The organism is Amycolatopsis sp. lyj-84 (assembly GCF_046549075.1).
Classification (GTDB): Bacteria; Actinomycetota; Actinomycetes; order Mycobacteriales; family Pseudonocardiaceae; genus Amycolatopsis.
This window is the reverse complement of sequence record NZ_JAJPWO010000014.1, coordinates 167,767-223,489: the sequence shown is the minus strand read 5'-3', so window position 1 is coordinate 223,489 and position 55,723 is coordinate 167,767. Positions and strand designations below refer to the sequence as shown.

Below are 55,723 nucleotides of genomic sequence, written 5' to 3'. Positions count from 1 at the left end.
GTGACCGTCTCGCTCGTCGTCGTCGACGACCAGGCGTCCGTGCGGGAAGCCCTCGCGGTGATGCTCGACCTCGCCGACGGCCTCACCGTCGTCGCGACGGCCACCAACGGCGAGGAGGCCCTCGCCGCGGTCTCCCGGCACACGCCGGACGTCGTGCTGATGGACCTCCACATGCCGGTGCTGAACGGCGTCGAGGCGACCGGCCGGATCAAGGCCGCGGCGCCGGAGGTCCAGGTCGTGGTGCTGACCAGCCTCGACGACGACGAATCGATCCTCGCCGCGCTCGAAGCCGGTGCGAGCGGGTACCTGACCAAGGAAGCCGACCGGGCGAAGATCGAACAGGCCGTGCGCACCGCCGCCGACGGGCAGGTCGTGCTCGCCCCGGAGGTCCAGCGACGGCTCCTCACCCTCGCGTCACGCCGGGTCCGCGCGGCGGACGAGGGCGACCGGTTCGGGTTCACCTCGCGGGAGACGGAGATCCTCGGGCTGATCGGCGAGGGCCTGCGCAATCCGGAGATCGCCGCGCGGTTGGTGATCAGCGAGGCCACCGTCAAGACCCACATCAACAACCTGTTCGCGAAAGCGGGCTTCCACTCGCGCGCCGAAGCCGTCCGGTACGCGCTGAGCGCCCCGCCTCCCGCGCCCTACCGTTTCACCTGATCGCGTTTCATCAAGTTTTCATCATCCCTCCCTAGCGTGACGTCGTCTGGTGACTTCAGCGATGGAGGCGACGTGGAGCACTCATTCCCACCCCAAGGCGCGCAGTGGCCGCCGCCGCAGGGCTGGGTACCCCAACCGGCCCCGGCGCCGCCCGTCCGGAAAACCCGGCGGTGGCTGCTGTTCGGCGGGATCGCGGGGCTGGTGCTGGTGCTCCTCGCCGGACTGACCACCTGGCTGCTGTGGCCCTCGAAAGCCGGTCGCGAGCCCTTCGAGCAGGCACTGGCGGCGCTGTCCTCGGCACCGGCGGTCCGGAACAGCACCTCCGCGGTCGGCGGGATGATCAAGACGGACGTCAAGACCACCGCGTTCGGCGAGACGTCCGGCACGATGTCCTTCCAGGGCAGGAAGATCGAGATCCTGGTCGTCGGCGGCAAGGTCTACTTCAAGGCGCCCGACGGCATGCTGCCCGGGTCGCGAGCGGACTCGTCCGGGGCCGAGGATCTCAAGGACCGGTGGATCACTGGCGAGGACGCGTTGTTCGGCCCGGTCCTGCAGCAGTTCGAGTCCCCGGAGAAACTCGCCGGCCGCCTGCGCGAGGCGCTGGAACGGGCGAAGGAGATCGAGGACGACCAGAACGAGACCGTCCGTGACGTCCCGGCGATCAAGGCGAGCACGCCCGCCGGTGTCCTGTACGTCTCGAAGGAAGCGCCGCATCGGCTGCTCCGCTACTCCGTGAGTGTGCCCGGCGGGACGCCGTCGGTCCCGAAGCTCCCGACGATGCCCGACGCGGAATCGCGGCCCCAGATGCCTTCCGGCGCCGCCCTCGGTGAGTCCGATGTGGACGCTTTGTCGCCCGAAGAGACCGACGCCGTCTACGAAGACCTGACGTCGAACACCAAGAAACTGTCCAACGCCGTCGACACCGGTGTGCGGTTCGACATGGACGGCGCGGCCACGGTCGCGTGCAGCGCCTCGGGCTGCACGGTGACCGCGAACGTGTCCAACTCCGCGTCGGCGAACAGCGGCGGGAAGGTCACCGGCCAGGTCAACGCCACGATGACCGCGAACGTGACCATCGGCGGCCGCTCGGCGGGCAGTTGCCGGAACACGGCGACCCTGCCGCTGAACGGCTCGGGCTCGATCAGCTGTGTCAACGGCGGGGCGGGCGGGGTCTTCGCGGCCGTCGAAGCGGAGAAGAAGGCGGACGCGGAAGCGCAGTCGCGGGCCTCGGGCGGGGTGCCGGTCCAGTATCGGATCGAGAGCATCGCATCGGTTTCCGTGGTGGCCGAAGCGATCGGGCAGGTCGAGATCACCCGGCTCGTCGACGAGCTGACGGAGCGGCGGTCGAAGCTCGGCGGCAAGTGACCTGGGAAACTGCCGGAATGGAGTACATCAAGATCGTTCCGGAGCCGACGGGGTTCTTCCTCGACCCCACCGCCTACCTGGAGCGCTTGCCGGACCTGGCGGCCGAACTGCCGCCGGGTGCGGCCCGGTTCGCCACCGACCCGGACCACTACAGCTTCTTCGGCGACCGCTGCGTCAAGGATCTGCACCTCGTCTCGGTCGACTTCGCGCGGGAGAACCGGGAACTGACGGTCACCGCCCGGTTCTCCTGGCACGAAGGCACTCCCGTGGTCCTCACCATCACTTACGACCGTGTCGGAGAACTGCGTCTCGAGTCCGGTGAGGGGCCGGTCCAGCTCGACGAGACCCTGCCGCACGAGCGGGGCTGCCGTCACGAGATCCAGCTGATCGGCGGGTCGATCGTGGTGGTCTGCGCCGATTTCGAGGCGGTTTGGACTCACCAGGGGAGCGGCCCCGAGTCGTCGAAGTAGCCGCCGGTCGGGCCGTCCGGTCCGAGCGAGGCCATCCGGACGATGATCTCGGCACCCTTCTCGACGGTCTGATGCCCCGACCGTCCATTGAGGTCGGTCGCGGTGTAGCCCGGCTCGACGGCGTTGATCCGCATCCCGGGGAACGCCTTGGCGTACTGGATGGTGAGCACGTTGACCGCGGCCTTCGACGCCGGGTACGCCACGCCCGGATAGGCGTACGACGGCGAGTCGGGCATGGTCAGCCCGGTGAGGGAGGCGAGGCCGCTGCTGACGTTGACCACCACGGGTGCGGCGGAGCGCCGCAGCAGCGGCAGGAACGCGTGCGTCACCCGGGCGGTGCCGTACACGTTGGTCTCGAAGGTCGTGCGCAGCTCGTCCGCCGTCAGCTCGGCGGCGCCGAGCACGGGCCGGTTTTCCACGCCCGCGTTGTTGACCAGGACGTCCAGCCCGCCCTCGGCCTCGATGGTCTTCGCGGCCGCCTCGACGGACGCGTCGTCGGTGACGTCGAGCAAGACCAGGCGCGCGCCCAGTTCTTCGGCGGCGCGGCGGCCGCGTTCGGCGTCGCGGCTGCCCAGGTAGACGGTGTGGCCGTCGGCGATGAGGCGACGGGCGGTCTCACGGCCAAGGCCCTTGTTGGCCCCGGTGATCAGTGTCGTGGTCATGGGATCAGCGTCGTCCCGGTGAGACCCGGACAGCCAGTCGACCGATCTTCCTGGGACTCGCGGTACCAGGCACCTCCCGGGGGATCGGGGCAGACTGGCGGGCATGGCGGCGACGGAATTCGGGCGGGCGGTACGACGCTGGCGCGACCGCGTCTCGCCGTCGGACGTCGGCCTGCCCGAGGGCGGTCAGCGGCGCGCGGCCGGCCTGCGCCGCGAGGAACTGGCCATGCTGGCGGGGATTTCCGTCGACTACGTGACCCGGCTGGAACAAGGCCGCGCGTCGCATCCGTCCGATCAGGTCGTCGAGGCGCTGGCGAGGGCGCTTCGGCTCTCCGCGCCCGAACGAGCCCACCTGTTCGGTCTCGCCGGGCTGGCGGTGCCGGGACCGGACGTCGCCTCCGCGTACCTCACTCCCGGGGTCCAGCGGCTGATCGACCGGATGACCGGGATTCCCGTCGCGGTGTTCGACGCCACCTGGACGCTCCTGTCGGCGAACCCGCCGTACGCCGCCCTGATGGGTGATCCGTCCCAGGTGCGCGGATTCGAGCGCAACGCCGTCTGGCGGCACTTCCTCGGCGAGGGCACGCGTGCCCGGCACACCCCGGAATCCTTGCGGACCTTCGAAGCCGTCCTCGTCGCGGACCTGCGCTCGGCGGCCGCCCGCTACTCGGCAGATCAGCGGCTCACCCGGCTGATCGCGGAACTGCGCGGCGGGAGCCCGCGGTTCGCGCGGCTGTGGGATTCCGGTGCCGTCGGACGGCACGAGTCCGCACGCAAGATCATCGACCATCCTTCGGTCGGGCCGGTCGAACTCGACTGTGACGTGCTGACCGTCGAAGGCTGCGACCTGCACATCATGGTCTACACGGCCGAACCCGGCTCCGAAGCCGCCGAGCGGCTCGCGCTGCTCACCGTGCTCGGGACGCAATCCCTGACCGGATGAAAGAACAGCGCCGGGCGAACGGCTTCGATGCCGCGCGCCCGGCGCTTTCGCGTCCCGTTTTGTTCGGGTCAGTCCGTGGTGATTCAGTCCGTTCCGTATTCGATCGCGGCGTGGTCGAGCAGCTCGTCGTCGCCCGAAGCCTTGCCGCGTGAGGCGATCACCTGCGCGCCGCCCGCGTCCATCGCGCCGATCAGCCCGGTCGACGCGGCCTGCGCGGCGCCGATCAGCGTCGGGTGCCCGCCGCCGACCATGCCGAGCCCGGCGTACTGCTCGAGCTTGGCGCGCGAGTCGGCGATGTCGAGGTTCCGCATGGTGAGCTGGCCGATCCGGTCCACCGGGCCGAACGCCGAGTCCTCGGTGCGCTCCATCGACAGCTTGTCCGGGTGGTAGCTGAAGAAAGGACCGTTGGTGTCGAGGATCGAGTAGTCCTCGCCGCGCCGCAGCCGCAGGGTGACCTCGCCGGTGACGGCCGCGCCGACCCAGCGCTGCAGCGACTCGCGCAGCATCATGGCCTGCGGGTCCAGCCAGCGGCCTTCGTACATCAGCCTGCCGAGACGACGGCCTTCGTTGTGGTAGCTGGCGAGGGTGTCCTCGTTGTGGATCGCGTTGACGAGCCGCTCGTACGCCGCGTGCAGCAGCGCCATGCCCGGCGCCTCGTAGATCCCGCGGCTCTTGGCCTCGATGATCCGGTTCTCGATCTGGTCGGACATGCCGAGCCCGTGCCGCCCGCCGATGGCGTTGGCCTCCAGGACCAGGTCGACCGCGGTGGCGAACTCCTTGCCGTTGATCGTCACCGGGCGGCCCTGCTCGAAGCCGATCGTGACGTCCTCGGGCGCGATCTCGACCTCGGGGTCCCAGAACCGGACGCCCATGATCGGGTTGACGATCTCGATGCCGGTGTCGAGGTGTTCGAGCGACTTGGCCTCGTGGGTCGCGCCCCAGATGTTCGCGTCCGTCGAGTAGGCCTTCTCGGTGCTGTCCCGGTAGGGGAGCCCGTGGCCCTGCAGCCACTCGGACATCTCCTTGCGGCCGCCGAGCTCGCTGACGAACGCGGCGTCCAGCCACGGCTTGTAGATCCGCAGGGACGGGTTCGCGAGCAGGCCGTAGCGGTAGAACCGCTCGATGTCGTTGCCCTTGAAGGTGGAGCCGTCGCCCCAGATCTGGACGTCGTCCTCGAGCATCGCGCGCACCAGCAGCGTGCCGGTGACCGCGCGGCCGAGCGGGGTCGTGTTGAAGTAGGTGCGGCCGCCGTTGCGGATGTGGAAGGCGCCGCAGGCCAGCGCCGCGAGCCCTTCCTCGACCAGTGCGGCCTTGCAGTCGACGGCCCGCGCGATCTCGGCACCGTAGGCCTTCGCCCGGCCCGGGACCGACGCGATGTCGGGTTCGTCGTATTGGCCGATGTCAGCGGTGTAGGTGCACGGCACCGCACCCTTCTCGCGCATCCACGCGACCGCTACGGAGGTGTCGAGGCCGCCGGAGAAGGCGATCCCGACGCGTTCGCCGACAGGCAGAGAGGTGAGTACCTTGGACATGATGGAAGTATATGCATAGGAGTGTATGACCATGCAAGCCGGGGTGAGCAGGGCAACTCGGGTGGGTGGTCCCGGTGGTCGTGAGTGGCGATTCGGGTTTCTAGCCAAGGTGCCCTAGGTACCTGCTGGGTTTTGCGTGCGAGTGTTCGCAAGTTCGCGACACCCGGGCTGGCTGGCGAGGCCCTTGCAACGCCTGCCACGCCACTGCCGCTCTGGCTCGCCCCCGCAGTACATGAAGGCCCCCTTCCTTGCGCCTAGGTACAGGAAGGGGGCCTTCATGTACTCGGGGGAAGGGGTCCTTCACGCGCCGCCGTCCGTGACTGCTGGGCTGGCGGGTGTCGCTGAGGCTTCGGAGGGCGATCACGTAGTCCGTGAAGGCCTCCTTCACTACCTTCAGGGTAGGCAAGGAGGCCTTCACGGACCTGCAACCAACTCCAGCCACAACCGGCAGGTACCTAAGACCCCTTTGGCTCTAACCCGAATCGCCACTCACGACCAGCCGGAGCGACACCCGAAGCAGGCACATGGGCGGGCAGGCAACCCCCTCCTGACGCCTCCAGGGCGTACGTCCACTATGGACTTCAGGGACCGTGTCCCTTTTGTGACCTGTCCGCGAGCGCCTCCGCCACGAATACCGGGTGACGCCCGTTGTGAAATCAGCGATTTTCCTTACGGGAAAAGAAAACCAGTCCGTCCCGCCATCGGCCACGAATACCCGGCATGAAGACTTCGCGAGCCGATCGGGAACCACGCCTCCCCTTCTTCGGGGCGGCGCTGATCGGTGTCGTGGCCCTCGCCGCGGCACTGGCGGCCGGACATCTGGTGGCCGGGTTCATCAGCCTCAACGCCTCGCCGTACCTGGCGGTCGGCAACGGGGCGATCGACCTGACCCCGGTGGAATTGAAGGATTTCGCGGTCCGGACGTTCGGGGTCTACGACAAGCTCGTGCTGCTCGGCGGGATGGCCGTGGTGATGGTGCTCGCCGCCGCGGCGGCGGGGATCGCCTCGCGCCGGTCACCCGTTCCGGGGATCGTGCTGATCGCGGCCTTCGGTTTGCTGGGCGGTTTCGCCGTGTCGCAGCGGCCCGACCTCACCGCGGTGGCCCTGCTCGCGCCGCTGGCCAGTCTGATCGCCGGAGTCGGCGTCTTCTTCTGGCTGCACCGGCTGGCCGCGGCCAGGTCGCGCGTCACCGACGAGACTCCCGGTGGGGCTCCGTCCCGCCGGTCGGTGTTGCTGGCCGGAGCCGGGGCCGTCGTGGCCGCGGGTGCGGCGGGCGCCGGTGGACAGCTGATCTCCGGGACGCGGGACGCGGAGTCTTCCCGTGCCGCCATCGGGCGGCTCGTGCCCGCCGAGGCGGCGCCGCCGATCCCGGCCGACGCGGATTTCGCCAAACTGGGCACGCCGACCTTCCTCACCTCGAACCGTGACTTCTACCGCGTCGACACCGCGTTGTCGCTGCCGCAGGTCCGGGCCGAGGACTGGAGTCTCCGGCTGCACGGGATGGTGCGCAACGAAAAGCGGTTCAGCTACGACGACATCCGGAACCGCCCGCTGATCGAGCGCACGATCACCATGACGTGCGTGTCCAACGAGGTAGGCGGGACCTACGTCTCCACGGCGAACTTCATCGGCGTGGACCTCGGGGATCTGTTGCGGGAGGCCGAGGTCCTGCCCGGTGCCGAGCAGATCTTCTCCACCAGCGTCGACGGCTGGACGGCGGGCAGCCCGGTCGTGGCCGCGCTCGATCCGGAGCGGGGAGCGATGCTGGCGATCGGGATGAACGGGGAACCGCTGCCGGTCGAACACGGTTTTCCCGCCCGAATGGTCATCCCGGGTCTCTATGGCTATGTTTCGGCGACGAAATGGGTCAAAGACCTGGAGATCACCACCTGGAAAGCACGCCGCGCGTACTGGCTCGATCGCGGCTGGGGCGAACAGGCCCCGATCAAAACGCAGTCCAGGATCGACAGTCCGAAAGGATTCGAAACGGTACCCGCAGGCAAGGTCCGGATCTCGGGTGTCGCCTGGGCGCAGCGCACCGGTGTCGAGCGGGTCGAAGTCCGGCTCAGTGCGAACGGGAATTGGCAGCCCGCAACGCTTTCCCGCGAGGTGGGTCTCAACACCTGGCGGATGTGGTGGACCGAATTCGACGTTCCGGCGGGCAGTCACCAGGTCACCGTCCGCGCGGTCGACAAATCCGGCTACACCCAGACCGACGCGCGTGCCGGAACCGTTCCGGACGGTGCGACGGGCTGGCATGTCATCAGTTTCACCGCACGGTGATCGGCGTCACCCGAAAGAGTGGCAATCCGATTCCGCAGCAGTTCCGAATACCCGGTAAGAGTCCGAAAAACAAATGGAGTGATTTTCCGTGAGCAAGCTTCGCGTCGCAGGAATCGGTTTCACCGCGGTCGCCGCACTGGCCCTGACCGCCTGCAGCAGCAACGACACCCCCTCGGCGGGCGGCTCCAGCAGTGCCCCGGCGCCTTCGAGCTCGATGTCCGCCCCGATGTCCAGCGCCGCCTCCGGTGACGGCGTCACCACCAACGCCGACGTGTTCGGCCCGGCCTGTTCGCAGCTGCCGCAGGGCAGTTCGCCCGGTTCGCTGGACTCGATGGGCCCGCAGCCCGTCGCCAGCGCCGCCTCGACCAACCCGCTGCTGACCAAGCTGGTCGCCGCGGTCAAGGCCACCGACCTGGTCGACACGCTCAACAGCCAGCAGGCCATCACCGTGTTCGCCCCGGCGGACCCGGCCTTCGCCGCCCTCGGCGACGCGAAGTTCAACGAGCTGGCGGGCAAGCCGGCCGAGCTGGCCCCGATCCTGCAGTACCACGTCGTCGGCAAGCGTTACGACGCCAAGGGACTGGAGTCGGCCAAGACGCTGGAGAGCCTGAACACCGCGGGCGGCCCGCTCAAGATCGAGGGTACCGGTGACAACATGACCGTCAACGGCGCCAAGATCCTGTGTGGCAACATCCCCACCAAGAACGCCACCGTGTTCGTCATCGACAAGGTGATGACCCCGGGCACCAACAAGAACTAAGGTCCCCACACCACGATCGCGGTGGCCACGCCCTCGGGCGCGGCCACCGCGATCGTCGTGTGCCAGGAAGATCAGGGAACGAGCGCGGCGGCGTCCACATCGGTCACCACGAGCCGCAGGCTCGCGTTCTCCCAAGGGGTTCCGGCCAGCACGGCGCGCAACGCGGCGCCGGCGACCTCCGTCAGCGGCGGGATCGGCACCTCCAGCGCGACGACGCGGATCTCGACGACGTGCTCGGAGATGTCGACGGCCATCACGTCGAGATCCCACGGCACCGCCGAAGCGGCGGCCGTGGTGGACGGCGTCGCCGCGCGCAACCCGGGGATGTCGCGGAGCGTGCTCAGCAGCGACGCGGTCAGTTCGGAACGTGCGGTCACAACAGTCCTCCACGGATTTCGATGTCCAAAATGGACACCGAGACGGCCGACGGGGTGAGCCCGGTCGCCTCGGTGACCGCTCGGCTGACGGCACGCTGCACCGCCTGCGCGGTCGCTGCCGCCTGGTCCAGCCCGGAAAGTGAAACGTCGATCTCCACCCGCACCCCGGGCGGATCGTGGTCGAGGAAGGCGCGGACCCCTTCGGTCGGTGCCGGTTCGAGGCCCTTGATCCGCTGCCGCGCGATCCGGGTCAGCGAGCCCGCCAGTCCGCGCAACCCGGGTTCCAGGCGCACCACGCCGGGGACCTTCGCCGCGGCATGCGCGGCGACCGCCGCGATCACCGGAGGGGAGATCACCGTTTCGACCAGCTGCCCGGCCGGTGCCTGCTCACGCGTCATAGATGTCCTCCACCACGAGATCGAGCCGCGCCAGGCGGAGACCGACCCTGGCGCCCGCCGCCGCCGTGACCCGCTCCCGGACCACGGCCAGCGAGTCACCGTCGAAATCATGCGCGATCGCGAGGCTCAGTTCCACGTCCACGGCCAGCGCGTCGGTGTCTTCAGCTGAGCGCCGGACCCGGCAGTGCCGGGCGCGGACGCCGTCGACGGAGTCCGCGGCGAACCGCAGCACCGCCGCGACCGCCTGATCGCTCACCTGCACCTCGCCGGGCTCGGGGCTGGCCAGCGGCACCAGGTCCCGGCGCCGCACCTCGGCGCGGACCGCGGACATGATCCGGCTCGCGAGGTCCGGTGACGGCTCGGCGTCGTCGTCGGCCAGTTCCCTGGTCAGCCCGCGCAGCACCCGGAGGCTTTCGCGGGTCGCCCGGCAGTGCGGGCAGTCGAGTTCGTGCGCGTCCGCGCGGCCGGCGTCGACCTCGTCGAGTCGTTCCCAGACCTGTTCGACGTCCCTGCCGCACGGGAGCAAGTAGTCCTGAGTCGCGTGGTTCATCGCCATGGCGCCATCACCTCCGCCAACTGTGCTCGTGCTCGCGCGATGCGTCCCCGCACCGCGGTGGTGGTCGCCCCGATCGCCTTCGCGATTTCTTCGTAGGAGCGGCCGTGGACCTCGCGCAACAGCCAGCAGGCCCGTTGCTCGGCGGTCAGCTGGTCCAGTGCCCCGGTCAGCGCCGTCATCTGCGCGCTGGTCTCCGCGGCGCGGTCCGGCCGTCCGGCCGACCCTTCGGACTCCCGCAGGTCGAGTTCGACGTCGGCCACCGGTTTCCTGGTGCGGATCACGTTCAGGCACCGGTTGGTCGTCATCCGGTAGAGCCAGCCGACGAACGCCGCGTCCTCCTGCAGCTGGTCGAGCCGCCGCCAGGCGAGGAGGAACACCTCTTGGACGACGTCCTCGGCGTCCCCCTTGTTCCCCAGCATCCGCAGCGCCAGCCGGTACATCGGCCCTTGGAACCGCAGGACGAGCTGCTCGTACGCGCGGATTTCGCCGTCACGGGCCCGCGCCACCAGCGTGGCGTCGTCCAGCACCGTCTCGCCGGCGGCCGGTGCGTCGTCTCTCGCTGACGTCGTCATCCAGCGCACCTGTGCAGTGACGCCATCCGAAGCTCCCTTCACGCCACCATCTCGGGTGACTCCCGTAAGACACGTCTTCCCCGGAAACGTCACGCGGGAAACCCGGTCCAGCCGACCACGTCACAGCGGGCAGCGCACGCCGAAGTCAGGTGGTCACGCACGGTACGCGAGCGCGGGGTAGTCCTCCAGGTCGATGTCGGTCGCGAACTTGTCGGTCACCCACAGCATCCAGCGCAGCATGAACGGCCGCCGGAACATCTGGTTGCGCAGGCTCATCCGCAGTTTCGTCGGCGGCGCGAGGAACGGGCCCGCGTTGGCACCACGGGCGATCCTGGCGTAACCGCGGAACTTCTCCTCATACCGCCGGAACGCCACCTCGTGATCGCCGTTCGCCCCCGCGAGCTCACCCGCGATGACGTACGCGGCCACGATGGCGAGCCCGGTGCCGAAGCCGCCCAACGTGTTGCCGTAAGCCGAATCGCCGAGGAGAGCGACGCGGCCGGTGGAGTAGCCGTCCATCGTGACGCGGCTGATCGAATCCAGGTAGACGTCGTCCGACCGCTTCACCGCCTCCATCAGTTCGGGCAGCCGCCAGCCGCCGTCGGCGAACGCGCCGGACAGGATCTTCTTCTGCTGGTCGGTGTCGTACCGGTCGTAGGCGATCTCGGGGGAGGCGAAGACGAAGAACGCGGAGGCCTTGGGCCCGCCGGTGGCGGCGAGACGACCGGGCTCGTTGTACATGACCGAGGTGCCGCCCGGGCCGCGGAAATCGTCATCTTCACCGGTCTCGACCAGGGCGTAGTAGTGGCCGAGGTGCTTGACGTAGTCGGCCTCCGGGCCGAACGCCAGCCGTCGCACGGTCGAGTGGATGCCGTCCGCGCCGAAGACCATGTCGAACCGCCTCGGCGCGCCGCGTTCGAAGGTGACATCGACGCCGTCGGCCGTCTCGATCAGCGAGGTGATGGAGTCGCCGAAGACGTACTCGCAGTCCTGAGCGGTCCGTTCGTAGAGGATCTCGGACAGGTCGCCGCGCCGGATCTCGACGTCGCCGCCGGTGAACTCGCCGGGCATGACCGCCAGTGGCCGTTCCGTGGCGTCGATGATGGTCTGGTCGTGCCCGCCGGTCTGGCGCCGGTACACCTCGTCGAGGATGCCCATCCGCTCCAGCACGGCGCGGTGGGTGGCGCCCTTGAAGTCGACCGCCTGGCCGCCGGTGCGGAGTTCCGCCGACCGTTCCACGACGGTGACCGCGTACCCCTGGCGGGAGAGCCAGAAAGCGAGCGCGGGTCCGGCGATGCTGGCGCCGGAGATGAGGACTGTCCTGTTCGTCATGGCCAGGAGCTTCGCGGCCGGTGTTGACGAAGCGCTGACGGTCCGCTGACGGCCGTCCGTCAGCTCCAGCCCGGTAGAGGGAGGGTGAGTTGGCCGGGATCGTCCGGCGGCGCGCTCTCGTACCGAGGTGGCGTCGCGGACAGGCCGATCGGGTTGCGGGTCAGCCGGACGGAGGTGCCGTCGGGCCGGGGGAGGTCGACCGTCGGGTTCAGGCCGAGCCGTTCCGCGAGGGCGAACGCGCCCGCGACGTCGTTGACCTCCCCGGCCGGCACCCCGGCGGCGCTCAGGTCCGCCGCCCAGTCGGCGGCCGGACGGCGGCCGAGGTGCTCCTCCAGCAGCGCGCGGAGTTCGGCGCGGTGCTCGACCCGCGCCGGATTGGTCGCGAATCTGGCCTGGTCCGCGAGCTCCGGCAGGCCGATGACCTCGCACAACGCCGCGAACTGCCGGTCGTTGCCGACGGCGAGCGCGAGTTCGTGATCGGCGCAGGGGACGAGTTCGTACGGCGCGATGCTGGGGTGCCGGTTGCCCATCCGCGCCGGGACCGTCCCGCCCGAGGTGTACGCGCTGCCCTGGTTGACCAGCGCGGCGAGCAGGCTGGACAGCAGGTCGATCTCGACGAGCTGCCCCTGCCCGGTCCGGTCGCGGTGGCGCAGGGCGGCGAGGATGCCGACGCTCGCGAACAGCCCGGCCAGCACGTCGACGAGCGCGACGCCGACCTTCTGCGGCTCGCCCGCGGGGTCGCCGGTGATGCTCATCAGCCCGCCGACAGCCTGGATGAGCAGGTCGTAGCCGGGCAGCGCGGCGCCGCCGCCGGAGCCGAAACCCGTGACGGAGCAATAGACCAGCCCGGGGTTCGCCGCTCGCAGCGTCTCCGGGCCCAGGCCGAGGCGGTTCATCACGCCGGGCCGGAAGTTCTCGACCACGACGTCGGCCTCCAGCGCGAGCGCGCGGGCCTTCGCGAGATCGTCCGGATCGCCGAGGTCCAGCGCCACGCTCGTCTTGTTCCGGTTCACCGACTGGAAGTACGTCGCCTGGCCCGCCGTGTCGTAGGGCGGTCCCCAGCTGCGGGTGTCGTCACCGGTGCCCGGCCGCTCGACCTTGACCACCGTCGCGCCGAGGTCGGCCAGCAGCATGGTGGCGAAGGGGCCGGCGAGCACCCGCGAGAAGTCGAGGACGCGCAGCGGGCCGAGTGCGGTGTCGGGCATGGACCCGACCCTAAGCGGCCGCTCGCGTCTTCGAAGTTGTGATCGCGCTCACGAAAGGCCGGTTTTCCCAATACTTTCCTCTAGGTACCTACTATCCCCAGGAAGGTAGCTTCGGTCGCGTCAACGAAGAGCGAACCGAGGAGCGACCATGATCGGGGTGACCGGAGCGACCGGGAACGTCGGACGGCGGCTGGTGGAAACCCTTGCCGCGGCGGGGGAAGAGGTGACGGCGGTGTCGCGCCGGATCTCGGCGGCGGACGTGCCGGACGGGGTGCGGACGGTGCGGGCCGACCTCGCGGTGCCCGGAGACCTGAAGCCGGTTTTCGAGGGCGCGGACCGGGCATTCCTTCTGACATCGGGGGAATTCCTGGCGGCGGGAGGTGACGTCGCGGACGTCGTCGCGGCGGCGGGGGAAGCCGGGGTGCGGCGGATCGTGCTGCTGTCCTCCCAAGGCGTCGGGAGCGGGCGGCACGCGCCGGCGTTCGAAGAGGCGGTCAAGGCGTCCGGTCTGGAGTGGACGGTGCTGCGGCCGGGAGGCTTCGCGTCGAACGCTTTCCAGTGGGCGCCGGCGATCCGCGCCGACCGGGTCCTCGCCGCGCCGTTCGGCGACGTCGCGCTGCCGGTGATCGACCCGGCCGACATCGCCGACGTCGCGGCGGCCACCTTGCGGGAATCAGGCCACAGTGGACAGACCTACGTGCTGACCGGACCCGGGCCGATCTCGCCCCGGGGGCAGGCGGCGGCCCTCGGTGACGCGCTGGGCGAGCCGGTGCGGTTCGCCGAACTGACCGAAGACGAGGCCCGTGCCGCGATGTCGGCGTTCATGCCGCCGGTCGTCGTCGAGGCCACGCTCGCCATCCTCAGCAGGCCGACGGAGGACGAGCAGCGGGTCGGCCCCGACGTCGAGCGGGTGCTCGGACGGCCGGGGCGGACCTTCGTCGACTGGGCGGCCCGGAACGCGGCGGCGTTCAAATGATCCGAGAGGCGAGCAGGGTCTCGAAGTCGTCGACGCTGTCCCGGTGCGCCGCGGTCATCAGCAGGTGATGCGCGAGCTCCGGCTCGGTCTCCGGCGGGACGACCAGCAGGGTCAGCCGTCGCCTGCCCGACGTGCCGACCACCGTCAAGGAATCGAAGTGCTGCGAGCGGAACCCTTCGAGCCGGACGTCGCCGCTTTCGACGACGAGCCGCCGGGGAGCGGGAGGCCAGGCCTCGAGGTTGTAGGTCACCCGCTCGATGTGGTCGAGCTGGACGGCCAGCACCACCAGCAGGGACGGCAGTTCGGCGGCGAGATCACGGGACGCGGGCCACCAGGCGCCGTCGACATAGCCGGTGGAGGGCGCTTTGGGCTTCAAGCGCAAGCGGGCGACGTGCTTCGGATGGTCAAGGGTGCTCGTCTGCGGGACCGTCATGGCGGTACTCCGTCCCAGGCCGAACGGGCCCGGATGCGCCGAGGACGACGTGAGCTCGACCGCCCACGCGCGAAATGCTCTCGGACAGTGCGAGTTTACGCTGGTCGCGGTCTTTGTGCTTAGACTGTGGTCTAGCTAAGGGGCCCACGTGGACCAGCTCACTCTCGGCGTCATCTCCCGCTCTCGCAAAGAAAACGAGTGGCGGCTTCCGATCCATCCGCGCCATCTCGAACGGATCGCCCCGGAACTCCGGAAACGCATCTACCTCGAACACGGCTACGGCGAGCGCTTCGGCATCCCGGACGAGGATCTGGTGCTGCTCGTGGCCGGTCTGCGGTCACGGGAATGGCTCATCGCGGAATGCGACATCATCCTCCTGGCCAAACCGCTCGCGGACGATCTGGCCGAACTCCGGCCGGGGCAGATCCTGTGGGGCTGGCCGCACTGCGTCCAGGACGACAAGCTCACCCAGCTGGCCATCGACCGGAAGCTGACGCTCGTCGCCTTCGAAGCGATGAACCACTGGCGGGGCGACGGTTCGTTCGGCTTGCACGTCTTTCACAAGAACAACGAACTGGCGGGCTACTGCTCGGTGCTGCACGCGTTGCAGCTGATCGGTTCGACCGGCGACTACGGCCGCCGTCTCCGCGCCGTCGTGATCGGCTTCGGGGCGACCGCGCGGGGTTCGGTGACGGCGCTGAACGCCCACGGGATCCACGACGTGCACGTGCTCACCCACCGCGGCGTGACCGCGGTCGGTTCGCCGATCCATTCCGCGAACATCGTGCACCTCGACCACGACCTGAACGGGCCTGCCGATCTCCGCCGCAGCCACGCCATCACCGAGACCGGCCGTGTACCGCTGTCGGACTTCCTCGTGGGGCACGACGTCGTCGTCAACTGCGTGCTGCAGGACCCCAAGGCCCCGTTGATGTTCCTCAAGGAGGAAGATCTCGCCGGGTTCAGGCCCGGAAGTCTCGTCGTCGACGTTTCCTGTGACGAGGCAATGGGTTTCAGCTGGGCGAAGCCGACGACGTTCACCGAGCCGACCTTCGAGGTCGGCGGTGTCACCTATTACGCCGTCGACCACAGCCCGTCCTATCTCTGGGACTCGGCCACCTGGGAGATCAGCGGCGCGTTGCTGCCGCATCTGAAGCGGATGCTCGGCGGACCCTCCGCCTGGGCCGCCGACGAAACGCTCGACCGCGCCGTCGAGATCAGCGAGGGCACGATCCGGAACACCGACATCCTGTCCTTCCAAGACCGTTCGCCGGAGTACCCGCACGCGCGTTCGTGAGCCCGGCTCGATGAGAAAGTTCTCATCGAGTCCTCATCGGCGTATCACCCGCGCCGGGCAACCTGGGTGATATGCGAGTCCGAATCTTCGTCCTGGCCGGGGTCGCCGCCGTCGTGGTGGCGGCCACCGGCACGTTCGCCGTCATCGCGGCCACCGCCGCCGCGCCGCCCGACCTCGGCCCGGCGGTCGTCGCCCCCGCCGGGCAGGCCGTCACCGGGCCGGGGGAGGGCGGTGCCCCGCCCGCCGTCGTCCCGCCCCGGCTGGCCGGGCACGACGACGACCTCGATGATGACTACGACCATGACGACGACGGTGACGACTCTTTCGACTTCGACCTCGACGACTGAGTGGGGCCGATGAGCGCCCGCGCCCGGATCCTCGCGTGGGTCCTGCTGGTCGTCCTGCTCGCGCTCGCCGGATCGCTGCTGGCGACCCGCACCGTCCTGCACAACCAGCTGGACCAGCGGCTCGACAACGAGATCGCGCACGAGACGGGCAAACTCAGGGCCTTCCTGGCGTCGCCGGACGCCCGGCCCGCCGGGCAGCCCGCCACCGTCGAGGCGATCCTCGGCCGTCACCTGGAACGGAATCTGCCCGAGAAGTACGAGACGTTCTTCTCGATCGTCGACGGCGCCGCGTCGAGGAGGAGCGCGATCGAGCCGCCGGTCCGCCTCGACACCGACCCGAAGTTCGCCGCCGAGCTGTCCCGGGCCACGAGCCCGGCGTACGGCACGGTCACCACCGCGGTCGGATCCGCGCGCTACGGCGTCGTCCCGGTGACCATCGAGGGCTCGCCGGGCCGCGGCACGCTGGTGATCGTCGAGTTCGTCGACCACGCCGCGGGCGAGATCAACGACGTCGTCGGCGTCATGGCCGCGATGTCCGGGGCCGCGCTGGTATTGGCCGGCCTGATCGGCTGGCTGGTCGCGGGCCGCATCCTCGCGCCGGTGCGGGAGGTCCGCCTCGCCGCGGAACAGATCGGCGAGACCGATCTTTCACGCCGGATCGAGGTCCGCGGCTCGGACGACGTCGCCGCGCTCGGGCGCACCTTCAACACCATGCTGGACCGGCTCGAAAGCGCCTTCGCCGGGCAGCGCGACTTCATCGACGACGCCGGGCACGAACTGCGCACGCCGATCACGATCGTCCGCGGCCACCTCGAATTGATGGGCGACGACCCCGAGGAGAACGCGGCCACGCGGCATCTGGTCCTCGACGAACTCGGCCGGATGCAACGGATCGTGGACGATCTGCTGGTCCTCGCGAAATCCGGCAGCCCCGACTTTCTTTCGCCCGGCGATACCGACCTCGCCGATCTCACCGTCGAGACGCTCGCCAAGTCCCGTCCGCTGGCCGACCGGGCGTGGCGGCTCGACGCCGTCGCCGAGGTGACCGTCCGCGCGGACGGGCAGCGGCTCACGCAAGCCCTGCTGCAACTGGTCTCCAACGCCGTCCGGCACACTTCGCCGGGCCAGGAGATCGCCCTCGGCTCGGAGGTCACCGCGACGACGGCGCGGCTCTGGGTCCGCGACACCGGAGAAGGAGTACCACCCGATTCGAGGAGCCGGATCTTCGAACGGTTCAAACGCGGCAGCAACTCGAGCGGCGACGACGGCGCCGGACTCGGCCTGGCGATCGTCGCCGCGATCGCCGAGGCGCACGGCGGCCGCGTCCTGCTCGACACCGTGCCCGGCGAAGGCGCGCGGTTCACCATGGAGATCCCTGTCGCGGAAGGGGCGGACCGGTGACCAGTGTGCTGGTGGTGGAGGACTCCGCGCGGATCGGCGCGTTCGTCGAGAAGGGCCTGCGGGCGCAGGGTTTCGCGACCCGCTGGGTCAAAACCGGCTCCGAGGGGCTGACCGAGGCGTTGACCGGCGCGCACGATCTGGTCGTGCTCGATCTCGGGCTCCCGGATCTCGACGGTTCGGATCTGTTGCGCGCCTTGCGCGCGGCGGGCCGGACGGTGCCGGTGATCATCCTGACCGCGCGGGACAGCGTCGTCGACCGGGTCGCCGGGCTCTCCGGCGGCGCCGACGACTATCTGGCCAAACCGTTCGCGTTCGAGGAACTGCTGGCCCGGATCCGGTTGCGGCTGCGGGGAAATCCCGAAGCCGAACCGGCGGTGCTGCGCGCCGGGGACCTCTCGCTCGACCTCCGCACGCGGAAGGCTTCGGTGGCGGGGGAGGAGAAGGACCTCACCGCTCGCGAGTTCGCGCTGCTGGAGACGCTGCTGCGCAACCGCGGCCAGGTCCTGTCCCGCGAGCAGTTGCTCGGCGGGGTCTGGGGCTTCGACTTCGACCCCGGCTCGAACGTGGTGGACGTCTACATCCGTTACCTGCGCGGCAAGATCGGCGCCGAGCGGATCGAAACGGTGCGGGGGATGGGTTACCGGCTCGGCGAGTCCTGATGAGACGGTTCTCATCCGGCTCTCACGACGGTCTCTTTTCCCGGCGGCACAGTGGTTCCCATGACCACGACCCTGCTTCATCTCGCCGTCGACCTCGTCGCCGCCGTCATCCTCGCCTACGGCATCTACGCCCGTCGCCACCACCGCGGTGACCTCGCCTGCGCCTACCTCGCGCTGAACGTCGGCGTCTGCGTTTCGGTCGCCGTGCTGCTTTCCGTGTCGACCGCGAGCGCGCTCGGGCTCGGCCTGTTCGGGGTACTGTCGATCATCCGCCTGCGGTCAGATTCGATCAGCCAGCAGGAGGTCGCCTACTACTTCGTCGCGCTGGTCCTGGGGCTGGTGAACGGGTTGCCGTCCGCGGACTGGCGGATCGTCGCGGTTTTCAATGTCCTGCTGCTCGCCGTCATGTACGTCGCCGACCACCCCTCGCGCACGCGCGGACCGCAGCGGCGGACGGTCGTGCTCGACACCGTGTACCCCGACGAGCAGACCATGCTGATGGAACTGCGGGCACGGCTCGGCGGAACGGTCGTGCGGCACACCGTGTCCGAAGTGGACTATGTCCGCGAGGTCACCGTCGTCGACGTCCGGTTCAGGCCGGACGCCACCCCGGTCGTCCACGGTGCTCCGGCGGGTCACCAGTGAGCGGGCGCGGAACGGCCACCGTCGCGGCGGTGGCCAAAGGGCTTCCTTCGCTGTCGCTGGCCGAAGTCGTCGCCACGAGCGGGTTGATGAGCCGCACGGATCGGAAGTACGTCCTTTCGCTCAACGATTTCCTGGCCGTCACCGAGGCGCTGTCGTCGCGGTGCCTGGAGATCGACGGGCAGCGGGTGTTCGGCTACTCGTCGACCTATTTCGACACGCCGGATCTCGCGATCTTCCGCGCGCACCGGCAAGATCGGCGGCGCCGGTTCAAGATCCGCACGCGCACCTACACCGACTCGGCCGACACCTACTGTGAACTCAAGGTCAGCGGACGGCGGGACGAGACGGTCAAGGTCCGCCGCCCGCATCCGGCCGGGTCGGCGCACGGCCTGACCGCGCCCGCGCTGGCGTTCCTCGACGACGCCCTCACCGCCGCTTACGGACGCCCCGCGCCCCGGCCGCTGATCCCCGCGCTGGTCACCGACTACCGGCGGACCACCCTCGTCACCGCCGACACCCGGATCACCTGCGACACGTCGCTGGTTTGGCGTGCGGGTTCGCGGAGCCTCGCCGCCGGGGGTGATCTGGTGCTGCTGGAGGTGAAGTCGGCCTCCGAGCGCAACAGCGTCACCGAGGCGCTGGCGAAACTGCGGATCCGCGAGCAGTCGGTGAGCAAGTACTGCGCGGGCCTGGTGGCGCTGGGGCTGGCGACCGGCGGGAACCGGTGGCGACCGGCGCTGAGGCGGCTCGGGGTGGCGTAACGATCGCGGCGTGGCGGCCGACCCCTGCTGTTGGGCCATCCGGCCCGAACGAGGGAGGGTGAGCATGAAGACGAGGGACAAGGTCGCGCTCGCGGCCGCGGGGCTGGCCGTCGCGGCGGCCGCGGGCACGGTGTTCGCCGGGACGTCCGGGGCCGTCGGCCCGTCGCCCGCGCCGAGCGTGCAGGCCGCGGAGACGTCGTGCGTGACCGACGGCGCCGGGATGTGCACCGTGCCGCACGCGCTGGGCGCGGTCCCGGCCGCGGTGGTGGTGTCGGCGAACACGCCGGGGCAGTTCAACGCGTACATGCTGAACACGGTGCAGGGTTCGTACACGGCGACGACGTTCCAGGTGCGGGCGATGTTCAACCAGACCACGCCGAAGGCGGGCGGGGCGATCTGGTTCAGCTTCGCGGCCTACGGTGGGCCGGTTTCGCCGCCGACCACGCCGACGCCGACGAAGACACCGACGAAGACGACTCCGCCGACCACTCCGCCGACCACGGCGTTGCCGCCTACGACGACTCCGGTGCCGACCACGACACCCACGACACCCACGACACCCACGACAGGCTTTCCGGGTGGTGGATCGGGCTCGGGCAGCTGAATGTCCAAAGAGGACCGGCGCTCACTGCCGGGGTCGCGGCGACGGCCGGTCGTCCAGTTCTTCGGCGAAGATCGTGTCGAGGTGGAGACGGGCCCGCCGCAGTACCCGGATGCTCGCCCTCAGTAACAACGCGGCGCCGATGACCGCCACGACACCGAGCCCGATGGCGATCGAATTCGCCACGAGCGCCTCCCTGCCCTGATGGGCGAGAAACCCGTGCCCATCCCGATGGTCAGCGTGCCCCGGGCGTGAGCCGCCCGGCGTTGGTCCCTGCAACCTAGACGAGCCGAACCCGTCCTGTGCTGGAAACCAGCTGTTTGGCCTAGGCGATCGCGGCAGGTGAGCGCTGTGATAACTTGGAGCGAACTGGGACTTCTGTGCGTTAGCAAACCCGCTGATCGGGCTGGGACGGCTCCCGCGGAGGTGTCAGGACACCCTTGGGGCCGGTAGCTCAGTTGGTTAGAGCAGGGGACTCATAATCCCTTGGCCGTCGGTTCGAGCCCGACCCGGCCCACCACGTCAACATCGCTGCCGACCTGCGGGGATGTTGGTCCTTCGGTGGCAATTTCGCCTCGACGTTGATCGCGACTGGGCTCCGTTATGTCTCCGTTTGCTCCGGGGTGCTCATAGGTGGAGGAGTGCTCTGCGGAGCCGGTTGTTGGCGTAGCAGCGTTTCTGCTTCCTCGTCACAACCGAACGGAGACTAGGTACCGACGGGGATCAGTCAACCGGAGGGTTCTTGGTTCGAGTCCAAGCGGGGAGCTTAAGTCCAGGCCGGTGGCCTGGACTTTCTTCGTGTCCGGGCTCAAGGGGGCGCTTAAGTGTCGATTTCGACCCTTGTCCGGTGCTTACCTGTCGCACCGCACGAGCGGCAGCGAAATCCGGCGCGCGGGCCCTGTGTTGGCCGCCGAGGTTGGCGGCTGGTCAAGCGGCGCCTCAATTCCGTCGAGCCCCGCCTTGAAGCGAGCAGCAGGGAATCCGTGCTCCTCCGGCTCACTTGCGGCTGAGCGCTCTCCTTGCTGTCTCAATCGAACGGCTATCGCTGGAGCGGCTTCGGTGGTGCGTATCGTCGCGCGAGCAACTCGGAGTTGCTCAGATTGACAGCTTCCGGACCTGCGAGAACAGCACTCGTGACCCCCTCGCTGCCAGTCTGGTTTGGACAGTGGCTCTGACCTGTGATTTTACAACGCATGCACGTCAGAACCGTTGTAAGTAAGGAAGCTTGATGCACTTCAGTGCGGTACGGTGCAGTTGGGCGCGCACCCGTGCTCCTACGGGGCCGACCGACGATCGAGCGAACGCCTCGATTCCGCACGATCAACACCTGCCGACGTCATCCGGCCGCGCCCTCGAGGTGTGCCTTGATCAGTTCCAGGCCGGGCTGGATGCGTACCGGGTCCTCGACCGGGTGCGGGCCGGGCGGCTCGGTGTCCGGGACCAGTCGTTCGAACAGGCGGCAGAACAGGGTCGTTCCGTCTCCGAGGCCGAACGTGGTGAAGGTGGCGATCGCGTGCATCGCCGGGGCCAGGGAGCCGTCGTCGAGCACGTCCCGGCCGACCACCGTCCACAGCTTTCCGGGGACCCGCGCCACCACGGTGTAGAGCTTCGGCTTCTCGTTCAGCTCCGGCCGGATGGTCTCGAGCAGTACGTCGCCCATCTCGGCGGGAACGCCTTCGGTGCCGCGTCGCACCTCGGTGCCGAGGGCCATCGGCAGCCATTTCGGCAGGTTCGACCAGGTGGTCACCCAGTCGTACACGGCCTGTGCCGGGCGGTTGATGACGATGCGGTTTTCGACGAACCGGATGTTCAGATTGTCCGGGATTTGGGGTACATACAGTTCCACTGGCATGACTTTCTCCTTTGCTGATCAGGTGCGAGGTCACCGGGAGGGTGCGTGTAATCCGGTCATGAGCGCGGCGAGGTCGTCCGGTTCCAGGAACGACGGTGGCGGGGGCGGGCCCCAGCTGAACAGGCCTTGGGCGCCCTCGAAGACTTCAGGGGTCCAGATCTCGTCCTCGGGGATGCAGTCCATGTCGGCGTAGTACTCGCTGAAGTTGCCCGCCGGATCCTTGAGGTACCAGAAGAAGTTGGATCCCGCGTGGTGCCTGCCGAGGCCCCAGACATGTCGCTCGGGGTTGCCCGTCAGCATCGCCGCCGCGCCTCGTCCGACGTCGTCGATGTCGTCGACCTGCCAGGACGTGTGATGCAGGAAGTTCACCGGTGCCGCGAGCGCCAGCACGTTGTGGTGATCGACCGAGCAGCGCATGAAGGCGCCCTTGTTCCCGATGTAGTCGCTGACCTTGAAACCGAGTCCCTCGGTGAAGAACCCCATGGTGGCTTCGAGATCGGTCGTGCCCACCACGCAGTGGCCGAGTTTCTTGGGCCGGACCGGGTCCTCGCGCAGCACTCCGGGCGCGCGGCCGAATCGCTCGATGCGGCCGGGCCCGTTGTAGGGGGTGGCCGGGACGGGCCGCTGCAGGATTCTCGGCGCGATTTCGACGCGGACGGTGAACCCGGCGACCGGCTCGATCGCGGTGACCGCGGTGCCGTCCGTGCCGCCTGCCACGCCGAGGCGATCCAGCCGTGACGCTGTCCGTGCGATGTCGTCGGCATCGTCGACCCCCACCCCGAGTTGGAGCAATCGTCGTGATGCGGCGTGCCGGACCCGCAGCTGCTCGCCGCCTTCGCGAGTACTGAAGGCCCCGTCGCCGAGGTGGGTGAGCCCGAACTCGGAGTAGTAGGCGATGGTTTCCGCGACGTTCGGGACACCCATGGTGACCTGGGTGAGGCGGTGCATGCCCATGTCAGTCCTCCTGTGCGGTGACGAATGTCTGGCGCATCTCACCGATGCCTTCGATCCAGCTGACGAGGTGTTCGCCTGCTCGCAGGAACCGCTTCGGCGTGCGGCCCATGCCCACGCCCGCCGGGGTCCCGGTGAAGACGAGATCGCCCGGATACAGGGTGATGGTCCGCGACAGCGCGGATACCAGCCTGGCGACCGGGTAGATCAGTTCGCGGGTGCGCCCGTCCTGCACGGTCTCGCCGTCGACCGCGCAGCCGAGCGCCAGGTCGTCCCGGTTCGCCAGCTCGTCCGGCGTGACCAGCCACGGCCCGACCGGCGCGAAATTCGGGAAGGATTTACCCAGGCTGAACTGCGGGGCGGGGCCGGCCAGTTGCGTGACGCGCTCGGAGAGGTCCTGTCCGATCGTCATCCCGGCGACGTGGTCCCACGCGTCGGATTCCGCGACGCGGGTGGCGGTCCGTCCGATGACGGCGACGAGTTCCACCTCCCAGTCCACGTCGCCACCGGCCGGTAGCACGACCTCCGCGTCGGGGCCGGTCAGCGCGGAGACGAACTTGGTGAACGTCGGGGGAAGTCCTTCCGGTGCCTTGAAACCGGACTCGGCGGCGTGGGCGTCGTAGTTCAGGCCGATCGCGACGATCTGCCGCGGGGCAGGGGAAGGAGAACCCAGCTGCGCGCGGGTGAAGACGACGCCGGGTTCGGCGGGCGGCTGTCGCGCCCAGGCCCGGAACCCGTCCCAGTTCTCGTAAACGGACACGAGACCGGGGCCGAACTTGCCGCCCGACGCGGTTTCGACGTCGATTCCGGTGTCGTCGGCGGTCAGCAGGACCGCGCGTCCGTCCACATTGGCCAGTTTCATGACTGCACCTTTCGGGATCCGGCCGTGCACGACTCCTCGTGCGGCTGAAGGGGCTGCGAGCTAAATTCGAAACTAGACCCAAACTTTCGAAAGTTCAACCAAGATTCGTAAAGTGCTAGGCTGGGGGCATGACCAAGAGCGGCGGAGCGACCCGCACCGACGGCATCCACCAGGCGTTGCGCGCCGACATCCTCGCCGGTCGGCTGGTTCCGGGCGACCGGCTCAAGTTCCCGGACCTGGCCGACCGCTACCAAGTGAGCGTCGGTGCCACCCGCGAGGCGCTGACGAGGCTGGTCGCCGAAGGGCTGGTGGTGGCCAGGCCGCGTCAGGGTTACCTGGTCCGGCCGCTGTCCCATCAGGATCTGGCCGAACTGACACAGGCGCGGGCGGAGATCGAGTCCCTGGTACTGGGGCTGTCGGTGCGCGAAGGCGACACCCGCTGGGAGGCCGATGCCGTTGCCGCGCACCACTTTCTGGAACGCGCGCCGTATCGCGACCCGGCCGATCCGGACCACCTGTCCGACGAGTGGTCGCAGGCACACGCGGCCTTCCACCACGCGCTGCTGGCCGGCTGCCGCAACCAGCGGCTGCTCGACGCGGCACGGTCGTTGCGGCAGGAGGCCGAGCTGTACCGGCAGTGGTCGGTGTCCCTCGGCAACGAACCCGGCCGCGACGTCGCCGCCGAGCATCGAGCACTGCTCGACGCCGTTCTCGCGCACGACGCCGACCACGCGCAGGAACTGCTGCGTGACCACATCGCGCACACCGCCCGGCTGTTGATCAGCTGTGCGCCCGATCAACCCAACCAGGTCGGGGGAGAATCGGCCTCGCGGTCCTCGGTGACGAACACTTCGTGAATCACCTCATGCGCACCGCAATAGGGCGCCGTCCATCCGGTTGGAAGGGTGCCGCACACCCGGCCACCACACGTCCTGTCATTGCCTGTCCCGGTTGCCGACGCTGGTCGGTATGACGGGCGATATCGATGTGACAGGCATATGGGTCACCGCGGACGGGCATATCCAGCAGGAGTCCGGTGGTTAACGCCGCCGGCGTTTCCGCATCCTGAAGGCCACCACGCCCACCACGGCGAGGACAGCCACGGTCACCCACACCACGGTGGGCACACCGAACAACAGGCCAGTGGCACTCAGCAGGGATCCGATCAACATGAGCGGTGCTCCTTCGATGGTCACTATCGCGACGGCATAACCGTTGATGACGACGCTACGAACACCACCCCGGGTGTGTCGTCGGTTCGCGGTAGGAACCGCGGTGGAGATTTCCCAGGTAGATCTCCACCCGATCTCCACCTCCAGCACCAGGACACCCCGCCCGGAAACCGGCTAGCGTCACCGCCGATCGCTTCAGTGACCGCACGGGATCAGGGAGGGTGTGATGGCGAGCATGCATGCCGCATCGGCGCCGGCAGTGCGCCAGGACGGGGACCGATGACCGACGTCCTGATCGCGGGCGCCGGACCCACCGGGCTCACGCTGGCCATCGAGCTGGCCCGCCGGGGCGTCGACGTGCGCATCGTCGACCGAGCCGGCGAGCACTTCCCCGGTTCGCGCGGCAAGGGGCTCACCGCACGCACCCAGGAGGTGCTGGACGACCTCGGTGTCGCCGACGAGGTGCTGCACCACGGGTTCCGGCACCTGCCACACCGGCGGTACCTCGACGGCGACCTGGTTGCCGAGACCGACCCGCACGCCCAGCGGGCACCCACACCGGATCGACCCTACGACGGCGGGCTGCTGATCCCGCAGTGGCGGATCGAGCGGATCCTGCGCGCGCGGCTCGCCGAGGACGGCGTGCGGGTGGAACTGGCCGCAGGCCTCGTCGAGTTCAGCCAGTCCGCGAACGGTGTGCATGCCGTGCTGGATACCGGCGAGCGGGTGGCTGCGCGCTACCTGGTCGGCTGCGACGGCGGCCGCAGCACCGTGCGCAAGGCACTCGGCGTGCGCTTCGAGGGCGAGAACAAGGAGCAGGCCATGCTGCTCGGGGACGTCGAACTCAGCGGGATCGAACCGGACGCCTGGTACCAGTGGACCGTCCGACGGCGCGGGTTCCTGGCCCTGTGCCCGTTCCGCCACGAGCGGTCCTGGCAACTGCAGGCCGTACCGTTCAGCGACCTCGGCGCGGAGGGCAGCCTCCCCGAACCCTCGCTGCCGTACTTCCGGCGGATCGTGGACGATCTCGCCGGCGAGCACGGCATCCGGCTCTCAAAGGCAACCTGGCTGTCCACGTACCGGGTGAACGTGCGGATGGCCGACCAGTTCAGGGTGGGCCGGGTGTTGCTGGCCGGCGACGCGGCGCACGTGCATCCGCCGGCCGGCGGCCTCGGCATGAACACCGGCATCCAGGACGCGTACAACCTCGGCTGGAAGCTCGCCATGGTGTGTTCCGGCGCGCGGCAGACGCTGCTGGACAGCTACCAGGAGGAGCGGCTCCCGGTCGCCGCGTGGACGCTCGGCGTGAGTGCCGAGGGGCTGCGCAGGGTCGCGGAGCGGTTCGTCAACGGTGGCAGCACGGACATCGCGGACGGCGCGCCTCCGGGCGGCCAGCAGCTCGGGCTCGGCTACCCGGCCAGCTCGCTATCCGTCGACGGCGACGCAGGGAATGGACCGCGAGCCGGTGATCGTGCGCCCGACGCGCCCTGCGCCGACAACTCCGGTACGCCACGGCGGCTGTTCGACGCTTTCCGCGGCCCGCATTTCACCCTGCTCGGCTTCGGCGAGTCCTGCGCCGGTCCACTGCAGGACGTCGGCACCGTCCACAGTGGACTCATCAAGCCGGTGTCGGTCGGCGCGCCGGGCAGCGGTGCCGATCTGGTGGACGTCGAAGGGCACGCGCGGACCGCGTACGGCGTCACCGGGGACACCCTCGTCCTGGTGCGGCCTGATGGCTACCTCGCGCTGCGCGCACCCGGCGCGAGCAGGACCGCCGTGCGGGACTACCTGGACCGGGTCGGCGTCAGCCGGAGCGTTTGACCGCCGAGACGTCGATTGACACGGGTTGACATGGTAGAGCTGCGGACTTTTTGATCCGTAGGTTCTGGGTTCGAGCCCCAGGCGGCCCACAACGTCAACATCGCCGATGACCTGCGGGGATGTTGTCTTTTCTGGGGTCTGTCCGCCTCGGCGTCGACCGCGATTGGGCTCCGTTTGCGCTGCTGTGCCGAAGTTCGTGTCCAGCTAGCTGCACCGGGGCCTACGGCACGCTGGTGCCCCTCGCCTGTGAGTGGTCCAGTGTGCCATGAAAGTGATGACCGAAGATGCGCGGGCTGGCGGCCGTGAGCGCATCGTCGAGCGCCCCAGAGTTCCGGGCGTGCAGCATCGCGCCCTGGGTGCTCCGCAGCGCAGGCGCCAACGCATCGAAGGCCGAATCTTCGGTGTGCCAAGCTCCCCGGCTCACCACCGCGGGCACCTCCGGCCGGCTGGCACTCAGCGGCCCCGGTCAACCCGCGTGGCTCGCGCACGAGCACCAGACCCGTAACGACCTCATTGCCAACCTCGCCAGGGCGCGACGGATCGCCTTGACGTGAGTCGGTCCTGGACTGTGTCGCGTGCGCATCAACAGGTCTACCGCATCGAGGCGGGTCGGAGCCTTGGCGCAGAGCAGGCTTCGCTGATCAGCGGCTGATATGGGCTGGTGCCTTTCCTGGAGTGACGGCCTCTCGCCCATGTCGAGGGGGACCGGTGACGGCCCAGGCCGCCTCGATCATGCGGAAGATCTCGTCCACCGCGGCATCCGGATCGGCCGCCTCGCGGGCCGGCGAATGGGCGTCGATCACGAACCGCGCGATGGTGCGGCAGGCCGTGGGAGCCGGCGACAGGCCCAGATCGGCGGCGATGGCCGTTGCCAACGACTCGGCGTGGCGCAGCCTCATCGACGCCTCGTACTCCCGCAGGTCGGATGACCCGTCGATCATGCGCCAGATCGGAGCGGCGCCTCCGCCGCGCAATGTCGCACCATGGCCCGCATCTCGCGGCGCAGCGCAGGGATGAGCGGCTCACCCGGCACCCGGCCGGCGACCGCCTGCGTGAGGCGATGCTCGAGGTCCTGGTCCTGCTCGAACACCAGGGCTTCTTTCGAGGCGAAGTGGGAGAAGAGCGTGGTGACCGCCACGTCGGCCTCGGCGGCCACATCACGGATACCCACCGCGTCGTACCCGCGTTCCAGGAACAGCCCCAGGGCGGTGTCAGCGATCTTCTGGCGGGTCGCGGCCTGACGTCCTGGCGGCACGGTCACTCGCCGATGCTATCAGCTACAAAAGAGTAACTGTTTCAAAACACTAACTGTTAGTGCTACGGTCGGCCGCATGAAGAACGAAGGGAACGAACGATGCACACGGTGATCGTCGGGGCAGGTTTGGTCGGACTGACCACCGCGGCCTCGCTGCGGCTGATCGGACACGAAGTCACCGTGCTGGAACACGCGCCGGAGGTGCGAGCCGCCGGGGCGGGCATCGGCCTGTGGCCCAACGCGCTGCGGGAGTTCGACACCCTCGGCATCGGGGACGACGTCCGCGGCCTGGGCGAGGCCGTCGACGCCTGGTGCTACGACCCGACAGGACGCCCGATCCGCGCGACCGGCTACGACGCGGCCGCCTACCAGTTCCTGATGGTGCCGCGGCCGGAACTGAACAACCTGCTCGCCGATACCGTCGGCCGGGACCGGATCCGTCTGGGAGCACACGTCACCGGCTTCACCGAACACGACACCCAGGTGGAGGTGCACCTCGCTGACGCCGCGCCGTTGCGGGCGGACCTGCTGATCGGCGCGGACGGGGTGTACTCCGACGTGCGCACCGCCCTGGTGCCCGGCAGCGCGGCGGTCGAGCACGTCGGCAACTACGCCTGGCGGGCGGTGCTGCCCGTCGGCCACGAGCGGCCGGAGGGCACGATGGTCACGATCGGCCCCGGGCGGACCCGAGGCGGGTACACCCGGGTCTCCCAGGACCGGACCATGTGGTGGGTCGGCCAGTTCGACGCGGGCGAACTCGTTGGCAGCAAACGGGAACGGGCGCTGTGGCGGGCCCGCAACGTGGCCGAGTCCGGCTGGCACGAAGAGCTGCTGGAGATGATCGCCGCCACCCCGGAGCAGTCGATCCTGGAGAACCAGATCATGCGCGTCCCCGAGCTGTCGCACTGGACCACGGCCCGGGTCGCGCTGATCGGCGACGCCGCGCACGGCCTGTCCCCGCACATCGCGGCGGGCGGCACTCTCGGTATCGAGGACGCCGGAGTGCTGCGCGCCGAACTCGCCGACGAGTCCGACATCGCCAAGGCCCTCGCCCGCTACGAAAGCGCCCGTCGTTCCCGGTTCGAGAAGGTGCGCGAGCACTCCGAAGCGGTCGAAAACGCCAACGGCGCCGCCGAGTCCGCCGAACGCTACGCCGCCTTCGGCCACTGGATGCTCACCACGGCACCCGCCACCTGAATCGGCCGCGTGCCGTCAACCGCGGCAGTCAGCCAAGGGAAACGCCTCGGTTACCTGGGCGTCACCCTCGACCCGGAACGCAACCGGTCCGCACACGGCGACACCGACCTCACCGCCACAGGATCGGCGATACGGACCCTGGTGATCACCGCCAGGGAAGACCTCCAGATCGCCCGAGAGACCCGGTGCGCCGCCCCGGCGCGGCGCTGATGGGAACGGTGGTCCGCGCGGGCTCCGGTGCCGGCGTAGTGGTCGCCATCGGTGCTCGCACCCGGTTCGACTCGATCGCGGCCGGACTGGACACCCACCCGCTCGATGTCCGTCATCTCCCGCGGCACCTCGGGCGTATCGACTCTCATCACCAAGGGCGCACCGGAGGCCGTGCTGGAGCGCTGCGTGGGCGTGCCACCCGAGGCACGGGCCGCCCTGGACGCAGAAGTCGCCGCGGGCACCACGTACGGCAGGCCGTCGATCGCCGCCGCGGCGACGGCGAGTTCGGCGGGCGAGTACTTCCCCCAGGCCTGACGGGCGGCGGCCTCGTCGACCGCTCCGCCGACGCCGACCGTCGGCAAGCCGCTCGCCCGTGCGTGGCTCCCCAGGAGACGAAAGGAGTGAGCCATTTGTTGTAAGTAATGGGTTCCGGGAGGTGGGCGAAGTCGTTCGATGACTGATGACGCAGGTATCCCGAAGGGCTTGATCCTTTTGTCGCACTACGGATTTCGGAGCTGTCGCGGATGCGTGATGGCCCTCGTCGACGCGGGTATCCGTATGTGACGGGACGGAAATCTGTGGAATTCCCCGAAGGTCGGGTAATTGATCTTTCGGCGCCGAATTCGGGGCTTGACACGGTGACATTCGCTGGGTAGACAAAGGTGTGTCAGTGGTCTCGACCATTGAACGGCTGGGCGGGAATGTGAAAATAAAGGGGGACTGGGGGAGCGAGTCTTTCTGACGGGATTCGTTTGCGGCCTTGGGTCGATCTCTGGGGACTCCTTTGTTCGATCCTGCTGGATCGTTTTCTGTGTCTCATGGGTGTTTTCTCTATTCGTCATTCCTCTCGACAAGGAGCTGTCATGGGCAAAATCGCCGTCATCACCAACGATCTTCAGGGTGACGTGGTCTACCTGACCCCCGAACGCACAGCGGTGATGACCGACGCGCAGCCCCACTACATCGCCTTCCTCGACGAGATGCGGCGCCGCGGCCACACGGTCTACCACCTGCAGCTGATCAACCTGCCCGACGACCCGAACGCGAACCGCCGGGCGGACGGAACCCTGCCGCTGCAACGCGAAACCGAAGGTGCGGCGATTCTCCCCGCGTTCCTCGGCGAAGGCGACGTCGTCGTGGAGAAGAACAAGGACAGCGGTTTCTACGAGACGAAATTGCACGATCTGCTTCAGGCGGAGGGTGTCGAGACCGTTGTGGTCACCGGATTGCAGACCCAGATCTGTGTCCAGACCACCGCCGCCGACGCGTTCTTCCGTGGTTACAACGTCTGGGTGCCCGCCGAATGCGTCGTTTCCGACAAGACGGCGGATCGTGACCGTTCCCTCGCCTGGCTCGCCGGGTATTGCGCCACGGTCGCGAGCTCGAAAGAGATCTTGGAAACCCTCGACATCAAGGGTGAACTGCCCCGAATGGTCGTCAAGACCCTTCCTTGAGCACTGTCCGAAAGGGCTTCCGGCCCTCGCTCGAAGAAAGGAAGGTAGGACGCCCGATGACAGACTCGGTGACCGGCCTCGACGAGGTCGTTCTGGACCACGGAAGCGGAGCCAAGCTCAGCGGTGAGTTGATCTCCTTCGTCGTCGAGACACTCGGCGAGGTGTACATCGGCGAGATGGAGGACAGCGCGATGCTGTCCCTTCCCGCCGGGCGGATCGCGATGACCACGGACTCGTTCGTGGCCGATCCGCCGTTCTTCGGCAACGGGGACATCGGCAAGATCTCGGTCTGTGGCACGGTGAACGACCTCGCCGTGGTCGGCGCGCGGCCGCTCTACCTGACACTCGGGATGATCCTGGAGACGGGGCTGCCGATGGCCCGGCTCCACCAGGTGTGCACGTCGATCCGGGAGACGGCGCTCGAGGCGGGCGTCCAGATCGTCTGCGGTGACACCAAAGTGGTCCGCAAGGGCGAGGTCGACCAGATCTACCTCAACACCGCCGGCATCGGCGTCTTCGAGCGCGCGCCGCTGCGGATGCGCGACGTCCGGCCCGGTGACCGGGTGATCCTCAGCGGACCGATCGGCAACCACACGGTGCACCTGCTGTCGATCCGCGAGGGCCTCGGCTTCGAGCAGCGGGTGCTGAGCGATTGCGCGCCGCTCAACGGGCTCATGGACACGCTGCTGACGACGGTCGGCGAGGGCGCGGTGCATTCGGTCCGGGACGTCACCCGCGGCGGGCTGGCCGCCGTCCTGCACGAGTACGCCAGGGCGTCCGGGCACGCCGTCCGGTTCGAACAGGACCGGCTGCCCATTCAGTTCGAGACCGTGATGGCCGCGGACATGCTGGGAATCAACGCGATTCACGCCGCCAACGAAGGCTGTCTGTGCCTGTTCGTCGATCCGGCGGCGGAGCAGGAAGTCCTGGCCGTGCTCCGCTCGCACAAGTACGGCGCCGAGGCGACGACGATCGGCGAGGTGACCGGAGACGCGGATCCGATCGTGCTGAGGCGCGACGCGGACGGACGGGATTCCGTGGTCGAGGAACTTCAGGGTGCCGAGCTGCCGCGTCTGTGCTGATCAGTGAAGTGCTGAGCGGGGAGGTGACGAGATGCCGAGTAGTGATGTGAGTGTCCGGCGGAGTATTCGCGTGGCAGGGGTGGTCCAGGGCGTGGGGTACCGGCCCTTCGTCTACAAGCTCGCGTTGAACTGCGACCTGACCGGCTGGGTGCTCAACGACCCGGAGGGTGTGCTGATCGAGGTCACCGGCAGGCCGGAGGAGGTGCACCGCTTCACCGAAGGCCTCAGCACGCAGGCGCCGCCCCAGGCCAGGGTCACGGCGGTCCAGGTGAACGACCTGCCCGAGGCCGAGGCGCGCCCGGAGGGGTTCACCATCAGGGAAAGCAGGCACAGCGGCCTCCGGACCACGGTCGTGCCCGCCGACTCCTACGTCTGCGCCGACTGCCGCGCCGAGCTGCGTGATCCGGCCGACCGCCGCTACCGGTATCCGTTCATCAACTGCACCAACTGCGGCCCGCGGTACTCGATCATCCGCGAGCTGCCCTACGACCGGGCCGTCACCACGATGGCGGGCTTCACCATGTGCGGCCCGTGTGCCACCGAGTACGGGGACCCGCTGGACCGTCGCTATCACGCCCAGCCCAACGCCTGCCCCGACTGCGGTCCCCGGCTGTTGCTGGCCGGTACCGGTGGCGAGGCGGCTTCGGGGGAGGAAGCGCTCGCCGCGGCCACGGCGGCACTCGCCGAGGGCGGCATCGTCGCGGTCAAGAGTGTCGGCGGATTCCATCTCGCGGTCAACGCCCGTGACGGCGAGGCGGTCGCCCGGCTGCGGACCCGCAAACGGCGTGATTCCAAGCCGTTCGCGGTGATGGCCCGCGATCTGGGCACCGTCGAAGAGTTCGCCGAGGTCCGTCCCGCCGAGGCCGAACTGCTGCTCTCGCCTGCCCGGCCGATCGTGTTGCTGCGCAAGCGATCCCCGGGACTGCCGGAGCAGATCGCCCCGCGTAACCCCAATCTCGGCGTCATGCTCCCCTCCGCGCCGGTGCACCACCTTCTGCTCGACCACGCCGGTCTGGACACCCTGGTCATGACCAGCGGCAACATTTCCGGCTACCCGATCGTGTACCGCAACGAAGACGCGCTGGCGCAGCTCTTCGCCGTCGCCGACCTGATCCTCTACAACGACCGCGACATCGAAGTCCGGGTCGACGACTCGATCGTCCGGTACTCCGAGCATCCCGAACTCGGCGAGCCACTGGTCGGTTTCATCCGCCGGTCCCGCGGCTACGCGCCGTATCCCGTGGAGGTCGGCACGCAACTGGCGCCGCTGGTGGCCTATGGCGCCGAGCTGAAGACGACCGTCGCGTTGAGCAGCGGCTCACGTGTCTACGTCAGCCAGCACATCGGCGACATCAAGAACGACGAGACCTTCAGCGCGCATCGGGAAGCCGTCCGTCATCTCGCCGATCTCCACGACCTGCATCCGCGGCACGCCGCGGTGGACCTGCATCCGCAGTTCCGCGCGACCCGGTTCGCCTTTCAGGAGCAGGGCGAAACCTTCGAGCAGGTCGTCCCGGTCCAGCACCATCACGCGCACATGGCCTCCTGTATGGCGGAGAACCGGCTCGACGGCGAGACCATCGGTGTCATCTTCGACGGCACCGGCTACGGCGACGACGGCACCATCTGGGGTGGCGAGTTCCTCGTCGGCGGCTATCGCGATGCACGTCGCGTCGCGCATCTGCGGACCGTGCCGCTTTTGGGCGGCGACAAGGCGGTCACCGAACCGATCAGGACGGGGTTCGCGCTGGCGCTGGACGCGTTCGGCGAGACTTCCGCCGCGGTCAACGCCTTTCCGGTGCTGGAGACCCTCGACGAGCAGGCGCGGCACGTCTTCGCGACCATGGCGCAGCGTGGGATCAACGCTCCACCCGCGTCCAGTATGGGCCGGTTGTTCGACGGCGTCGCCGCGTTGCTCGCCATCACCACACACGCCGAATACGAGGCGCAGGGCCCGATCGAGCTGGAGGGTCTGCTCGAACGCGACTTCACCATGGCCGAGCAGGAACACCGGTACCGATTCGGCCTGAACGACCGGGAAATCGACCCTCGGCCGGTGATCAGGGCGCTCGCCGCGGACCGGGCGGCGGGGCTGGACTCCGCCACGTTGAGCCGTCGTTTCCACTCGGCCGTGGTCGACATGGTCGTCGACCGATGCCAGGCGCTCCGGGAGTCCGGAACGCACCGGGTGGTGCTCTCCGGCGGCGTCTTCTTGAACGAGTTCCTGGTGGTCAACTGCATGGTGGAGCTGCGGAAGGCGGGATTCGACCCGTACTGCCACCAGCAGGTGCCGACCAACGACGGCGGCATTTCGCTCGGTCAGATCGTGGTGGCCGACGCCAGGCTGGGAGACGACGCGCGATGAAGAAGTACCTGATCACCGGCGGGCGAGGGTATATCGGATCGGTCCTGACCAGGCGACTCTGCCGAACCGGGGCAGAGGTCGTGGTCGTCGACAACGGTCTGGTCGGCGGTCCGGAACTCGAACTGCCCGGGGTCACCTACATCGACGGCGACGTCCTCGACACGGGTGCCTGGGACAAGGCCCTCGACAGGGTGGACGCGGTGGTGCACCTGGCGGCGATCGTGGGCGATCCGGCCTGCGGCGTCGACACGGACACCGCCTGGGACGTCAACTATCTCGGCACCATCCGGGTCGCCGAGGCGTGCCGGCGGGCCGGGATCCGGTCGCTGGTCTTCGCTTCCACTTGCAGCAACTACGGATTCACGGCGGACACGGAAGTGGGCGTCCTGTCACCCATGGCGCCCCAGTCGGTCTATGCCGAATCCAAGGTGCTGTCCGAGCACTACCTGCTCTCCCTGCCCCGTGACGAGCTTTCCCCTCGTCTGCTGCGGTTCGCCACCATCCACGGCCTTTCCCCGCGGATGCGGTTCGACCTCGCCGTCAACATCATGACGGCGAACGCCGTGGAACACGGCCGGGTCACCGTGCACGGCGGGACCCAGTGGCGGCCCTTCCTGCACGTCGAGGACGCCGCCGCGGCGGTGCACCTGGTACTCCAGGACGACCGGCCCACCGCCCCGAGTATCTACAACTGCGGCTTCGGCGAAGAGAACTACCGCATGGACTCCATCGGCAAGCTGATCGCCGAGGAGATCGACGGCGTCCGCATGGAGATCCTCGAAGAGCACACCGATCCACGGAACTACCGGGTGAACTTCGATCCCATCCGGCGGGAACTGGGCTTCACCCCGAGCCGCCGGGTCGTCGACACCGCCCGGGAGATCCGGGACGCCATGCGCGAAGGGAAGTACTCGGACTTCGCCTCGCCTCGCTACAGCAACTACCTGACCGCGGTGGCCCAGCGCGTTGACCCGGTCTCGGCGTGAGTTTCCGTCTTCCACCCTCAGGAGCCCGACCATGACCGACCTCAGCCCGAACACCCGGCCGAGACGTTTTCCCGAACTCGTGCCCATGGTCCGCCCGACCGTGGAAGCCGATGCCGAGATGGAGCTGGCCGTCAAGGAGATCCTCCAGTCGGGGATGCTCACCAACGGGCGGTACGTAAGGGAATTCGAGGAAGCCGCGAGCGTGTACCTGGGGGTCGATCACGCGGTCGCGGTCAGCAACTGCACCACCGGGTTGATGCTCGTGTTCCGCTGCCTGGAGCTGACCGGTGACGTCGTCGTCCCGAGTTTCACCTTCATGGCTTCCGGCCACGCCCTCCGCTGGGCAGGGCACGGGATCCGGTTCGCCGACTCGGATCCCCGCACCTGGACCCTCGACCCGGAGGCCGTGGCCCCGCTCCTGCCGGAAGCGGCCGCCGTGCTGGCGGTGCACACGTTCGGGGTCCCGTGCGACGCCGGTCCGTTGCAGGAACTGTGCGACTCCCGGGGGATTCCGCTCGTCTTCGACTCCGCGCACGGCTTCGGCAGCCGCTACCCCGACGGGAGCATGGTCGGCAGCAAAGGGGTGGCCGAGGTGTTCAGCCTCAGCCCGACCAAAACCCTCAGCACCGGCGAGGGCGGGCTGATCACGACGAACGACGCCGCTCTCGCCGCCAAGCTGAGGATGGCACGCGAATACGGCAATCCCGGCGACTACGACAGCCGGTTCGCCGGACTCAACGGCCGGATGACGGAGGTCTCCGGGTTCATGGGCGTACACGCGCTCAACCGGTTCTCCCACTGGATCGGCATCAGGCGTTCCCTGGCGGAGCGCTATCGCTCCCGGCTGGACGGACTGCCCGGCCTGGAGTTCCAGACGATTCCGGAGGGCGCCGCGACTTCGTACAAGGACCTGGGGATCCGTGTCGACGCCACCCGCTTCGGGATGCCCCGCGACGAACTGGCCGAACGGCTGGCGCAGGAGAACGTCAGCACTCGCAAGTACTTCAGCCCGGCCTTGCACCAGCAGACCGCCTATCGGGACGTCCCCGCCGTCGCGGAGCTGCCGGTGACCGAAGAACTGGCTTCGAGCATGATCACGCTGCCGCTCTACTCTCATATGCCCGCGGGGGTCGTCGACGAGATCTGCGACCTCATCCGCGAAATATCCGCGACAGCACAGAAAGCAGGCGGTAGAGCATCGTGAACGACTACGTGGCGGAACTGCGGAAACTGGTCGGAACCCGGCCGCTGATCCTTCCGGGGACCTCGGTCGTGATCACCGATCCTGCCGACCGCGTCCTGCTGCTGGAGCGGGTCGACACCGGCGGCTGGGGGCTGCCCGGCGGCCTCATGGAGCCGGGGGAGTCGTTCGAGGAGACCGGACGGCGGGAGGTCAAGGAGGAGATCGGCCTGGAGATCGGCGACCTGAACCTGCTGGGGCTCTTTTCCGGAGCGGAGTACTACTACCGCTATCCGCACGGCGACGAGATCTACAACATCACCGCCGCGTACGTGGCCCGCCTGCCGGAGGACGCCACCATCGTCCTGGACACCGCGGAGAACAGCACCTGGCGGTTCTTCGGGCTGGACGAGATCCCGGACACCGTGATCACTCCGGAGCAGCCCATCATCGCGGAATACGCCAAGGTCGCGCCATGACCGGACCGGATCCCGGATTCGCGGAGTTCATCGAGACCTGCCTTCGTGAGGCGTCCAAAGTGGCCGTGGGAATGCGGGGCACCGGCGAGACGACGGTCAAGTCGTCGGACGTGAACCAGCTCGTGACCGACACGGACCTCGCCGTCGGCGCGCTGCTGACCGGGCGGATCAGGGAACGGTATCCGCGGCACGCGATCCTGGAAGAGGAGAGCGGGGCGACCCCCGGCGACGACGAGGTCACCTGGATCGTGGATCCGTTGGACGGCACGAGCAATTACGCCGCGGGCAGCCCGCTCTACGGGGTGATGATGGCGGCGGTCGGCGCCGGGGGCGTCCTCGCGGGCGGGCTCGCGCTGCCGTCGTTCGACACCGTTTACGTCGCCGAAGCCGGCAAGGGCGCCACGCGCAACGGGCAGCCGCTCGGACCGCTCCCGGCCACCGGTCCGGAGAAGTCGTTGGTGGCCTTCGGAATGGACAAGGGCCCGCCCGGCCTGATGGCCGCCGAAGGCAGGCTCGCCGCGGCACTCGGTACGGCGTGCCTCGGCGTCCGCATGAGCAACAGCGTCTTCGACATCTGCATGGTGGCCGACGGCGCTTACGGGGCGTTCGTGCATCGCAGCTGCCGGATCTGGGACGTGGCGGCCGCGTTGTGCGTTCTGGGGGAATGCGGCGGGGTCTGCACCGATCTCGACGGGCGGCCGCTGGATCTCACCGACCCGCTGACGAAGGCGGATCGGGTCTTCGAGGTCTGCCTGGCTTCGGCCGGTGTGCATCCCGCCGTGATGACCGCGCTGAAAGCGGCGGCCCCGGCGTGAGGGGCTACTCGCAGGACGCCAGAGTGAGCATTTTCGCCCTGATCCTGGGATTGACCTGCGGCTACGACGCCACCGCGATGGCGGGCGCGCTGCTGCTGGTCACCGACCACTTCGACCTCACGACGACACAGCAGGGTTCGCTGTACGCCGCCACGGCGGCGGGCTGGATCGCCGGCGCCGTTGTGGGCAGCAAGCTCGTCAACGCCCTCGGCCGCCGCAAGACCCTGCTCGGCTTGACACTCCTGTACCTGGTGGCCACCGGCATCGCCGTCACGGCGGCGAATCCGCTGTGGCTGGGCGCGGGCCGGTTCGGGCAGGGCACCGCGATCGGCATCGCCATCGTGACGACCCCGATCTTCATCGCCGAATCGGCCACCACGCGCGCTCGCGGGCGCATCGCGGTCCTCTACCAGGTGGCGACCTCCGTCGGGATCGCGATGGGCTACTTCGGCGGCTACTTCCTCGCGGACAGCGGGCAATGGCGGCTGATGCTCGCCATTCCCGGCGTCCTCGCCCTCGCCACCGCGTTGTGGCTGCTGGGGCTGCCCGAGACCGAACGCTGGCGGCAGCTCCGGCGGGAGGGAGCCGCACGCCAGGTGGGCGTCGTGCGCGCGATCTTCGGGCCCCGTTACCGGAGACTCACGCTTTTCGTCGTCACACTGGGGTTTTTCGTCCAGGCCACCGGCATCAACGCGATGGTCTTCTTCAGCCCGCGGATCTTCCAGCACATCGGCTACACCGATGACTTCGGACTGCTCGTCCTGCCCGGTTTCGTCCAGCTCGCCGGTGCCGCCGCGGCGCTCGTCTGCGCGCTGACGATCGACCGGTTCGGCAGGCGGCCGGTGCTGCTCACCGGTACCACCCTGATGGGGCTGGGACACGCGCTGCTGGTGATCGGCTTCGCCACCGATTCTCCCGGTGTGGTCGGCTTTCTCGGTCTCATCGCCTTCATCGTCGGCTTCAACTCGGGCTTCGGGGCGCTGGTGTGGGTCTTCGCCGCCGAAGGTTTCCCGGATCACCTTCGGGGCGCCGGGGCGTCGGTGATGCTGCTGACGAATCTCACGACGAACCTGTTCGTGGCCCAGTTCTTCCTCGACGTGCTCAACGCCATCGGCGGCCTGCTGACCTTCCTCGTCCTCTTCGCCATCACGGCTCTGGCCTGGATCTTCGTGTTCTTTCTCGCTCCGGAGACGAAGGGCCGGTCGCTGGACGAGGTCCAGTCCTATTGGGAAGCGGGCAGACGCTGGCCCGCCCCCGACGACACCCATGCCGCGGCCTCCTGAACCGCGGTCGGTGCTGGTGATCGGCTCCGGTCCGGTTGTGCTCCGCCATACCGCCGCCGCGTGCCGGGTGCTCAAGGCGGCGGGCCTGCGGGTCACGGTGGTCGACAGCAACCTGGCGACGATGACGACCGATCCGGAGTTCGCCGATTCCACCTACCTGGAGCCGATCGACCCCGGCACGGTCGAGCAGGTCATCGCCAGGGAACGGCCGGACGCCCTGCTCGCCACCCTCGGCGGGCAGGCCGCGCTCGACACCACGGTCGCCCTGTACGAGTCCGGGGTGCTGACCCGGTACGGCGTCGAGCTGATCGGCACCGGTATCGACGCGATCCTGGCAGGCGAGAATCCCGAGGAGCTCGCCCGGATCGCCGGGCGGGCGGGGGCCGAGATGGTGCCGGAAACGTCCGTGCCCGGCTGGGAGAAGTTCGAGCTCGAAGTGGTCCGCGACCACGAAGACACGGTGGCCGTCGCCTGCTCGTCGGAAGGATCGCCGACCGACCGGGCGTACCGGCGGATGTGCGACGTCGCCGTCGCGGTGACCCGGGCGGTCGGCGCCGGACCCGGTGGCTGCACCGTCCGGTTCGCGGTCGACCCGCCCGGCGGCCGTGTGGTCGTGACCGGGTTCGACTCCCGGGTGACCGGCTCCAGTGCGCTCGCCGTCAAACTGGCCGTCGGTCACACCCTGGACGGCCTCGGTTTCGTGACGGCGGCGCGGCCGCCGGGCGCCGGCTCGACCGGCGACGCGCTCGAGATCGATGTCGACGCCCTCTACGACGGCCATGAGTTGTATCTGGGCGGGGTGATGGAGCGCTTCGAAGCCCCCGGCGACCCGGCCTGCGTGCTACCGCCGATCACCCTCGGCCGCGCCGATCTCGCCAGGATCCGTGAGGCCACCCGAGTCCTGGCCGAAAACACGGGGCTGCGCGGGCCGCTGAACGTCCGGTACGCGCTCACGCCGGGTGCTTTGTCCGTCCTGGAGGCGAATCCGCGGGAAGACCGCACCATCCCGTTCGTGTCGAGGGCCACCGGCGTGCCGCTGGCCAAGGCCGCCGCGCGGGTGATGCTCGGCGCCCGCATCGCCGACCTGCGCGCCGAGGGCCTCTTGCCGCCCATCGGAGACGGCGGCACTTTCCCGCCGGACGCCGCCGTCGCGGTCAAACAGGGCGAGGTGATGGGGATCGACTCGAATTTCGGCACCGCTTACGCCAAGGCACAGGCCGCCGCGTCCGGCCCGCTGCCCACCAAGGGCCGGATCTACGCCGCGTTCGCCGCCCGCGACAACCGGTCGATGATCTTCCCGGTGAAAGCACTGGCGGACAACGGTTTCGAAATCCTGGCCGCCGAAGGAACCGGCACCATCCTCCAGTACCTCGGGCTGCCGGTCACGATCGCCCGCGAACACTCCCTTGTGGACCTCGTAGAGGCAGGCGACATCGTTTTGGTCGTCGACACCCTGCCCGGGAAAAGACAAGACGAGATCCGCACCGCGGCGGCCGCCCGCGGAATCCCGTACCTCACGACGGTCCAGGGGCTGGCCGCCGCGGTGCAAGGCATCGAGGCCGTCACCCGCGGCCACTCGAGCGTCATCTCGCTTCAGGAACACATCGCCGCTCTGTGGCCGGTTCGGCCTGGCAGGATTCCTCGTGAGGAAACCAGTCTGACCGACCAGGAGAAGATGTGACACACGCGCCAAGACGGTCGCACGTCGACGAGATCTGCGAGCTCGTCGGCTGGCAGGCCGGTGACTTCCGGCCGGAGTTGGACTGGACCACCGTCGAACGCGAACTGGGAACACCGCTGCCCGGTGACTACAAGGAGTTGCTCACGCGGTTCCCTGCCGGCGGTTTTCGCGGCGTGATCGAGATTTCGAATCCCGGCCAAAGCGCCGAGGAATGCGCGAACGTCAAGAGGCACAACCACCAGATGCTGGGGTTCTTCGGCGACGAAGACCTCGGCTACCTGCGCGGTGTCACTTACCGGTTGTTCCCGGAGCCCGGTGGCCTCTACCCCTGGGGGAACGACGGTGCGGGCGGAACGTTCTGGTGGATCACCGGGCCGGCGGATCCGGACGAGTGGCCGGTCGTCTACCACGATCGGGATGCCTGGCACGAGGAGCATCCCGGGCCGATGACGAGCGTCATCCGGGAGGTGCTGGTGAGTACCGGGGAGGACAACATCTTCGGCTGGAGCATCGCGGAAAATCCGGTAAAGTTCGGCGGCTTCTGGGGAAACCGGTTCATCGCCCATCCTGGCTGAGGCTCTTTTCCGGAACCGGCAAGGGTTTCCGATCGTCGAACCACCGACGGGCCGGCAGCCCGCTCGGCCCGTCGGATCCGGCGCCTCGCGCCGCGAGAGAGGGAAGGACGTGTCGATGCGCGAAAGCATCAGCAAGATCGGCCTGGCCAAAGGAACGATGGTCATGATCGGAGCGTTCACCGCCGCGAGTCTCGCGCTGCCCGCCACCGCGAACGCCGCCCCCGCCGCCGGGTGCTCGGCCTTCATGAACTCCGCGGTCAGCGGCGGCTACAAAGCCACCCTCAACTGCAAGGGCATCGGGCTCTCCTTCATCGACGGGCTCGGCACCACCCTCACCGATGCCAGTACGGAAGCGCGTGCCTTGGCACAGATCGCGCTCGGCGGTGGCGACACCTGCAGTGCCTTCGTGTACGCCACGACTCCAGGTGGCTACAAAGTCACCCTCACCTGCGTCCACAGCGGTCTCGTATCCGGTGTGGGCACCACCTTGACCGACGCCTCACGGGCTGCCCGGGCGTCCATTTAGCGAGGGGCAAGGCAAAGGCGGCTTGATCGGGTGCTGAGGGTCGTGAGTGGCGATTCGTGTTCTAGCCCGAATCGCCACTCACGACCACCCCGACCCACTCGGTACCGGCACCCTGGTCGCTGACCCGTTCGGCGAGAAACAGGTCGACGTTCGGAGTGACGGGTACGCCGTCCGGCATCGTGGCGGGGCGGTGGTGTGCACCGGCGGATCCGCAGCCGCCTGTCGAGGTAGTGGATCTCGCCGGTGCCGACGTCGCGGGCGAAGGGCAGGAACGGGAAGCCGTCACCGTGGCCGGTGTGCTCGGCCAGGGGGGTCGGTGACGAACACGAACCGGGGCGGCAGCGACTCCCTGATGTCGTCGGCCGTCGCGTCGATGAGGTGCACCGGTAGCGGGCCGCTCATCCTGCCGTCACGATCGAACGCGGCCTCTTCGGCAGGCCAGGTCCAGAGCCAGCCGAGCGGGAAGTCCGTTGTGGCCGCGAGCGCACGGGTGCGGTCCGGGTCCGTGCGCAGCGTCGTGGGCTGGCTGCCGAGCTGCCAGTGGTCGCGCGGCCGAGGTCTCGCTCGTTTCACAGCCACCTGCGGAGGCCGGAGATCGATGACGTGACGTAGCCAGTTCAGCAGTTCCTGCTTGGGCTCTGCGGTCACGCCGGTATCTTCTCGCTTCCACTCAGAGGCTCCGCGCGTGTCTCGCTACCGGGCCGACGGCCACTCGGCGACGTCGGCACCGTCGCCTCCCGCCTGCGCGATCCTCCGCCGGTGGTCCAGTCCGCACCAGTGCGGCTTCGCGCTGGTCCGGCGGCCGTATGAGCCCCGCCCGCATAGCCGCGACGTCCCGCAGGACACCACGCATCCTCGCTGCGCTCGCCGATACCGACGTTGTCGCGCAAGCCGCGCCATCGTGGATAGCGACTTCGGCGAGACCATCCGCTGTGTACTGAGACTTGGCAGGCATCGAGCCAACCAAAACGACAGATGTCGTGTTCAGCTGCTGCGAAGATCGGCGTTTGTCGGCTGTGCGGCGCCACTCGCGGAGCTCAGAATCAGGGACGGGTCGACCTCGAGCAGGAAGGAACGCGTGAGTGGCAGACGTGGACACGACAGAGATCCATCAACGGGTCACGGCACACCTGACAGCGCTTCACGAGCCCGCCTTCGGCCAGCCGCACGCGATCCGCGAGCCGCACGTGACTCCGGACGGTTCGCGCACAGTGGTAACCGGTGCGGTGTTCGACGAGCTGGAGGGCGTGCCCAGGACCGCGATCTACACCGCGGAAGGCGGTGAATTCCAGCCTGTCACCGGTGGCCCGGGCTCGTCGCGGGGTGCGCGGTTCTCGCCGGACGGCACCACGCTCGCCTTACTGTCCGATCGGCAAGAGACCGGTGTGTTCCAGCTTTACCTGCTCGATCACGACCGATTCGGGGAGGCGCGGCCCGCACCGGAGCTTCCTGGTCACGTCGAGTACGCCCATTGGTCCCCCGACGGCGGCAAGGTGCTGCTCGGGGTGGCGGGGTTCGGGGCGGACCTCTCCGGCGGACAGGGCTCGGGCACGGCCTCGAAACCGGACCGGGAGCGCCCCTCCTGGTTCCCCGAGGTCGACGACGGAACTTACGGCACCGGGTGGCGGAGCTTGTGGGTCCACACCGTCGCGACCGGCGAGTCGACTCAGGTCTCTCCGGCCGGTATGAACTGCTGGGAAGCCGGGTGGTGTGGTCCCGGCCGGATCGTGGCGATCGCGTCCGACGCACCCGGCGAGGACGCGTGGTACACCGCGCACCTGAGTCTGATCGACCTCGACGGCGGCGTCCGCGAGCTGCTGGGCAGCGATGTCCAGCTGGGATTGCCGACCGGTTCCCCGGACGGCAGGTGGGTGACCGCGGTCGAAGCGGTCTGCAGCGACCGGTTGCTGGTCGCGGGTGATGTGGTGCTCATCGACACGGCCACCGGTGCTGTGCGGCGGATCGACACTCGCGGCACGGACGTCACGCAGCTGGAGTGGATCGGTAGCGGACGCCTGGGCTACATCGGGCTGCGGCGACTCGACTCGGTCGCCGGGATCATCAGCGTGCCCGGCGGCGAGGTCGACGAGGTGTTGTCGACACAGCTGGCGTGCTCCGGCGGAGGTTTCCTCCCGCAAGGGGCGTTCACCGCGGACGGCCGCGTGCTGACCGTGCAGGACTCCTACGAACTCGCGCCACGACTGGTGCTGGGCGACGGGCGGCCGCTCGCCACGGTGGCGCACGCGGGAACCGAGTTCCTTCGTTCGGTGGCCGGGTCGGCCGAGGTCGTCACCTGGACGGCGCCGGACGGCCTGGACATCGACGGCATCCTGTGCCGCCCGGACGGGCAGGGCCCGTTCCCGCTGGTCGTCAGCATCCACGGCGGCCCGATCTGGGCGTACCAGAACTCGTGGTCCATGCGGTATCCCTGGGTCCCGTTGCTGGTGGAGCGGGGTTACGCCGTGTTGAGCCCGAACCCCAGGGGCAGTTGCGGGCGCGGACAGCAGTTCGCCGGGCAGGTGGTCGGCGACATGGGTGGCGCCGACACCTACGACTACCTCGCCGGAATCGACGCGCTGGTCGAGCGCGGGGTCGTCGACGGCTCCCGAGTCGGCCTGATCGGCGGCAGCTACGGCGGGTTCATGTCGTCGTGGCTGGTCACCCAGGACTCGCGGTTCGCCGCTGCAGTGCCCGTCTCGCCGGTGACGAACTGGTACAGCCAGAGCTTCACCAGCAACATCGCCGCGTGGGGCACCCGCTTCCTCGGCGCGGATCCCGAGCAGCCGGGCACCCTCGCCCACCTGCGCAGCCCGGTGCTGCAGGCGAGCAAGGTGCGGACGCCGTGCCTGAACGTCGCAGGCGCGCGGGACAAGTGCACACCACCCGGCCAGGCTCGTGAGTTCCACCAGGCCCTGCTCGCCCACGGCGTGCCATCGGCGCTGGTGATCTACCCGGAGGAAGGGCACGGTATCCGGGCTTTCCCCGCCCAGACGGACTTCCTCGCCCGTGTGCTGCAGTGGTTCGGGCGCCACATGCCGGCTTGCTGAAGCACAGGGAGGACGAGGACGATGAGCTCACAACTCAGTGCGGACGTCGTGGTGGTCGGCGCGGGCGTGATCGGATCGGCGATCGCGCTCGAACTGGCGAAGGCGGGACGCCAGGTCGTGGTGGTGGACCGCGCGAGTGGCGCCGGACAGGGCTCGACGAGCGCGTCGAGTGCCGTGGTGCGGTACAACTTCTCCACTCTCGCCGGTGTGGCCACCGCCTGGGAGTCGCACTTCTGCTGGTCGGCGTGGAGCGAGCACCTCGGCCATGACGTCGGCGACCTGGCCCGGTTCGAGCGCAGCGGGCTGGTCATGCTGGACGTCGCCGCCGCGCCGCGCGACAGCTGGCTGCCGCTGTTCGACGAAGTCGGCGTGCCCTACCAGGAATGGGACAGCGCGACCCTTCTCGACTGCGTGCCCGGCATCGACGCAGGCCGGTTCTGGCCGCCCCGGCGCATCGACGACGACGCCTTCTGGGCCGACACCACCGACACGCTCGGCGCCGTCTACACCCCCGACGCCGGGTACGTCACCGACCCCCAGCTCGCCGCGCAGAACCTCGCGGCGGCGGCCACGCGGGAAGGCGCGCGGTTCCGGTTCCGCGCCACGGTGTGCGCGGTGGAATCACGCCACGGGCGGGCAAGCGCCGTCGGGCTCGCGGACGGCACGAAGATCGCCGCACCGGTGGTCGTCAACGCCGCGGGACCGTGGTCGGGCAAGCTCAACCAGCTGGCGGGAGTCGGGGCAGACTTCACCATCGGCGTACGGCCGCTGCGGCAGGAAGTCGCCCACGTGCTCGCACCGGAGGGATATCACCCGCCCGGCGGGGTGGGGCCGGCTGTGGCAGACATGGACCTGGGGGTCTACGTCCGCGGTGAGGTCGGCGGTGGCCTGCTCGTGGGTGGCACCGAGCCGGCGTGCGACCCGCTGCACTGGCTCGACGACCCCGACGACGCCCAGCCGAACCCGACCATGGCCGTGTTCGAAGCCCAGGTCACGCGGGCGGCACGGCGGCTGACCGGGCTGCGGGTACCGAACCGGGCGCGCGGGATCGTCGGCGTGTACGACGCCGCCGACGACTGGACGCCGATCTACGACCGCACCGAGCTGCCCGGGTTCTACGTCGCGATGGGCACCAGCGGCAACCAGTTCAAGAACGCCCCCGTCGTCGGCAGGCTGATGGCCACGCTGATCGACCGCGTCGAGTCGGGCGCCGACCACGACACCCGCCCGGCCCGCTACCGGGGCGCCCACACCGGCCTGGAGATCGACCTCGGGGCGTTCTCCCGCAGGCGCGAGCGCAACTCGGGCAGCTCCGGCACGGTGATGGGCTGACCGGCTCCGGTTGGGGACGGCTACCGTGGACGGCATCCGCCGAGGGAAGGGACGGGTGTGCCCGACCGCGACCTCCAGTCCATCGTGGACGAACTCGCCGAGCGCCTGCGGCGGTCGGTCGCGATCGACGACCCGGCCCTGCGCCTGCTCGCCGCCAGCCGCCACTTCGGCGACGAGGACACCCTCCGCGTCAGCTCGGTGATGAACCGATCCGTGCGGCCGGAGATCGTCGACGACATCCTTGCCCATGGGATCAGCCGCTGGGTCGCGCCCGGCTTCGTCGACGTCGAGGGCGCGATGCCGAGGCTGTGCGCGCCGGTGCGCTGCAACGGCATGCTGCTCGGCTACCTGTGGCTGATCGACAAGGACGGCGCGTTCACCGGCCGCGAGGTGGCGGCAGCAGGCGAGGCAGCAGCCTCCGCCGGGGTGGTGCTCCTGCGCCGGTTGCTGCTGCACGAACGGTCGAAGGCACGTCAGGAAGGCATCCTGCGCGAACTCGTCTCCGCCGACCCGGCGGTGCGTGCGCAAGCGATCGAAGACCTGCACGCCGAGCAGCTTTTCGGCGACGAGTGCGGCCACTTCACCGTGCTCACCGTGCAGTGCCCGGCTTCGCAGGCCTCCGCGACACCGCGAGAGGTCGCGTTCGACGCAGCAGTCGAGGACGGGCTGCGGGCCGTCGCCGACGACGTAGCCCTGATGGCGACGAACCGCTGGCGCGCGTGGATCCTGCTCGTTCAGCGGGTTCCGCCGTCCCGGGCCCTCGTCGACGCGGTCGCCGAGCGGATCACGGGCCGCTTCCGGCTGCTCGGCGATGAGCAGGCGCGGCTGGTGTTCGGGCTCGGCGGTTCCGTGACGGTCCTCGGCGACGTCGTCACGTCGTACCAGCAGGCGTTGCTGGCTGCTCGCGCGGCCCTGCTGCTGCCTGGTTTCGGGATGCTCGCCCGCTGGGGTGAACTGGGTCCTTACGAGCTGCTGCTGAAGCTCCCGCCCGAAGACCTCCTCAACGCGTCGCAGGTTCCGGCGCTCGCGGCGGTGGAGGCGGAGGACACGCACGACGTCCTGATCTCCACGCTGTCCGCCTTCTTCGACCACGGCGGCAACATCCAGCGCGCCGCCGACTCGCTGCACGTCCACCGCGCCACTCTGTACCAGCGCATCAAGCGGATCGAGCAGATCAGCGGGTGCAGCCTGGACTCCGGCGACGACCGGCTCATGCTGCACCTCGGGCTCAAGCTGCGGGTCATCGCCGCGGCCTACCGCGATCACCCGAACCGCTGATCTCATGACCGTCGAACGCCGGCATGGCACGCGTTCGCCTCTCCGGCGGACGCCACCCACGTCCTCATCCTCGCTGAGGATGAGGACCGGGAGATCGACGTGGAAGGCCGGACGCGCGTGCCCGATGTTCGATTTGGCTCGGATCAGCTCCGGCTGGTATTTCCAGCGGGTCTCCATGAACTCGAACGGTCCTGCGTCGATAAGTGCCAGGGTCGTAGGTCGTTCTGAGGCTCGGTGCGTTGGATAGCCAGTCAGGCGAAGGCTGGCTGCGGCCGGCGACTGGGAGCTGGGTGTTCGAGATCCCGAGCGTGTCGCGCACTCGGGCTTTGACGTCACTGCTGCCCTGCAGCTGGCCTCGGTGCGAACGTCAATGTAGACCTTGATCATCTGTTGCCGGACCGGATGACGCGGCAACTGCTTCGAGCTCAAGCCTCGAGTGCTGCGGATTTCGTGCCCTACGCTGTCTCCGATTGGGCTCCGTTCGCTCCGGTGTGGCGATAGTTGGAGAAGTGCTTTGCAGAGCCGGTGGTGGCGTAGCAGCCTTTCTGCTTCCTCGTCACAACCCGCTTCCACGGTTGGAGGGTGTACTCGTGGTCCGCTTTTACTCGAAGTGCGGCTACTCGATTCCAGCGATTCGGAGCTGATACGTAACCCCGTCCACGCAGGTCCGACATTGGCCTGACCGTCGATTCACGACGACGATGCCGGGTCGCAATACGAATCAAAGCAATCAAGAAAATGACTGTGCCTGAGGGGATTGTGGCGGTGGGAGCCGACGCGCCAGACAAGGGGGCTCTCATAGTACCTGTATCGCCAGGGACTCCCAGACGTCCAGGACGCCTGTCAACCTGTTTGAGTCGACTTCCGGTTAGCTGCAGATTTACCTTCATCAGTTCAATTCAGCTGCACTGGACGCGTGACCGTGTCAGCACATGCGTCCACGGCAGAAGGGACGAAGACCCATGGCGGACAACCAGTTCACCACTCACTCAGGACTTTTCGATCTGAGTGGGAAGTACGCACTTGTCACCGGCGGCACCAGAGGCATTGGGATGATGATCGCGCGCGGCCTTCTGCAGGCGGGCGCCCGCGTCGTCGTCAGCTCACGCAAGGCAGACGCGTGCGCGGAGGCACAGCGTCAACTGTCCGAATTCGGCGACGTTCAAGCAATCCCCGCCGACCTGTCCAGATACGATGAGTGTCAGCGCCTCGCTGATCTGGTCAAGGCCGACTCGGAACGCCTGGACATCCTCGTCAACAACGCGGGAGCGATGTGGCGCGAGCCGCTGGAGACGTTCCCGGCCGAGGCATGGGACGCGGTGATCGACCTCAACCTCAAGTCGCCGTTCTGGCTGGTGCAGGCGCTGCTGCCCGCACTGCGCAGGGCGGGCACCGCCGATGATCCCGCGCGGATCATCAACATCGGCAGTATCGCCGCCATCCACGTCGCCGAGGCGCCCAACTACTCGTACGCCAGCAGCAAAGCGGCACTCCATCAGCTCACCAGGGTGCTCGCCAGGGAACTGGGCCCACAGCACGTCACGGTGAACGCGGTGGCCCCGGGAGTGTTCCCGTCGCGGATGATGGCGGCCACGATCGATGCCATCGGTGACACGATCGCGGCGAAGGCGCCCTTGCGCCGGCTCGGCCGCGACGACGACATGGCAGGTGTCGCCGTCTTCCTCGCCAGCCGGGCCGGGTCTTACCTGACGGGCGCCATCGTCCCGGTCGACGGCGGCACCGCCACGACCGCATCGGGTACCTAGACGCGAGACTTTGCCGTCGGCCCACGGGCCCTCGTGAACTACTTCAAGTCGGGTCTCAACGGGGGTACCAGCAGAACCTCCCTTCGCCCGCGGACAGGGCCTATGGTGAAGGGGTGGTCAAGATCGATCTGCGCACTGAGATCAAGGAGTTCCTGAGTTCGCGTCGCGCTCGGATCACGCCCGAGCGGGCCGGACTACCCTCCTACGGCGGCAACCGCCGGGTCAAAGGTCTGCGCCGCGAAGAGGTAGCTCTACTGGCAGGGGTATCGGTCGACTACTACGTGCGTATGGAGCGCGGCAGCCTCACCGGCGCCTCCGATGGGGTGCTCGACGCGTTGGCGTCCGCCTTGCACCTTGACGAGGCCGAGCGCGATCACCTCTTCCACCTCGCGCGGCAGTCCAGGGCACCCGGCGGTCCGCGCCGTCGGCGACCCGCCGTGACGGTGCGTCCGGCGCTTCAGCAGGTGCTCGGCGCCATCACCGATGCGCCGGCGTGGATTTGTAACGGCCGATATGACGTGCTGGCCATGAATCACCTTGCCCGCGCACTGTTTTCACCGGTACTGGCCGACGCGCGACGGCCGGCGAACACTGCGCGGTTCGTGTATCTGGATCCCGAAGCGGCAAAAACGTTCTTTGTCGACTATGACCGAATCGCCTGCGACGTGGCCGCGAAGCTGCGCATGGAAGCCGGCCGCAATCCGTACGACGAGGAGCTGGTCGCCCTGGTCGGTGAGTTGTCAACACGCAGTGAACTGTTTCGGCAGCGGTGGGCATCTCAGGACGTCCGGCTCCACCGGTCCGGACGCAAGCGCCTGCACCATCCGGTAGTGGGCCAGCTCGACCTGGACGTCGAGTCAATGGAACTGTCTGCCGACCCCGGCCTGCTCCTGACCGTTTACACCGCGGCCGTCGGCACGGCGACCGCGGACGGTCTGGCCCTGTTGGCGTCGTGGGCGGCAAGCCAGGAGAATCCAGCGACCGAGACTCAAGCGCTCAGCTGATATTCCGACCTTTTCAGTCCGTCTGAGTCAGCACTGAACAACCGCTGCCTGAGATGGGGATTCCCTCCGGCAGGGGCCCGCCCAGGCGGGCGCGCACGCGCGAGGCGAAGAGGTCGTAGCGCGTGGCCATTCGCGCTGTCGGGAGACGAATCGGTTCGTGCGCCGACGCCGGGCCGAATTGCTCACCAGCACGGAACTGATCTCGAGTCAGGTCGACCTCGATGCCGCTGGGCAAGCGATTCCAATAGTGCAGACCGTCGCGCTGACCATCGCGTCGAAAGACCTCCGAACAGAGTAAAACACCGCCGGAGAGTTCTGCCACTGCCATCGACGTGACACCGCAGTGCCCGGCCGCAGGGTTGCCGTCATCCCACGGGACGGCCGGATCGCAGGTCTGTTCGTCCCAACACTGCCGGAAGACGGCGTCCAGTTCCGTCAACGACCAGACAAAAGTCATCCGCGCTCTCCCGAAGACCAGTTCCTTCTAGCCGTCGAGCCTATCGCCGGTAGTCGGTCACGGACTCGGTCCAAGCCGGCCAACGCTGTCGGCGTAACGAGCTTTCTCCCGGAGAAGGTGAACAGAAAGTCTTCTTCTCTGCCCTGCTTGATCGCCAGAGCCTCGCCCAGCAGGCGGGTTGCGGCCTTGTCGGGAGACAGAGACCTTGGAGCGGTCCGGAACATTTTGCCCGCGTTGCCGGAGCGTCGGCACCGGGCGGTTCTGGGCTCAGCGCAGTGATCGCGCCGAGCACATCACACGTACCAGGGGCGGCACCGGACACCCCGTTCGACTGGATCCCGGAGGTTTGCTCCTGACAACCTGCCCGACTCGCTGGACGACATGTTCGCCACTCCTGCGAGCTTCAGCTGGCCGCCTACCGGGCGAACCGGCCCTTGCCGGGCCGGGCAGGGAGCTGGCAGTCGAGGCGAGTGGAAACGGATGGAGCGCTGGCGCGCCGAGCAGGCCGCCCAGGCCGGGCACGTGTGGTCACACGACACACGCAACCTGTGAACCTGAGTGTGCAGGAATTCGGCCAGTTCACCGCGATCGTGAAGAACCGGCTTTGAACGAATCCGGTATCGGTCCGGGTTGATCGGCGCCTTTTTCGCTGAATCTCGAACCAGGACCGCTGTAATCCCAGCTTGTCAAGATCTGTAGTTGTGATCAGGAGCAAGGTGGTGAGCCGAATGCAGTATTGTCCTAGTTATTGACATCTGCGACCCTTGTCCCCAAGGGGTTGATTTGGATTTTATTCTGTAATAGGGGGAATTGTGCACAAGCGTTTACTTATTCCACTAGTGCTGGCTGCTGCCATAAGCACGATGGTGAGCGGATCACCCGCGCTTGCCGATTCCGGTGAACTCTCGGAAAAGGATCAAGCTCAGCTCGTCTCGTTCGCCCGGCACTATCTGCAAGATCGGGCCGACCGGCTCACCACTCACGACGCGGTAGGCGCAGCCGCGCTGACGTCCGTCCGGTTCGGTGCGAGTCTCGACGCCGAACTGGCCGCCGACCGGGCCGCCATCGACGCCAGGCGGACGTTGCTGCGGAAGGTCAATGGCGGACACGACCGCGCCGAGGTGGCGGTCCTCGGCGCGGTGTTCCAGACTCGTGGTAGCAGCGTCGACGTGGCGTTCACCGAGCACACCAAGCTCCACTTCGCCCGTGTCCTGCCGGGAGCGCCGACATTCGAGGAGTACGGCCTCGACCGGCGACTCACCTTCACCAGCGGCTCAGAGGGGTGGCAGCTGACCGGGGACGTGGTGGAACTCGGTCCCGGGGAACTTGCGCCGGACACCGATCCCGCCGCCGCACCCGCTGTGGGCAAGGCCGCGGTTCCCACTCGGCAGACCGCCGCGACGTCACGCCCGGCAGACGACCGTACGCGCCAGGGAAGCGTGGTGAAGCCAGGTCTCGCTGGCGACGCCGTGTCCGCCGCGTACAACTACACCGCGATGCTGAACTACGCGAACCGCTACTGGGGTCCCAACGACTCGGACTACAACCAGGGATACCGGACCTACGGCGGCAACGGCGGGGACTGCACCAACTTCCTTTCGCAGATCGTCGGCGCGGGCGGGTGGACGACGGTGGGTTCCTGGCCGGGCGACAGCCGCTCGGACAACTCGAAGTGGTTCTACGGCGACTTCACTTGGACGACCAGTTACACCTGGGCCGCGGCGGAGAACTGGTATTGGTTCGGGGCGCACGAAGCGAAGCGGACTTCCTATCTCGACAACGTGTGGAAGATGTTGACGACCGATGTACTGCAGGTCGACTTCGATCGCGATGACAACATCAGCCACTCGTTGTTCGTCACCGGCCGCGCGGGATCGGGAGAATACGCGACCGAGCTGTACATGACCTACCACAGCAACAACACCCATGACCGGCCGCTCAGCAGCTTCATCGCCAGCGCGCCGGACGCCTGGTACTACTCTCACCGAACGTGAGGAATAGCCACGTGCACTCGTTCACCAACCGGTGCCGGCGGGGGCTGTTCGCGGTCCTCGTCGGCACCGGCCTGCTCACCGGTTGCGGCGGCGGCGACAGCGGAGCCGAGTCTCCGCAGGCCGCGGTCGACGCCTACGTCCGGGCGCTCAACGCGCGCGATGCCCCGGCGCTCGAACGGCTCGCTCCACCTGGCAACAACGCGGCCGACGAGGTCCGGCGCCGGATCGACGACTTCGGCGGCAAGGAGATCAGCCTCGGCGGCGTCAACATCTCCAGCGACATCTCACCGGACGTGGCAAACGCCCAGCTGACCGGCAGCGGCGGATACGCCGAGCGGTTGACACTCACCCGTAGGGATGAGCGTTGGTACGTGGTGCTCGGCCAGGCGGAGCAGAATCCTGCGAAACAGCCCGCGAGCACGAATTCCCGGTAGGCGACGAAGGCCGCACCCGATCCGGGTGCGGCCTTCGTCGATGGCGGGAAGTCCAACAAGGACAAAGGGTCCACGTTCCCCATCGACAACGACCTCCGCCGCACCGTCGGGCGAGCATCCCCGGCCAGAGCGGCGAACCACGGTTGTGGTTCGCCGGCGGCCCCTCGCCCGTGTTCACCGCGGCCTCCACCGAAGCCGATCTGGACAACCGCGAACGCGCTTTCGCCTGCCAGCAAGAAGTAGGCCCAGGTGTGGCCGGTCAGGTAGCCCAGGGCCGTGGCGCCAGGAACGGCACGATGATGGCGGCCATGTCGTCGGGTACTTCCTCGGCGAGGTCGTGTCCGGCGTCGAAGACGTGGCCAGTGACGTCGTGGGCCATGAGCCGCATCTGGGACTCGTTGCGGTCGCCGATGAACGCGGATCCGCCAAGCGCCAGGACGGGGATGTCCAGCTTCTTTTGTGCGGCTTGCCGGTTCTGTTCGGCGTCGACGAGCATCGCCCGGTAGATCGAGAGCATCGCGCGGATGCCGCCAGGCATGGAGTAGCAGCGCACGTATTCGTCGACCGCGTCAGGAGTGGCGGTGTCGGGGTGGCTGCGCTCGTACTTGATCATGTAGGTGATCAGCTCGCGCTCGTGCCCGGCGATCAGCATCTCGGGTACGTCCGGCTGGAAGTAGAAGCCCAGATGCCACAGGTGCATGCCGCCGGCGACGTTCTCGGCGGTGAGCGCGGTGTGGTCCTCGAAGCCGAACCCGGGGAACAACGCTTCCGCGAACACGAGAGCGTTGACGTGGCCGCGGTGGCGGGCGGCGAGCTGGTAGCCGATCACCGCTCCCCAGTCCTCGCCCGCCACGGCGTACGTCTCGTGTCCGAGGTGGGCCATCAGCTCGGCGACGTCGTCGCTCATCGTCGCGGAGTCGTAGCCATCCGCAGGACGGGCGGAGTCGCCGAGACCGCGAAGGTCCGGAACGACGACGGTGTAGTGGGGCGTCAGCTTCGGAACGAGATGGCGCCAGTGGTAACCGGTCTTGGGCACGCCGTGCAACAGCACCACCGCGGGGCCGGACCCGGCCGCCCGGTAGTGCAGGCTCGTTCCGTTGACTGCGGCACGTCCCGTGCGGACCGGCGTCCCGTCATGGTCGAACATCATGTTTCCCAACTTTCCTGGCGTACTTCGCGGTGCGAGGTGGCATTGCCGCGCAAGATGCTTCTTCTTTTCTGGATCGATCGATCCAGTTTGAGGGCGGCAAAAATCAGTCGAGAGCGGCCAGGGCGACCTCCACGAGTGGTTCGAGAGTGGAGACGTCCGGGGTGATCTTCGCGGAGACCAGTAGTCCGTTGAGGAAGGTGACAAGGAAGGCGGCCAGCGTGTGCGGGTCGTGCCGCGTCGCGATCTCGCCCCGCTCCGCCGCGATACGCAGCACCTCGACGAGCGCGTCCCGGCTGGCGTCCTGCATGTCCCGCACGGTGCGCCGGGTCGCCGTGTCCTTCGGCAGGCGCTCGCAAGCGGCATTGACGACCAGGCAGCCCCGGCCGTCGTCTTCCACGGCGATCAGGACCCGCTCGACCAGCATCGTGCGGATCATCGACCGGGCGTCCGCCCCCTCCTTGAGGTCGCGCAGGGCGGCTGCCGCGAGGGTGGTTCGGTAGTGCTCCAGCGCCGCCTGGTACAGGCCCTCCTTGTCGCCGAACGCGGCATACAAGGACCCCTGCCCGATCCTCAGGTGCCGGGTCAGGTCCCGTACCGAAGTCGCCTCGTAGCCGCGCGACCAGAACAGCTCCATCGCGCGGCTCACCGCCGCCTCGGTATCGAATTCACGAGTCCTGACCACGACTTCACCCTACCCTTTCTGGATCGAACGATCAAGAAAGGGTAGGGCCGGCCACCCCGGCTACAGAGTCCCGTCGAACACGACGATGCCGTTGGCATCACGCGCTCGAATATGGACCCCTCGCGGGACCGGATCGTTCACCTCTTTCGGAACGAAGGCCACGAAGGTCCCGTCGACCACATCGGTCGTCGAGGTCAGTCCGGCGCCGAAGTCACAGGTCACCGTCACCGCGGTCGCCGGCAGCAGCGTCCCGGCGAAAGGCGTCCGGGCGTTACCCCGGTCACCGCCGTCTTCCACACCGCCCAGTGGCTGCATCGGGATGTTCCGGGGCTGCTCCGGCGGGAGCTCGAAATGGTCTTGGTAGACACGCATCTTCAGCCGGCCGGGACGCCGCGGGTCCGGAACGGTCGTGCACGCCAGGCTCCGGTCGCCCAAACGGCCGAGAACGACCTGATAGCCGTCCTTGTCCAGCAGCGCGCCCGGCTCATAGCCCGCCACGTCGGAGACGGCGTCCACCGCACCGGACAGGCATACGCCCAGTGCACGTCCCGCGGGCGAGGTCCGATCGGCCGGGGCGACCGGGCGATCGACGGCCGAA

Annotated in this window: 56 protein-coding genes, 2 tRNA genes and 1 pseudogene (1 of these 59 cut by a window edge); 39 read left to right on the top strand and 20 right to left on the bottom strand. The window is 68.5% G+C overall.

Annotated elements, in window-relative coordinates:
- The 3 genes from ACLJRM_RS34855 (at position 1) to ACLJRM_RS34845 (ending at position 2,495) form a co-directional block, all read left to right on the top strand.
- The gene (locus ACLJRM_RS34855; RefSeq protein WP_101606169.1) at positions 1-660 is read left to right on the top strand and encodes a response regulator; all 660 of its coding nucleotides are present in this window, start codon (positions 1-3) and stop codon (positions 658-660) included.
- A gap of 72 nt (positions 661-732) precedes the next feature.
- A complete protein-coding gene (locus ACLJRM_RS34850; protein ID WP_410665512.1) occupies positions 733-2,025 on the top strand; it encodes an SON protein in 1,293 nt (430 codons plus the stop codon).
- Positions 2,026-2,042: 17 nt separating this feature from the next.
- Positions 2,043-2,495, top strand: a complete 453-nt coding sequence (locus tag ACLJRM_RS34845) for a hypothetical protein (protein WP_410665511.1) — start codon at positions 2,043-2,045, stop codon at positions 2,493-2,495.
- Here ACLJRM_RS34845 and ACLJRM_RS34840 read toward each other — a convergent pair.
- Positions 2,462-3,157 (bottom strand): SDR family oxidoreductase, encoded by a 696-nt coding sequence (locus tag ACLJRM_RS34840; protein ID WP_410665510.1) that lies wholly within the window; start codon positions 3,155-3,157, stop codon positions 2,462-2,464. The two genes, ACLJRM_RS34845 and ACLJRM_RS34840, sit on opposite strands and share 34 nt — an antisense overlap.
- Before the next feature lie 103 nt (positions 3,158-3,260).
- Between ACLJRM_RS34840 and ACLJRM_RS34835 the strand changes: the two genes are divergently transcribed.
- Positions 3,261-4,100, top strand: a complete 840-nt coding sequence (locus ACLJRM_RS34835) for a helix-turn-helix transcriptional regulator (protein ID WP_410665509.1) — start codon at positions 3,261-3,263, stop codon at positions 4,098-4,100.
- 83 nt (positions 4,101-4,183) lie between these two features.
- Here ACLJRM_RS34835 and argG read toward each other — a convergent pair whose 3' ends face one another.
- A complete protein-coding gene (gene argG, locus ACLJRM_RS34830) occupies positions 4,184-5,632 on the bottom strand; it encodes an argininosuccinate synthase (protein WP_101606174.1) in 1,449 nt (482 codons plus the stop codon).
- A 720-nt stretch (positions 5,633-6,352) separates the two neighbouring features.
- Here argG and ACLJRM_RS34825 point away from each other — a divergent pair.
- Both ACLJRM_RS34825 and ACLJRM_RS34820 read left to right on the top strand, forming a co-directional pair.
- Positions 6,353-7,915, top strand: coding sequence for a molybdopterin-dependent oxidoreductase (locus tag ACLJRM_RS34825; protein ID WP_168214246.1), 1,563 nt, complete (start codon positions 6,353-6,355; stop codon positions 7,913-7,915).
- An 88-nt stretch (positions 7,916-8,003) separates the two neighbouring features.
- Complete coding sequence (locus ACLJRM_RS34820) at positions 8,004-8,675, top strand: fasciclin domain-containing protein (RefSeq protein ID WP_101606175.1); 672 nt, start codon at positions 8,004-8,006, stop codon at positions 8,673-8,675.
- Between the two features lie 71 nt (positions 8,676-8,746).
- On the opposite strand, the gene ACLJRM_RS34815 is transcribed toward ACLJRM_RS34820, so the two are convergent.
- The 6 genes from ACLJRM_RS34815 to ACLJRM_RS34790 form a co-directional block, all read right to left on the bottom strand.
- A complete protein-coding gene (locus tag ACLJRM_RS34815; protein WP_101606176.1) occupies positions 8,747-9,052 on the bottom strand; it encodes a hypothetical protein in 306 nt (101 codons plus the stop codon).
- Positions 9,049-9,450 carry an Asp23/Gls24 family envelope stress response protein gene (locus ACLJRM_RS34810; protein ID WP_410604330.1) on the bottom strand — a complete coding sequence of 134 codons (402 nt, stop codon included), beginning with the start codon at positions 9,448-9,450 and terminating at the stop codon, positions 9,049-9,051. The genes ACLJRM_RS34815 and ACLJRM_RS34810 overlap by 4 nt, the downstream gene beginning before the upstream one ends.
- A complete protein-coding gene (locus ACLJRM_RS34805) occupies positions 9,440-10,006 on the bottom strand; it encodes a hypothetical protein (protein ID WP_101606178.1) in 567 nt (188 codons plus the stop codon). The genes ACLJRM_RS34810 and ACLJRM_RS34805 overlap by 11 nt, the downstream gene beginning before the upstream one ends.
- Positions 9,997-10,578 carry an RNA polymerase sigma factor gene (locus ACLJRM_RS34800; RefSeq protein WP_101613020.1) on the bottom strand — a complete coding sequence of 194 codons (582 nt, stop codon included), beginning with the start codon at positions 10,576-10,578 and terminating at the stop codon, positions 9,997-9,999. Before ACLJRM_RS34800 ends, ACLJRM_RS34805 begins: the two co-directional genes overlap by 10 nt.
- Positions 10,579-10,731: 153 nt before the next feature.
- Positions 10,732-11,910 carry an FAD-dependent monooxygenase gene (locus tag ACLJRM_RS34795; protein WP_410665508.1) on the bottom strand — a complete coding sequence of 393 codons (1,179 nt, stop codon included), beginning with the start codon at positions 11,908-11,910 and terminating at the stop codon, positions 10,732-10,734.
- A 59-nt stretch (positions 11,911-11,969) separates the two neighbouring features.
- On the bottom strand, positions 11,970-13,115 hold the full coding sequence (locus tag ACLJRM_RS34790) for a CaiB/BaiF CoA transferase family protein (RefSeq protein WP_410665507.1): 1,146 nt from the start codon (positions 13,113-13,115) through the stop codon (positions 11,970-11,972).
- A gap of 148 nt (positions 13,116-13,263) precedes the next feature.
- On the opposite strand from ACLJRM_RS34790, the gene ACLJRM_RS34785 reads away from it, so the two are divergent.
- Positions 13,264-14,091, top strand: coding sequence for an NAD(P)H-binding protein (locus ACLJRM_RS34785; RefSeq protein WP_410665506.1), 828 nt, complete (start codon positions 13,264-13,266; stop codon positions 14,089-14,091).
- Here ACLJRM_RS34785 and ACLJRM_RS34780 read toward each other — a convergent pair.
- Positions 14,084-14,524, bottom strand: a complete 441-nt coding sequence (locus ACLJRM_RS34780; protein ID WP_410665505.1) for a DUF5994 family protein — start codon at positions 14,522-14,524, stop codon at positions 14,084-14,086. The genes ACLJRM_RS34785 and ACLJRM_RS34780 overlap by 8 nt on opposite strands.
- A gap of 148 nt (positions 14,525-14,672) precedes the next feature.
- Here ACLJRM_RS34780 and ACLJRM_RS34775 point away from each other — a divergent pair, with 148 nt between their 5' ends.
- The 7 genes from ACLJRM_RS34775 to ACLJRM_RS34745 all read left to right on the top strand — a co-directional run bounded on the left by ACLJRM_RS34775 (position 14,673) and on the right by ACLJRM_RS34745 (position 20,238).
- Positions 14,673-15,821, top strand: coding sequence for a N(5)-(carboxyethyl)ornithine synthase (locus ACLJRM_RS34775; RefSeq protein WP_410665504.1), 1,149 nt, complete (start codon positions 14,673-14,675; stop codon positions 15,819-15,821).
- Positions 15,822-15,892: 71 nt separating this feature from the next.
- Complete coding sequence (locus tag ACLJRM_RS34770; RefSeq protein ID WP_410665503.1) at positions 15,893-16,168, top strand: hypothetical protein; 276 nt, start codon at positions 15,893-15,895, stop codon at positions 16,166-16,168.
- Positions 16,169-16,177: 9 nt separating this feature from the next.
- Positions 16,178-17,569 (top strand): sensor histidine kinase, encoded by a 1,392-nt coding sequence (locus ACLJRM_RS34765; protein ID WP_410665502.1) that lies wholly within the window; start codon positions 16,178-16,180, stop codon positions 17,567-17,569.
- Complete coding sequence (locus ACLJRM_RS34760; RefSeq protein WP_101606186.1) at positions 17,566-18,228, top strand: response regulator transcription factor; 663 nt, start codon at positions 17,566-17,568, stop codon at positions 18,226-18,228. Before ACLJRM_RS34765 ends, ACLJRM_RS34760 begins: the two co-directional genes overlap by 4 nt.
- Before the next feature lie 60 nt (positions 18,229-18,288).
- Positions 18,289-18,873 (top strand): DUF4956 domain-containing protein, encoded by a 585-nt coding sequence (locus tag ACLJRM_RS34755; protein ID WP_410665501.1) that lies wholly within the window; start codon positions 18,289-18,291, stop codon positions 18,871-18,873.
- Positions 18,874-18,902: 29 nt separating this feature from the next.
- A complete protein-coding gene (locus ACLJRM_RS34750; RefSeq protein ID WP_410665500.1) occupies positions 18,903-19,634 on the top strand; it encodes a polyphosphate polymerase domain-containing protein in 732 nt (243 codons plus the stop codon).
- A gap of 64 nt (positions 19,635-19,698) precedes the next feature.
- Positions 19,699-20,238, top strand: coding sequence for a hypothetical protein (locus ACLJRM_RS34745; RefSeq protein ID WP_410665499.1), 540 nt, complete (start codon positions 19,699-19,701; stop codon positions 20,236-20,238).
- 21 nt (positions 20,239-20,259) lie between these two features.
- Here ACLJRM_RS34745 and ACLJRM_RS34740 read toward each other — a convergent pair whose 3' ends face one another.
- A complete protein-coding gene (locus ACLJRM_RS34740; protein ID WP_410665498.1) occupies positions 20,260-20,421 on the bottom strand; it encodes a hypothetical protein in 162 nt (53 codons plus the stop codon).
- Between the two features lie 257 nt (positions 20,422-20,678).
- Here ACLJRM_RS34740 and ACLJRM_RS34735 point away from each other — a divergent pair.
- Positions 20,679-20,755, top strand: a tRNA-Ile gene (locus ACLJRM_RS34735).
- 816 nt (positions 20,756-21,571) lie between these two features.
- Here ACLJRM_RS34735 and ACLJRM_RS34730 read toward each other — a convergent pair.
- The 3 genes from ACLJRM_RS34730 to ACLJRM_RS34720 are packed head-to-tail and all read right to left on the bottom strand — an operon-like array spanning position 21,572 to position 23,900.
- Positions 21,572-22,087: an SRPBCC family protein gene (locus ACLJRM_RS34730; protein ID WP_410665497.1), complete on the bottom strand. Its 516-nt coding sequence runs from the start codon at positions 22,085-22,087 to the stop codon at positions 21,572-21,574.
- A gap of 30 nt (positions 22,088-22,117) precedes the next feature.
- A complete protein-coding gene (locus tag ACLJRM_RS34725; RefSeq protein WP_410665496.1) occupies positions 22,118-23,041 on the bottom strand; it encodes a VOC family protein in 924 nt (307 codons plus the stop codon).
- Between the two features lies 1 nt (position 23,042).
- Positions 23,043-23,900 carry a fumarylacetoacetate hydrolase family protein gene (locus tag ACLJRM_RS34720; protein ID WP_410665495.1) on the bottom strand — a complete coding sequence of 286 codons (858 nt, stop codon included), beginning with the start codon at positions 23,898-23,900 and terminating at the stop codon, positions 23,043-23,045.
- 128 nt (positions 23,901-24,028) lie between these two features.
- On the opposite strand from ACLJRM_RS34720, the gene ACLJRM_RS34715 reads away from it, so the two are divergent.
- Positions 24,029-24,757 carry a GntR family transcriptional regulator gene (locus ACLJRM_RS34715; protein WP_101606220.1) on the top strand — a complete coding sequence of 243 codons (729 nt, stop codon included), beginning with the start codon at positions 24,029-24,031 and terminating at the stop codon, positions 24,755-24,757.
- Positions 24,758-24,940: 183 nt separating this feature from the next.
- Here ACLJRM_RS34715 and ACLJRM_RS34710 read toward each other — a convergent pair whose 3' ends face one another.
- Complete coding sequence (locus ACLJRM_RS34710; protein WP_410665494.1) at positions 24,941-25,072, bottom strand: hypothetical protein; 132 nt, start codon at positions 25,070-25,072, stop codon at positions 24,941-24,943.
- Positions 25,073-25,351: 279 nt separating this feature from the next.
- On the opposite strand from ACLJRM_RS34710, the gene ACLJRM_RS34705 reads away from it, so the two are divergent.
- Together ACLJRM_RS34705 and ACLJRM_RS34700 are read left to right on the top strand one after the other, a co-directional pair.
- Entirely contained in the window at positions 25,352-26,893 is a 1,542-nt protein-coding gene (locus ACLJRM_RS34705) for an FAD-dependent oxidoreductase (protein WP_410665493.1), read from the top strand.
- 23 nt (positions 26,894-26,916) lie between these two features.
- A tRNA-Lys gene (locus tag ACLJRM_RS34700) sits at positions 26,917-26,982 on the top strand.
- Between the two features lie 552 nt (positions 26,983-27,534).
- On the opposite strand, the pseudogene ACLJRM_RS34695 reads toward ACLJRM_RS34700, so the two are convergent.
- Positions 27,535-28,154, bottom strand: a pseudogene (locus ACLJRM_RS34695) (TetR/AcrR family transcriptional regulator).
- 93 nt (positions 28,155-28,247) lie between these two features.
- On the opposite strand from ACLJRM_RS34695, the gene ACLJRM_RS34690 reads away from it, so the two are divergent.
- The 14 genes from ACLJRM_RS34690 to ACLJRM_RS34625 all read left to right on the top strand — a co-directional run bounded on the left by ACLJRM_RS34690 (position 28,248) and on the right by ACLJRM_RS34625 (position 41,981).
- A complete protein-coding gene (locus ACLJRM_RS34690; RefSeq protein ID WP_410665492.1) occupies positions 28,248-29,345 on the top strand; it encodes an FAD-dependent monooxygenase in 1,098 nt (365 codons plus the stop codon).
- Between the two features lie 9 nt (positions 29,346-29,354).
- Positions 29,355-29,555 (top strand): hypothetical protein, encoded by a 201-nt coding sequence (locus ACLJRM_RS34685; protein WP_410665491.1) that lies wholly within the window; start codon positions 29,355-29,357, stop codon positions 29,553-29,555.
- Positions 29,556-29,660: 105 nt separating this feature from the next.
- Positions 29,661-29,870 (top strand): hypothetical protein, encoded by a 210-nt coding sequence (locus ACLJRM_RS34680; protein ID WP_410665490.1) that lies wholly within the window; start codon positions 29,661-29,663, stop codon positions 29,868-29,870.
- 548 nt (positions 29,871-30,418) lie between these two features.
- Positions 30,419-31,009: a cysteine hydrolase gene (locus tag ACLJRM_RS34675; RefSeq protein ID WP_101606225.1), complete on the top strand. Its 591-nt coding sequence runs from the start codon at positions 30,419-30,421 to the stop codon at positions 31,007-31,009.
- 56 nt (positions 31,010-31,065) lie between these two features.
- The gene (gene hypE / locus ACLJRM_RS34670; protein WP_410665489.1) at positions 31,066-32,091 is read left to right on the top strand and encodes a hydrogenase expression/formation protein HypE; all 1,026 of its coding nucleotides are present in this window, start codon (positions 31,066-31,068) and stop codon (positions 32,089-32,091) included.
- Positions 32,092-32,161: 70 nt separating this feature from the next.
- Positions 32,162-34,456, top strand: coding sequence for a carbamoyltransferase HypF (hypF, locus tag ACLJRM_RS34665; protein WP_410665488.1), 2,295 nt, complete (start codon positions 32,162-32,164; stop codon positions 34,454-34,456).
- Positions 34,453-35,442, top strand: coding sequence for an NAD-dependent epimerase/dehydratase family protein (locus ACLJRM_RS34660; RefSeq protein WP_410665487.1), 990 nt, complete (start codon positions 34,453-34,455; stop codon positions 35,440-35,442). Before hypF ends, ACLJRM_RS34660 begins: the two co-directional genes overlap by 4 nt.
- Positions 35,443-35,473: 31 nt before the next feature.
- Positions 35,474-36,646, top strand: coding sequence for a DegT/DnrJ/EryC1/StrS family aminotransferase (locus ACLJRM_RS34655; protein ID WP_101606228.1), 1,173 nt, complete (start codon positions 35,474-35,476; stop codon positions 36,644-36,646).
- Complete coding sequence (locus ACLJRM_RS34650) at positions 36,643-37,101, top strand: NUDIX hydrolase (RefSeq protein ID WP_101606229.1); 459 nt, start codon at positions 36,643-36,645, stop codon at positions 37,099-37,101. Before ACLJRM_RS34655 ends, ACLJRM_RS34650 begins: the two co-directional genes overlap by 4 nt.
- Positions 37,098-37,916, top strand: coding sequence for an inositol monophosphatase family protein (locus ACLJRM_RS34645; RefSeq protein ID WP_410665486.1), 819 nt, complete (start codon positions 37,098-37,100; stop codon positions 37,914-37,916). Before ACLJRM_RS34650 ends, ACLJRM_RS34645 begins: the two co-directional genes overlap by 4 nt.
- Before the next feature lie 23 nt (positions 37,917-37,939).
- Complete coding sequence (locus ACLJRM_RS34640) at positions 37,940-39,199, top strand: MFS transporter (RefSeq protein WP_410665485.1); 1,260 nt, start codon at positions 37,940-37,942, stop codon at positions 39,197-39,199.
- Positions 39,183-40,880: a hypothetical protein gene (locus tag ACLJRM_RS34635; protein WP_410665484.1), complete on the top strand. Its 1,698-nt coding sequence runs from the start codon at positions 39,183-39,185 to the stop codon at positions 40,878-40,880. The genes ACLJRM_RS34640 and ACLJRM_RS34635 overlap by 17 nt, the downstream gene beginning before the upstream one ends.
- Positions 40,877-41,455, top strand: a complete 579-nt coding sequence (locus ACLJRM_RS34630) for an SMI1/KNR4 family protein (RefSeq protein WP_410665483.1) — start codon at positions 40,877-40,879, stop codon at positions 41,453-41,455. Before ACLJRM_RS34635 ends, ACLJRM_RS34630 begins: the two co-directional genes overlap by 4 nt.
- Before the next feature lie 115 nt (positions 41,456-41,570).
- On the top strand, positions 41,571-41,981 hold the full coding sequence (locus ACLJRM_RS34625; protein ID WP_101606233.1) for a hypothetical protein: 411 nt from the start codon (positions 41,571-41,573) through the stop codon (positions 41,979-41,981).
- Positions 41,982-42,263: 282 nt separating this feature from the next.
- On the opposite strand, the gene ACLJRM_RS34620 is transcribed toward ACLJRM_RS34625, so the two are convergent.
- On the bottom strand, positions 42,264-42,629 hold the full coding sequence (locus tag ACLJRM_RS34620) for a hypothetical protein (RefSeq protein ID WP_410665482.1): 366 nt from the start codon (positions 42,627-42,629) through the stop codon (positions 42,264-42,266).
- Between the two features lie 434 nt (positions 42,630-43,063).
- On the opposite strand from ACLJRM_RS34620, the gene ACLJRM_RS34615 reads away from it, so the two are divergent.
- The 5 genes from ACLJRM_RS34615 to ACLJRM_RS34595 all read left to right on the top strand — a co-directional run bounded on the left by ACLJRM_RS34615 (position 43,064) and on the right by ACLJRM_RS34595 (position 50,408).
- Positions 43,064-45,028 carry a prolyl oligopeptidase family serine peptidase gene (locus ACLJRM_RS34615; RefSeq protein ID WP_410665481.1) on the top strand — a complete coding sequence of 655 codons (1,965 nt, stop codon included), beginning with the start codon at positions 43,064-43,066 and terminating at the stop codon, positions 45,026-45,028.
- Positions 45,029-45,049: 21 nt separating this feature from the next.
- Positions 45,050-46,360 (top strand): NAD(P)/FAD-dependent oxidoreductase, encoded by a 1,311-nt coding sequence (locus ACLJRM_RS34610; RefSeq protein WP_410665480.1) that lies wholly within the window; start codon positions 45,050-45,052, stop codon positions 46,358-46,360.
- Positions 46,361-46,417: 57 nt separating this feature from the next.
- Entirely contained in the window at positions 46,418-47,638 is a 1,221-nt protein-coding gene (locus tag ACLJRM_RS34605; protein ID WP_410665479.1) for a PucR family transcriptional regulator, read from the top strand.
- A 962-nt stretch (positions 47,639-48,600) separates the two neighbouring features.
- Entirely contained in the window at positions 48,601-49,404 is an 804-nt protein-coding gene (locus tag ACLJRM_RS34600; protein ID WP_410665478.1) for an SDR family oxidoreductase, read from the top strand.
- Positions 49,405-49,517: 113 nt separating this feature from the next.
- Positions 49,518-50,408: a helix-turn-helix transcriptional regulator gene (locus ACLJRM_RS34595; protein WP_410665477.1), complete on the top strand. Its 891-nt coding sequence runs from the start codon at positions 49,518-49,520 to the stop codon at positions 50,406-50,408.
- A 13-nt stretch (positions 50,409-50,421) separates the two neighbouring features.
- On the opposite strand, the gene ACLJRM_RS34590 is transcribed toward ACLJRM_RS34595, so the two are convergent.
- Complete coding sequence (locus tag ACLJRM_RS34590; protein ID WP_410665476.1) at positions 50,422-50,865, bottom strand: hypothetical protein; 444 nt, start codon at positions 50,863-50,865, stop codon at positions 50,422-50,424.
- A gap of 863 nt (positions 50,866-51,728) precedes the next feature.
- Here ACLJRM_RS34590 and ACLJRM_RS34585 point away from each other — a divergent pair.
- Both ACLJRM_RS34585 and ACLJRM_RS34580 read left to right on the top strand, forming a co-directional pair.
- Complete coding sequence (locus ACLJRM_RS34585) at positions 51,729-52,859, top strand: amidase domain-containing protein (protein WP_410665475.1); 1,131 nt, start codon at positions 51,729-51,731, stop codon at positions 52,857-52,859.
- Positions 52,856-53,293, top strand: a complete 438-nt coding sequence (locus tag ACLJRM_RS34580; protein WP_410665474.1) for a hypothetical protein — start codon at positions 52,856-52,858, stop codon at positions 53,291-53,293. Before ACLJRM_RS34585 ends, ACLJRM_RS34580 begins: the two co-directional genes overlap by 4 nt.
- Before the next feature lie 259 nt (positions 53,294-53,552).
- Here ACLJRM_RS34580 and ACLJRM_RS34575 read toward each other — a convergent pair whose 3' ends face one another.
- The 3 genes from ACLJRM_RS34575 to ACLJRM_RS34565 form a co-directional block, all read right to left on the bottom strand.
- The gene (locus ACLJRM_RS34575; protein ID WP_410665473.1) at positions 53,553-54,443 is read right to left on the bottom strand and encodes an alpha/beta fold hydrolase; all 891 of its coding nucleotides are present in this window, start codon (positions 54,441-54,443) and stop codon (positions 53,553-53,555) included.
- A 103-nt stretch (positions 54,444-54,546) separates the two neighbouring features.
- Positions 54,547-55,125, bottom strand: coding sequence for a TetR/AcrR family transcriptional regulator (locus ACLJRM_RS34570; RefSeq protein WP_410665472.1), 579 nt, complete (start codon positions 55,123-55,125; stop codon positions 54,547-54,549).
- 60 nt (positions 55,126-55,185) lie between these two features.
- Positions 55,186-55,723: the 3' portion of a hypothetical protein gene (locus tag ACLJRM_RS34565; protein ID WP_101606240.1), read on the bottom strand. It continues 710 nt past the right edge of the window; the window shows 538 of its 1,248 coding nt (coding positions 711-1,248); the start codon falls outside the window, past its right edge — the gene reads right to left on this strand; the stop codon is at positions 55,186-55,188.

Excerpts from the sequence above, each read along its gene's own strand:
- ACLJRM_RS34720 (WP_410665495.1), bottom strand. The coding sequence starts at position 23,900 with ATGAAACTGGCCAATGTGGACGGACGCGCGGTCCTGCTGACCGCCGAC.
- ACLJRM_RS34635 (WP_410665484.1), top strand. The coding sequence starts at position 39,183 with ATGCCGCGGCCTCCTGAACCGCGGTCGGTGCTGGTGATCGGCTCCGGT.
- ACLJRM_RS34655 (WP_101606228.1), top strand. The coding sequence starts at position 35,474 with ATGACCGACCTCAGCCCGAACACCCGGCCGAGACGTTTTCCCGAACTC.
- ACLJRM_RS34755 (WP_410665501.1), top strand. The coding sequence starts at position 18,289 with ATGACCACGACCCTGCTTCATCTCGCCGTCGACCTCGTCGCCGCCGTC.
- ACLJRM_RS34625 (WP_101606233.1), top strand. The coding sequence starts at position 41,571 with ATGCGCGAAAGCATCAGCAAGATCGGCCTGGCCAAAGGAACGATGGTC.
- ACLJRM_RS34610 (WP_410665480.1), top strand. The coding sequence starts at position 45,050 with ATGAGCTCACAACTCAGTGCGGACGTCGTGGTGGTCGGCGCGGGCGTG.
- ACLJRM_RS34705 (WP_410665493.1), top strand. The coding sequence starts at position 25,352 with ATGACCGACGTCCTGATCGCGGGCGCCGGACCCACCGGGCTCACGCTG.
- ACLJRM_RS34790 (WP_410665507.1), bottom strand. The coding sequence starts at position 13,115 with ATGCCCGACACCGCACTCGGCCCGCTGCGCGTCCTCGACTTCTCGCGG.
- ACLJRM_RS34730 (WP_410665497.1), bottom strand. The coding sequence starts at position 22,087 with ATGCCAGTGGAACTGTATGTACCCCAAATCCCGGACAATCTGAACATC.
- ACLJRM_RS34825 (WP_168214246.1), top strand. The coding sequence starts at position 6,353 with ATGAAGACTTCGCGAGCCGATCGGGAACCACGCCTCCCCTTCTTCGGG.
- ACLJRM_RS34575 (WP_410665473.1), bottom strand. The coding sequence starts at position 54,443 with ATGATGTTCGACCATGACGGGACGCCGGTCCGCACGGGACGTGCCGCA.
- ACLJRM_RS34795 (WP_410665508.1), bottom strand. The coding sequence starts at position 11,910 with ATGACGAACAGGACAGTCCTCATCTCCGGCGCCAGCATCGCCGGACCC.
- ACLJRM_RS34840 (WP_410665510.1), bottom strand. The coding sequence starts at position 3,157 with ATGACCACGACACTGATCACCGGGGCCAACAAGGGCCTTGGCCGTGAG.
- ACLJRM_RS34745 (WP_410665499.1), top strand. The coding sequence starts at position 19,699 with ATGAAGACGAGGGACAAGGTCGCGCTCGCGGCCGCGGGGCTGGCCGTC.
- ACLJRM_RS34765 (WP_410665502.1), top strand. The coding sequence starts at position 16,178 with ATGAGCGCCCGCGCCCGGATCCTCGCGTGGGTCCTGCTGGTCGTCCTG.
- ACLJRM_RS34845 (WP_410665511.1), top strand. The coding sequence starts at position 2,043 with ATGGAGTACATCAAGATCGTTCCGGAGCCGACGGGGTTCTTCCTCGAC.
- ACLJRM_RS34835 (WP_410665509.1), top strand. The coding sequence starts at position 3,261 with ATGGCGGCGACGGAATTCGGGCGGGCGGTACGACGCTGGCGCGACCGC.
- ACLJRM_RS34675 (WP_101606225.1), top strand. The coding sequence starts at position 30,419 with ATGGGCAAAATCGCCGTCATCACCAACGATCTTCAGGGTGACGTGGTC.
- ACLJRM_RS34780 (WP_410665505.1), bottom strand. The coding sequence starts at position 14,524 with ATGACGGTCCCGCAGACGAGCACCCTTGACCATCCGAAGCACGTCGCC.
- ACLJRM_RS34585 (WP_410665475.1), top strand. The coding sequence starts at position 51,729 with ATGGTGAGCGGATCACCCGCGCTTGCCGATTCCGGTGAACTCTCGGAA.
- ACLJRM_RS34645 (WP_410665486.1), top strand. The coding sequence starts at position 37,098 with ATGACCGGACCGGATCCCGGATTCGCGGAGTTCATCGAGACCTGCCTT.
- ACLJRM_RS34590 (WP_410665476.1), bottom strand. The coding sequence starts at position 50,865 with ATGACTTTTGTCTGGTCGTTGACGGAACTGGACGCCGTCTTCCGGCAG.
- ACLJRM_RS34710 (WP_410665494.1), bottom strand. The coding sequence starts at position 25,072 with ATGTTGATCGGATCCCTGCTGAGTGCCACTGGCCTGTTGTTCGGTGTG.
- ACLJRM_RS34680 (WP_410665490.1), top strand. The coding sequence starts at position 29,661 with ATGTCCGTCATCTCCCGCGGCACCTCGGGCGTATCGACTCTCATCACC.
- ACLJRM_RS34715 (WP_101606220.1), top strand. The coding sequence starts at position 24,029 with ATGACCAAGAGCGGCGGAGCGACCCGCACCGACGGCATCCACCAGGCG.
- ACLJRM_RS34725 (WP_410665496.1), bottom strand. The coding sequence starts at position 23,041 with ATGGGCATGCACCGCCTCACCCAGGTCACCATGGGTGTCCCGAACGTC.
- ACLJRM_RS34810 (WP_410604330.1), bottom strand. The coding sequence starts at position 9,450 with ATGACGCGTGAGCAGGCACCGGCCGGGCAGCTGGTCGAAACGGTGATC.
- hypE (WP_410665489.1), top strand. The coding sequence starts at position 31,066 with ATGACAGACTCGGTGACCGGCCTCGACGAGGTCGTTCTGGACCACGGA.
- ACLJRM_RS34770 (WP_410665503.1), top strand. The coding sequence starts at position 15,893 with ATGCGAGTCCGAATCTTCGTCCTGGCCGGGGTCGCCGCCGTCGTGGTG.
- ACLJRM_RS34690 (WP_410665492.1), top strand. The coding sequence starts at position 28,248 with ATGCACACGGTGATCGTCGGGGCAGGTTTGGTCGGACTGACCACCGCG.
- ACLJRM_RS34800 (WP_101613020.1), bottom strand. The coding sequence starts at position 10,578 with ATGACGACGTCAGCGAGAGACGACGCACCGGCCGCCGGCGAGACGGTG.
- ACLJRM_RS34660 (WP_410665487.1), top strand. The coding sequence starts at position 34,453 with ATGAAGAAGTACCTGATCACCGGCGGGCGAGGGTATATCGGATCGGTC.
- ACLJRM_RS34785 (WP_410665506.1), top strand. The coding sequence starts at position 13,264 with ATGATCGGGGTGACCGGAGCGACCGGGAACGTCGGACGGCGGCTGGTG.
- ACLJRM_RS34805 (WP_101606178.1), bottom strand. The coding sequence starts at position 10,006 with ATGGCGATGAACCACGCGACTCAGGACTACTTGCTCCCGTGCGGCAGG.
- ACLJRM_RS34600 (WP_410665478.1), top strand. The coding sequence starts at position 48,601 with ATGGCGGACAACCAGTTCACCACTCACTCAGGACTTTTCGATCTGAGT.
- argG (WP_101606174.1), bottom strand. The coding sequence starts at position 5,632 with ATGTCCAAGGTACTCACCTCTCTGCCTGTCGGCGAACGCGTCGGGATC.